The organism is Streptomyces sp. NPDC001027 (assembly GCF_040299045.1).
Lineage (GTDB): Bacteria > Actinomycetota > Actinomycetes > Streptomycetales > Streptomycetaceae > Streptomyces.
In genome coordinates, this window is record NZ_JBEPBI010000033.1 from 1 (window position 1) to 56136 (window position 56136).

Sequence of the window (56136 nt, forward strand, 5' to 3'; positions counted from 1 at the left end):
CCCCAATCCGCTTTTTTTGTTGGTTCACTTGTTTTCTTAGGTTTGATCTTCCTAACTTTACCCGCAACGGCCCCGCCCCCCTTCGCGAGCGGGGGGCCGGCGCCTTCTTTCCGTGCGCCCGTGATCGGAAAGCATTAGCATGCCCATGCAAAGAACACGCCCCAAGCGGGGGCCCTGACCGGAACACAGGGGCCTCCGAGGCGAGTTCACACATGCTGCAAGGGGGAAGAGTCTTGAAGAGGACAGCCCGCATGCTCGGCGTGGCGGCGGCTGCCATGCTCGTAGCGACCCTGACCACGAGCCCCGCTGAGGCGAACGCCTTCAGCCCGGGCTGCACCACGACCGGCGCGGACGGCTTCGCCTACGTCCCGAGCTTCAAAGGGGCGGTGAGCACGCTCAAGCTGGAATGGCACATCACGGACACGCTGGCGGACGGCCACCACGCGCGGATCCGTTTCCTGTCCAAGCAGCACGACGGGACGATTCACTACTGGCCGTGGCACAAGGCCGCGGGCGGCAAGGGAGACCACGAGTACGCGGCCACCACGGCCACGGACAGCTCCGGCATCTTCGACATCGGGGCCGAGGTCGCCCGGTTCGAAGGCGACACCAAGCTGAACTCCTGCGTCGACTGGATCTGACGGACACGAGCCGCCGCTCGAAGTCGCCGCACGACGGAAAGGGCCCGAAGCCGCGAGCAGTACGCGCGGCTTCGGGCCTTCGGCGTGCCGGGCGCGCCGGATCGTCCTCGACGAGGACCGTCAGCTCAGTTCCTTCGGCGGGGTGCGGTCGGCGTCGACCTTCTCGACCCGTACCAGCTCTCCCCACACCACGTACCGGTACCGGGACGTGTACACGGGGGTGCAGGTCGTCAGGGTGATGTAGTGGCCCGCCTTCGTCTTGCCCGACTCCTTCGGGACCTGGGCGAGGACCTGCACGTTGTACTTCGAGGTCTCGTCGAGGATGTCGTACACCTTGTAGACGTACCACTTGTCCTTCGTCTCGAAGACGATCGGGTCGCCCTTCTCCAGCTTGTCGATGTTGTGGAACTTCGCGCCGTGGCCGTCGCGGTGGGCGGCGAGGGTGAAGTTGCCCTCCTTGCCCGTCATCGGCAGCGTCGCCTTGCTCGGGTCCGTGTAGTAGCCGGCGACGCCCTCGTTGAGGATCTTCGACGAGGTGCCCTTCGCGACCAGCACCTCCCCGTTCCTCATGGCGGGGACGTGCAGAAAGCCGATGCCGTCCTTGGTGTCGAGCGCCCCCGGGCCGGCGGGCTCCTGCGCCCAGGTGTCGCGCACCCGGTCGCCCTGCCGGTCCGCGTGCCGGTCGGCGACGACGTTCGTCCACCAAAGGGAGTAGACGACGAACAGGCCGAGCACCAGGCCGACCGTGATGAGGAGCTCCCCGAAGACACTGACGGCCAGGGCGACACGGCTGCCCCTGCGACGCGGCGCCGGCCCGGACGCGTCCACGCGCGTGTGCTCTTCGTGCTCGGTGTCGCCGGTGGTCGCTGCCACGTTCATCTGCCCCTACTCGCTGCACGCCTACGGACCGCACGGCTACAGGACCGCACGCCTATTCGACGAGCGCATCCGGCTTGCCCTTGCTGCGCGGCCGTTCCTCGACCATCTTGCCCCAGACGATCAAGCGGTACTTGCTGGTGAACTCCGGCGTGCAGGTGGTGAGGGTGATGTACCGGCCCGGCCCGGTGAGTCCGGAGCCCGGCGGCACCGGATCCAGGACGCTCGTGTTGCTCGGCGCGGTCACCGGCAGCGTCGACGTCATCTTGTAGACGAAGTACTCGTTCTGCGTCTCGACGACGATGGGGTCGCCCGCCTGCAGCCTGTTGATGTACCGGAACGGCTCGCCGTGCGTGTTGCGGTGGCCCGCGAGCCCGAAGTTCCCGGTCTTGGCGTCGGGCATCGCCGTCGCCAGCGGAGCCTCGCCGTAGTGGCCGACCATGCCCTTGTCGAGGACCTTCTTGTTGCTGACGCCCTCGGCGATCGGCACCACCACGTCCAGCTTGGGGATGTGCAGGATGGCGAAGCCCTGCCCCGGCGAGAACGCGCCGGGAGCACGCTTGCCGCTGGCCCAGTCGTCCTGGAGGCTGCTCGCCTCCCGGTCCGCCTGCGCGTGGGCGCGCACGTTCGTCCACCAGAGCTGGTAGGTCACGAACAGGAGCATCAGCACGCCCGTGGTAATGAACACCTCGCCGATCGCCCGGCTGGCGACCACCGCCGGGCTCGGCTTGCGCGCCCGTTCCCGGCGGCGCGCCTCGACGCGCGACAGCGGCCGCTCGTCCTGCGCGGGTGCGTCGGACCCGTTGTCCGACTCGGACGCCTCACCCGGACCGCCGTGACGCCCACGGCGCCCCTTGGCGGCCTTCCTGCGGGCCGCTCGTCCGCCTGCTGGGGTTCCGGGGGCCGGAGTGACGGCTGAGTCCCCAGAGGCGGCCACGGGTCCACGGCCGAACGTGAGCGACGGCGGTATCCGCAGCGCCACCGTCTCCTCGTCGACGGGCGGCCGGTAGGCCTGCTCCGCGTAGGGGTCGGCGCCGTACGGCTCACCGCCGAAGGACCCGTCCGACGCGGCGCCGTACGAGTCCTCGCGTTCGGGCCGCAGCGCGGTCACGCCGTGGCCCTGCCCACCACCGGGGCGAGCCCCGCCGACCTCGCCACCGCGCCCTGGTCGCCGCACTCCACCAGCCAGTTGGCCAGCATCCGGTGCCCGTGCTCGGTGAGCACCGACTCCGGGTGGAACTGCACGCCCTCGACGGGCAGTTCGCGGTGACGCAGGCCCATGATGATGCCGTCGTGGGTCCGGGCGGTGACCTCGAGCTCGGCGGGGACCGTCGTCGGCTCGGCGGCCAGCGAGTGGTAGCGGGTCGCGGTGAACGGCGACGGCAGACCGGCGAAGACACCCCTGCCCTCGTGCTCCACCGGCGAGGTCTTGCCGTGCAGCAGCTCCGGGGCGCGGTCCACGACCCCGCCGTACGCCACCTGCATCGACTGCATGCCCAGGCAGACGCCGAAGACGGGGACCCCGGTGTCCGCGCAGTGCCGGACCATCTCCACGCAGACGCCCGCCTCCTCGGGCGTACCGGGCCCCGGGGACAGCAGAACGCCGTCGAAGCCGTCCTGCGCGTGGGCCGTGGAGACCTCGTCGTTGCGCAGGACCTCGCACTCGGCGCCCAGCTGGTACAGGTACTGGACCAGGTTGAAGACGAAGCTGTCGTAGTTGTCGACGACGAGAATGCGCGCGCTCACTGGTTGTCCACCGTCACATCGTTGAAGGGAAGCAGCGGTTCGGCCCACGGAAAGACGTACTGGAACAGCGCGTACACCACGGCCACCACCAGCACGATCGAGATCAGCGCCTTCAGCCACGCGTTTCCCGGCAGATGCCGCCAGATCCAGCCGTACATGCCGTCCCTTCCGTCGCACCACGGCACCTGACTCACGCCGTACACCACCAGACTAACGGCGCAGAGCCCTGGGTTCGCCTGCCTCCACGGGCTGTGTGGAGTCCAGGTGCGCCCAGACGATCAGCCGGTGACTGTGGCCCCATTCGGGATCGCACGTGGTCAACGTCAGGTACCGGCCCGGACGCGTGTACCCCGACTTACGTGGCACAGCGTCGATCACCTCGACGTCCGAGGGCACTGTTTTGTAGGGCCCTTTGTCGATCCGATACGTGAACCAGGTCGTCCCGTCCGTCAGCACCACGGCATCACCCGCTCTGAGCTCGGGAAAGTCCTTGAACGGATCGCCGTACGTCCGGCGGTGGCCGGCGACGGAGAAGTTCCCGCTCTGCCCGAGCCGCGCCGTCCCCGTGTAGTGGCCCAGCCCCTTCTTCAGGGTGCCGGCCGACGTCCCCTCGAGCACCGGCTTGTTCCACGTGAAACCAAGGCGCGGGATGTACATCACCGCGAAGGGCCGGCCGCCGCGATAGGACGGCTGCGGCGCGGCGCCGGTGGGGCTCGCGCTCGGGGCGGGTCCCGCGGCCTGCCGGTCCCACTGTTCGTGCAGGGCGTCGATCTGGTCGTCCATGGCCCGGTCGGCTCGCACGCCGGTCCAGAACAGCACATAGACGACGAAGAGGACGATGACGGCTCCCACGGTGACGCACAGCTCGCTGAACGTCCTGACGATCACCCGCACCGACACAGGCGCCCCCGGCTGCCGCTGCTCCGCTACTCCACAGGCTTGGCGTAGTGCAGATCCACTGTGCCCGAGTAGCCCGGCAGAGTCACCGTCCCGTCCTCGGTCACTTTCCAGCCGAGGCCGTAGACGTTGACGTAGACCATGTAGTTCTGGATCGCCTTGGAGTCCGCGAGCGCCTGCTGCATCCTCTCCGGGTCCCCCACCGCCTGGATCTTGTACGGCGGGGAGTAGACGCGGCCCTGGAGGATCAGGGTGTTGCCGACGCAGCGCACGGCGCTGGTGGAGATCAGCCGCTGGTCCATGACCTTGATTCCCTGGGCGCCGCCCTGCCAGAGCGCGTTCACCACGGCCTGGAGGTCCTGCTGGTGGATGACCAGGTAGTCCGGCTGCGGCTCCGGGTAGCCGGGAAGCTTGGCGGTGGCGTTCGGCGGGGCGTCGTTGAGCGTGACGGTGATGGCCCGGCCCTTGAGCTTCTGGGTGCCGGCGCTCTTCTCCAGTCCGGCGAGCTTGTCGTCCTGGGCCTGGGTGCTGCCGTCGTCGGCCTCGGCCAGCGATTCCACGTCGTCGCGCAGGGCGGCGTTGGTCTCGTCCAGCTCTCCGTTCTTCTGGCTGCGCTCCTGGATGAGGTCCGACAGCTTCAGCAGCGAGGCGTCCGTGCGGATGTTGGTGCCCTTGGCGGTGGTGAAGCTGGTGAAGAAGAGGAGGCCGGCGAGGGCGAAGACGCCGATCGTGAGCAGCCGCACCGGCCGGAAGCCGCCGAAACCGCCCCTGCGGCCGGGTGAGGGCGAAGGCGGAACGGCCGAGTCCGCTGCCTCCGGGGAATTCGATGGAGAAACGTGTCCGGGATCGGGCGCGGAACCCGTTGATCCCGTCCGGGGGGAGTCGGCAGAATTGCTCAACGTACCCTTATCTCCTTCAGCGCCGTAGAAGCACTACGCTAACGGACGCCCGGGGGAGCCCAGCAGCCCCCCGAGTACGCAGCCCCCGAGCCCGACCCAGTACCTGCGCGGCCACGCAGCGCATCGACAGGAGAGACCCTCGTGCCGAAGTCACGTATCCGCAAGAAGGCCGACTACACGCCGCCTCCGGCGAAGCAGGCGACCGCGATCAAGCTGAACAGTCGCGCCTGGGTCGCACCGGTGATGCTGGCCATGTTCATCCTCGGGCTCGCCTGGATCGTGGTCTTCTACGTCACCGACGGCACGCTGCCCATCGACCAGCTGAACAACTGGAACATCGTGGTCGGCTTCGGGTTCATCGCGGCCGGGTTCGGCGTCTCCACGCAGTGGAAGTGACGGGCGCCCAAGGCCCCCTCCAGGACCGCGTCCAAGGCTCCGACCAGCTCTGCCCATGACTCTCCACAGAGTTATCCACAGCGGTTTCCACACTTGGGGAAAGAACGACGATCTGTGGATAACCTCTCGGAGGTTGACGCCGGTGTGACCTAACTACCGGTCGTCACCTTCACTCGAAAAGCTGTTCGCCCCCTACCTGACCTGCGGAAACGCAAGTCGAGGGCAGGGGGCGAAGCTGTTCCCGCACATTGTGCACAAGATTCGCCACAGACTGTGGACAACAGCGCGCTCAGGTGAGCTGGGCGGTCCTCAGGAGGGTGACGACGATGACCACGCCCAGCATCAACGCGCAGGTCCCGAACTGGACGAGAGCACGGCGCTCGCGCGGCGCGTACACCATGGCCGCGCCGACGACGAGGCCTGCGACCAGACCGCCGACGTGCGCCTGCCAGGAGATACCGCTCCAGCCGAACGTGATGACCAGGTTGATCACCAGCAGGGCGATCACCGGACGCATGTCGTAGCGCTGGCGCCGCACCAGCACCGCGAGCGCGCCGAAGAGCCCGAAGACGGCGCCCGAGGCGCCGAGCGAGGCCTGGTTGGGTGCGGCCAGCAGATAGGTCAGCGCGCTGCCGGCGAGCCCGGACACCATGTACAGGGCGAGGTAGCGGGCCCGGCCCAGGGCGCCTTCGAGCGGGCCGCCGATCCACCAGAGGCTGAGCATGTTGGACAGGATGTGGATGTAGCTGCCGTGCAGGAACATCGCGGTCAGCATCCGGTGCCACTGGCCTTCGGCCACGCCCTGCAGCTCGCCGAATCCGAGGGCCGGCATGAACGCGCGGCCGATCAGGTCGAACCGGTCGGTGAAGCTGTCGCCGACGGCCTGCTGGACCAGGAACATCGCCAGGTTGAGGCCGATGAGGACCTTCGTGACCAGGTGCGGGTCGGCGGCCACCGCGCCGCCCGCGATCGTGCGGGGCTGCGTGGCGCTCGGGGCGTGCCCGGTGCCGGAGCCCTCGCGGACGCACGTCGGGCACTGGAAGCCGACGGAGGCGCTGACCATGCACTCCGGGCAGATCGGGCGGTCGCAGCGGGTGCAGCGCACGCCGGTCTCCCGGTCGGGGTGCCGGTAGCAGACGGGCGGGCCGCTGTGTGCGTCGTCCTGCCGGCTGCCGGACGCCTGGTCCATGTGGGCTCCCAGTGGGTGGTCTGAAGTCGTCGGAGCAGGTGAAGGAACCGCCCTGCTCATCCTTACGGACCAGCAGGGCGTTTGGTTCCCGAAGGCCTGCCGCGCATCCGGACTCAGGTCGTGCGGCGCTCCACGACCACCGAGTCGATGACGACGTCCTTCAGCGGTCGCTCCGTGCGCGGGTTGGTCTGCACCTTGGAGATCGCGTCGACGACCTTCTGGCTCGCCGCGTCCGTGACCTCGCCGAAGATGGTGTGCTTGCGGGTCAGCCAGGCCGTCGGGGAGACGGTGACGAAGAACTGCGAGCCGTTGGTGCCCGGGCCGGAGTTGGCCATCGCCAGCAGGTAGGGCCTGTCGAATCGCAGCTCCGGGTGGAACTCGTCCGCGAACTGGTAGCCGGGGTCGCCGGTGCCGTTGCCCAGCGGGTCACCGCCCTGGATCATGAATCCGCTGATCACCCGGTGGAAGACGGTGCCGTCGTAGAGCCTGGCCGTCGACCTCACGCCCGTCTTGGGGTTGACCCACTCGCGCTCGCCGGTGGCGAGCTCCACGAAGTTCTTGACCGTCTTGGGGGCGTGGTCCGGGAAGAGCCGGATCTCGATGTCGCCGAAGTTGGTCTTCAGCGTGGCGTACAGGTGCTCGGCCACGATCTTGATCTGCCTTCCGTCGTCTTCCGGTGACCCCCCGATCCTCGCACGGTCCTCGGCGGCCGAAGCCGAACCACCGGTCCCGGGTCGTACCGGTCCGTCCTGGTCGTCACTGTGCCCGGGACGGTCCGTACGGGTCCGTCCGGGTCCCGTAGGGGACCGCATCCGACGCTTCCGCTCGGAAAAAGCGATCGAGTCCTCCTGGACGGGGGCGAGCCGGGCCGATCCATGGCATCGTCGGTTTTGTCGCTCTGGCGAACCTCTGTCGCCATTGCCCCGAATCTGTCCTGAATCCGTCCTGAATCCATCCTGAGTCGCAACAGTCCGAGCGGAATCCGCCCCGGATGTGCCCCCGAATCCGTCCGCCATCGCACGTGATCAGCACCCGTATGCCCGCCCGCACATGCCGCGACCGCACTCGGCAGGCATGATCCGTAAAAGGGTGGAAAGTCGAAATACCGTACGCCACCGAGGAGGAGGAACCCGTGACCCGCATCGACAGCGTGCGCGCCGCGACCGGCTCGGCGAAGGGAAGCGTGCTGCACGCCGCGGAAGTGGTGGCGCCCTACGCCGACACGGCCAAGGAACGGGCCGCGCTCTACGCGCACGAAGCCCGTGTACGGCTCGCGCCCAAGGTGTCGCTGGCCGCCGAACAGGCCCGCGTCCAGTACGGCGCCCACGTCGCCCCGCGCCTGGAACAGGCTCTGACGCACGTCCCGCCGAAGGTCGACCTGGCCGCGCACGAAGCGGCCGTCCGCACCCGCCTCGCCGCCCGGCAGGCGGCCGACTATTCCCGGCCGAAGATCGAACAGGCGGTGGCCGCGGCCGGCCCCGTGAAGGATGAAGCCGCCGCCCGTGGCGCCGCCGCGCTGGCCGCCCTGCGCGGTCAGGTGACGCCGAAGGAGATCGAGAAGCTGGCGCGCAAGCACCGGCGGCATGCCAGGGCGGGCAAGCTCGCCAAGGCGCTGGCCGTGCTGGGCGCCGTCGCCGGCGGCGCGTACGCGGCCTATCGGTGGTGGGACAAGCAGGCCAACCCGGACTGGCTGGTCGAGCCGCCGGCGGCCACGGAGGTGCCCGCCAAGGGCGCCAACCTGACCTCGGTGGACGGCAGCGCCGATCCGGCCGTTCTGGACCCCGAGGTCCAGGCCAAGCAGGCCGAGGAGGAAGCCGCGGACCGCGACGACCGCGGCTGAGCGGACCGCCGACCCACGGTCGCCCGACGGCCGCCGACCGGCTTCGGCACCGCGCCCCAGCACAGCAGAAGACCCCTCCCATCTGCGTCACCGCAGGTAGGAGGGGTCTTTTTGTGGAGCCTAGGGGAGTCGAACCCCTGACATCTGCCATGCAAAGACAGCGCTCTACCAACTGAGCTAAGGCCCCGGAAGGTGACGTCCGACGGAATCGAGCTCGTCCCGGCGGGCGCCGCAGACCAGAGTACCGGGTCACCGGGGGTATCTCGCAAAAAGATTGGGGGTCCCCGCGGATGACCACTCTCCGTAAGATGCTCGGACGTGGTTCGCTACAGCGAACCGCGGTTTCTGGGGAAGCGATGGGGAGACGCAATGGACGCCGCACAGCAGGAAGCGACCGCGAGAGCGCGGGAACTGCAGCGGAACTGGTACGGGGAGCCACTGGGGGCGCTCTTCCGTAAGCTCATCGACGATCTTGGTCTCAACCAGGCTCGTCTCGCGGGGGTGCTGGGACTGTCGGCGCCGATGCTGTCGCAGCTGATGAGCGGTCAGCGGGCGAAGATCGGCAATCCGGCGGTGGTGCAGCGGGTGCAGCTGCTCCAGGAGTTGGCCGCACAGGTCGCGGACGGCAGCGTCAGCGCCGCCGAGGCGACCGAGCGCATGGACGAGATCAAGCGGTCGCAGGGGGGATCGGTGCTCAGCAACGTCACACAGTCGACGACCAGTTCGGGTGCGCCCACGGTCAAGCGGGTGGTCCGCGAGATCCAGTCGCTGCTGCGCTCGGTGTCCGCCGCAGGCGACATCATCGACGCCGCCGACACGCTCGCCCCGACCCACCCCGAACTGGCCGAGTTCCTCCGGGTGTACGGCGCCGGCCGCACCTCCGACGCCGTGACGCACTACCAGTCCCACCAGAGCTGAGCGCGGGACCCGGTAGCCGAAGGGGGTTCGGCAGCCGGGAGGTCGGCAGCCCGCGGGGGCGGCAGCCGGCGCCGCAGGCCAGCACCGAGGACGGCACCACGTGACGGGGGACACGGGGCGCAGAGCACGGGGGACGCGCGGGACGTACGGGGGACGCGCGGGACGTACAGGTTCGTGAAGTCCACGGGGGACACGGGGCACAGGTACACGGGGGATGCGCGGGACGCACGGGGTTCGTGAAGTCCACGGGGGACACGGGGGTCGTATCGCCTGTCACGGGGGTAGCAAGGGGGAGAACCCGTAGGGGCGAGGGGGAGGAGCGACGCACTGCCATGGGTGAGGTCTTCGCCGCACGGTACGAACTGGCCGACCCGATCGGCCGCGGAGGGGTCGGCGCGGTCTGGCGTGCCTGGGACCACCGCCGCCGCCGTTATGTCGCCGCCAAGGTCCTCCAGCAGAGCGACGCGCACGCGCTGCTGCGCTTCGTGCGCGAGCAGGCGCTGCGGATCGACCATCCCCATGTGCTCGCGCCCGCCAGCTGGGCGGCCGACGACGACAAGGTCCTGTTCACCATGGACCTGGTGGCCGGCGGTTCGCTGGCCCACCTCGTCGGCGACTACGGGCCGCTGCCGCCGGTGTTCGTGTGCACGCTGCTCGACCAGCTGCTCTCCGGGCTCGCCGCGGTCCACGCGGAAGGCGTCGTGCACCGCGACATCAAGCCCGCCAACATCCTGCTGGAGGCCACCGGAACGGCCCGGCCGCGCCTCAGGCTCTCCGACTTCGGCATCGCGATGCGGCTGGGCGAGCCCCGGCTGACCGACACCGACCTCGTGGTGGGGACGCCGGGCTACCTCGCACCCGAGCAGATGCTGGGCGCCGACCCCGACTTCCCCGCCGACCTGTTCGCCGTCGGACTGGTCGCGCTGTACCTGCTCGAGGGGGCCAAGCCCGACGCCAAGGCCCTGGTCGAGCACTTCGCGGACCACGGAACGCCGGGCGCGCCCAAGAACGTCCCCGAGCCCCTGTGGCAGGTCGTGGCCACCCTGCTGCAGCCGGACCCGCAGGCGCGCTTCCGTACGGCCACCGGGGCGCGCAAGGCCCTCGCGGCGGCCGCCGAACTTCTTCCGGAGCCGGGCCCGGACGACGAGCTGATCGAGATCTTCGACCAACTCGGGTCGCTGCCCCGGGGGTTCGGCCCCGACGGTCCCGCACCCCGGCCCGACGGCTCGACCACCCGCCCCGAGGGCCCCTCGTCCCGGCCCGTCGGCCCGCCGGATCACGCCCGGCCGAACGCCGCGTCCGTGCCGTCTCGGCCGTCCGCCCCGCCCGCTCAGGCGCCGCCCCGGCCCACCACCCCGCCGCCCGCCACCCCGCCGCCCGGCTCCGTGCACGCTCCGGATCCCGCGCGCCTTTCGGCTCCAGCGCACCTCCCAGGTCCCGCTGCCGCGTCCGCCCCCGCACCGGCCCCCGCTGCCGAGGCCACCCCGACCCCGTCGCACCCGGCCCCGTCGCACCCGGCCCCGTCGCACTCGGCCGCGCCCTCCCCGTCGATGTCGGACACCGGCAGCTTCCCTCTGCCCCCTCCGCAGCCCACGACGGGCTCGTTCCCCTCCGCGCCGGGGTCCGCTCAGGCGTCTGCGCAGTCCCCCGCGCCCCGTCCTTCCGGCCACACGCCGTCGACCGGCTCCCCCACGCCCTCGCACCACCAGCCCCCGTACCAGGCGTACCAGCCGTACCGGCCCATGTACGAGTCCACGTTCGCCCTGCCCACCCGTGAGCCGCGGGCCGACACGTCGTCGACCGCCTCGTACACCGCCCGTGACTCCCGGTCCCCGCAGCACGTCCCCCACCCGCAGCACACGCCTGCGGCCTCGGCGGAGTCGCCTGCGTCGCGGACCGGCCGACGGGGGCATCGCGCCGCCCGCCGGGGACGGCCGGGGCCGCCGGTGAAGGTCACGGTGCCGCTGCTGCTGCTCGCGCTGGCCTGCTACGCGGTCGGGTTCTGGGCGCTGGCCCGCATCTGAGCCGCGGCGGCCCGGCGTCGTGCGGTCAGGGTCCAGATGCCGAGCACCGAGAGCAGCAGGCTTCCGGCGCCGATGCCGGCCACGGCCACCGCCTTCATCGCGGGGTCGCCGCCCCGCGTCCCGCTGTGCGCCGCGTCGACGGTGTCAGCCCTGCCCGCCGCCTCCGGCTCCGGATCCGGGGCGCCGACGTCGAAGACGCCGCGCGGCGCCGACCGCGCCGCGTATCCCGGCCCGCCCTGTGTCCGGCCGTCGACCCGGATCCGCAGGGTCAGCCCGTAGGGGCCGTCCCCGAACCGGTCGCCCACCTGGGCCGCGAGGTGCACCACGAGGTAGTACGCGCCGGCGAACCGCAGGGACTTGGTGGAGGTGGCGGAGGCGTAGCGGTTGGCGTAGCCGACCGGCGGGAGCGGAGGCAGCGCCGTCGACTTCTGGGCGCCGCCGTACCCCACGGCGGTGTCCTTGACCTCGGCTCGCACCGGGTTGTAGAGCGTCATGTCCAGGGCGTCGACCACATAGCCGGAATCCCTGTCGGCGCTCCCCAGGTCGACCGCGGCGAACACCTGTCGGCCCCAGTCGACGGGCACCTTGTAGAAGAGGGTCTGGCCGGGGACGATCTCGTCGCTCCAGACGCCTTGCCGCACGACGGTGGCCCCGGTGAAGCCGGCTCCGCCCCGCACGGGCGCCCGCTCGGCGACGGGCAGCGCGGGCGTCGCGGAGTCCCACGCCTCGGGCGCGCTCGTGGCGGTCGCCTTCCGCAGGGCGGGCTCGGAGACGGGTGCGAGCTCCAGCTCCCAGGGCACGTCGGCGGCCGTCTGCGTCTCCGTCCCCTTCTCCTCGCCACCGGCGCCCGAGCCACTGCCCCTGCTGCTGCCACTGCCGCTGCTGTCGCTGCCGCCATCTCCGCCGCCGCGGCCGCGGCCGCCGTCCGGGGTGACGCCGGTGCGCTCCACGACCACGTAGTACGTCCCGGGCTTCTGGCACAGCCCCCTGCCGGGGAAGATCTCGCGCGCGGCCCACGCGGTGATCGGCTGCGGGCTCTTGGACGCGCCGACGGTCGCCTTGTCGCGGGAGCAGGACGCCCCGTCGGCGTTCTGCACGGAGACGCCGACGCCGTCGCCGACGGACAGGACGGCGTCCGTCCGGGGCACGGCCGTGACGGCGACGTACACGTTCGACGTGCCGTCGAGTTCGAGGCGGTAGTAGGCCTTCCCCCGGCTCTCGAGGGAGCTGCGGTAGGTCGCGCCGGGCTCCAGGGCGACGGCGGCGGCGGTGCCCGTGGCCGCGGGTGCGGAGCGGGCGTCGCCCGCGAAGGCGTAGGGCGGGGCGTCCGGCGTCTTCGGCGCGCTCGGCGCCGTCGTCGCGGCCCTCGCGGTCGTCGCGGCCGGTCCGGGCAGCGCCGCCGGGGCCGCGCACAGCACCGCTCCCACGACCGCGGTCCGCACCACGGCCCGCCGCCGGGCCGCCCCGGCACTCCCACGCCCCGCACGCCGGGTCATCGACGCCGCCCCCTCCCCTTGGACCGAACGTGGGCCATCCTGCCCGGCACGCGCGCGTGGCACCCGTGCATTGCGGGCGGTCGTCCGAAAAGCCCGCCTTCGGCCGCGCGTATCCGCAGTCCGGGGGTTGCGCAACACAAGACCCCGACCGCGAGCTGCGGCCGGGGTCTGCTCAGTCTTCGGTATCGGTACTCAGGAACCCGTGGGCACGGAGTCGGTCGCCTCCGTCCACAGATCCTGCTCGGCGCGGTCCGCCTGGATCTGGCGGTACACGAGGAGCCCGCCGATGGCGGCCAGTGCGACCAGGAGAAGCTTCTTCACCGCGCTACCTCGTCTTTCCTTGGCGTAGGGGATCTCTGGCGCCCGACTATACACACCGACCGATACCGATCGGTGACCTGCGTCCGCCCTCAACTCCCGCCTTCGGCAGCGCAGTAGAAGCGGATCGGACCGCTCCGATCGGAGGGTGATCACATCTCCACAGAGGGTGACTTTTGACCCTGCTGGTACTCGTTCGCTGTCTTTTCTGGCTTTTCATCCACTCTTACACCCATCCGAGTGGTGTTCATCGGAACAACGCCACGCCACGAGCGTCGGTCCACAACTTCCCGGCCTCTCTACACATCATGAGGAAAGTACGCAAATCGCCCAACCCGAAAGTGAGGGGCCATGACCGACAACCGCGTCATGAAGCTGTGGACCGCCATCGTCACCGCCTTCCTCGCGCTGTGCACGGCGCTCGGACTGATCACGACGGCCGCCGCGACGGCCGCGGCCGCGACCGAGCCGGCACGCAGCGCGGAGAGCTTCGGCGCCGCTCAAGAGCCGGCCCGGCCGACGGCGTCGTCATCGACGACCTGGCTCTGGTCCCAGGCACGCTCCCTGCCCCCCACGATGAAGCAGCGCATCAGCGCCGAGGCTCACGGCAAGTCCCCCAGCTGCCGCCACCACGGTCTGCCGGACACGGAAGCGGCCGAGCACACGACGTCCTGCACCCCTGAGGACCCCGCCGAACCGGCCGCCCTCCAGCAGAACTGAGCCCCCCACCACTCCCGACGTGACGGCGAACTTGCGTACAGCCCGCACGAGCAGGCCCGGCAGCTCCCCAGGAGCCACCGGGCCTTCGCCGTGCCCCCACCCGTTTCCCCGCCCCGGACACGCGAACCGTCGGCCAGCGAAGGGGGAAGCCGGAACGTCCATGCTCCTCCCCCGACGTCGGCGGCGGAGGAGCAGGCGGCGTCTGTCAACACGCTGGAGCCCTCGACTCATGGTTCGCTCACATTCGGCGCCCAGCGCTGGCGTCCGCGTCTGTTGGTGTCAGCCGCTGGCGTCACGGTCTCCACGCCCCCTGACAAGTCAGCCCGCCCCTATGGCGAAATGGTCAGGGCTGCGTCGCGGCAACCCTGATGCCGAATCCGATCAGAACGACGCCGGTGACACGATCCATGCCCCGTCGCACGACGGGCTTCTGGAAGAAGGCGCGGGCTTTGGCCAGCAGCAGCACATAGCTGCCGAGCCAGACGAGGGTGAGCACAGCATGCAGGAGAACAAGAAGAGCCATTCCCGTATGCGGCGCCAAGCCGGAAGGCGCGAGCGTAGGCAGCAGGCCCGTATAGAAAACAGCGATCTTCGGGTTGAAGATGTTGCTCACGAAGCCCGTACGCCACGGACTCCCCTTCGGAACGGCATTGTCTGGTACGGGGGTGCCAGTACGGTGCCGCCGACTGTGAAGCAGCGCCTGCACTCCAAGGAAGACCAGGTAAACGGCTCCGACCAGCTTGACCGCTGTGTAAGCAGTAGCAGATGCAGCCAGTACTGCCGCCAGCCCAACCACGGTAAGCAGGCCCCAGGCGAGCAGCCCGGCGATGATGCCCCCGACCGTGCGTAGCCCGTCCCGCCAGCCGCATGCCACGGCTCGTTTCGTCACGACAACCATGTCCGGGCCGGGAACCATGGTCAGAAGAGCAAGCACACCGGCTGCGGCAAGGAATTGCACGAACATGCGCTCATCATCCCACCCGACTGCAAGCCCGCGGCCGGCTTGCTTCACCGCTGCCCTCACCCCCGTCCGCCTCGGCCGGCACACCTTCGGGCTTCTGCTGGCCTTCCTGAAGGTGCACCCCAAGGTCGCACAGCCGATCCTCCGCGCACGCTCGCCGAGCTTCTGGAAGATCCACTCATCGGCTGATGTCAGCCGTGGATGCCAAAGACCCCCAGCCGGTATCGACTGGGGGTCTTCTCGCATGTGGGGCTAACAGGATTTGAACCTGTGGCCTCATCCTTATCAGGGATGCGCTCTAACCAACTGAGCTATAGCCCCGCCGCGCTCTGCGGAGTGTGTCCCGCGCGCTGACTCCTGAAGATTAGCGCACGACGCGGGCAGTCCCAAAATCGGTGATCACGGGGCCTCGGCCGGGTTGCGCGGACGTGCCGACGAGCGAGGTCACTCGTCCTCTGCGAGGGTCAGCTCGACGCCGCCGACGAAGCCCGCGGAGAGGTTGTAGATGAACGCGCCGAGGGTCGCGAGGGCCGTCGCGAGGACGACGTCGATGACCGCGATGATCGACGTGAACATCAGCACGTGGGGGAGCGACAGGAACGACTGGAGGTCGAAGCCGTTCGACTCGTTCGAGCCGGTCGCCTCGGAGATCGTGCCGCCGACCGTCGAGAACACGCCCATGGCGTCCATGACCATCCACAGCATGGCCGCCGCGACGATCGTGCAGATGCCCAGCGCGATGGAGAGCAGGAAGCTCACCTTCATCACCGACCACGGGTCGGCCTTCGCCACGCGCAGCCGGGCCTTGCGCACGCGGGGCGTGGTGCGGGCGCCCGTACGCGGTCGGCGCACCGTGTCGGCCGCCGGGGGCGCCTGGGTGGGGTAGGCCTGCGGCGGGTGGTAGGGCCCCGCAGGCTGCTGCGGCTGCCGTTCACCGGGAAGCGGCGACGCCTCCTGCTTGCCCTGCCCGCCTCGGGTGTCCGTCACGGTCCCCCCCTGGGCCCCCTGAGGGGCCTTGGATCCTGCCTGAGAGGTCTGGGCGGCCCGCGCGCCGGAGGAGCCCTGGGGTCCCTTGGGCGGCTGCGAGCCGGTGGAGGGCGAGTCCGCTACGGGGGCCTTGATGGCCTTCAGCTGGGTGGTGTGGGTGTCGGCCGCACGACCCTCGGCGCCCCCCGCGCCCCGCGCGTCGGTCGTCCGCGCGTCCCCCGTCGACGCGGCGGAGCCACGGCCGCCGCCGTTCTTGCCCGTGCCGGCAGACGTACCGGCGCCCGTGGCTCCGCTCACGATGACTCTCTCCTCGTGCTACTCGGCCGAGGGCGACTCACCCTCGTCCGTGCCGGCGGTCGTGGCCGCCTCGGCGGTGTCGTCCGCGGCGATTCCGCCGTCGACCTCTTCCGCCTCGCGCCCCGCCTCGGCGTTACGGGCGATGCCGACGACGGCATCGCGCTTGCCCAGGTTGATCAGTTGGACGCCCATGGTGTCACGGCCCGTCTCCCTGATCTCGTTGACTCGCGTACGAATCACACCGCCGCCCAGCGTGATGGCGAGGATCTCGTCGGTCTCCTCGACCACCAGCGCGCCGACGAGAGACCCACGGTCCTCGACGATCTTGGCGGCCTTGATGCCGAGGCCGCCGCGACCCTGGACGCGGTACTCGTCGACGGCGGTCCGCTTCGCGTACCCGCCGTCTGTGGCAGTGAACACGAACGTACCGGGTCGAACAACATTCATCGAGAGGAGCTGGTCTCCCTCACGGAAGCTCATGCCCTTGACACCCGAGGTGGCACGGCCCATGGGCCGCAGGCTTTCGTCCGTGGCGGTGAACCTGATCGACTGCGCCTTCTTGCTGATCAGAAGCAGATCGTCGTCCGCCGAGACGAGCTCGGCTCCGATCAGTTCGTCGTCGGAACCGTCCTCCGTCTCACGGAGGTTGATCGCGATGACACCGCCGGAACGCGGCGAATCGTAATCCTTCAGAGGCGTCTTCTTCACCAAGCCGCCCTTGGTGGCCAGGATCAGATAGGGCGCCACCTCGTAGGTGCGGATCGCGAGGATCTCGGCGATCGCCTCGTCCGGCTGGAAGGCCAGCAGGTTCGCGACGTGCTGACCGCGCGCGTCCCGCCCGGCGTCCGGCAGTTCGTACGCCTTCGCCCGGTAGACACGGCCCTTGTTGGTGAAGAACAGCAGCCAGTGGTGCGTGGTGGAGACGAAGAAGTGGTCGACGATGTCGTCTTCCTTGAGCTTCGCTCCCCGCACGCCCTTGCCGCCGCGCTTCTGCGCCCGGTAGTCGTCCGTCTTGGTGCGCTTGACGTAACCGCCGCGCGTGACGGTGACGACGATGTCCTCCTCGGCGATCAGGTCCTCGATGGACATGTCGCCGTCGTAGGGCACCAGCATCGTCTTGCGGTCGTCGCCGTACTTCTCGACGATCGCGGCGAGTTCGGCGCTGACGATGCCGCGCTGACGGACCGGCGAGGCGAGGATCTCGTTGTACTCGGTGATCTTCGCCTGCAGCTCGTCGTGCTCCTGGATGATCTTCTGACGCTCCAGGGCGGCCAGCCGGCGCAGCTGCATCTCGAGGATGGCGTTGGCCTGGATCTCGTCGATCTCCAGGAGCCCCATCAGGCCCGTGCGCGCCACGTCGACGGTCTCGCTGCGCCGGATCAGCGCGATGACCTCGTCGATGGCGTCCAGGGCCTTCAGCAGGCCGCGCAGGATGTGCGCCCGCTCCTCGGCCTTGCGCAGCCGGAACTTCGTCCGGCGGATGACGACCTCGATCTGGTGCGCCACCCAGTGACGGATGAACGCGTCCAGGGAGAGCGTGCGCGGGACGCCGTCGACCAGCGCCAGCATGTTGGCGCCGAAGTTCGTCTGCAGGTCCGTGTGCTTGTACAGGTTGTTCAGCACGACCTTGGCGACCGCGTCCCGCTTCAGGACGATGACCAGGCGCTGGCCCGTGCGCGAGGACGTCTCGTCGCGGACGTCCGCGATGCCGCCGATCTTGCCGTCCTTCACCAGGTCGGCGATCTTCTGCGCGAGGTTGTCGGGGTTGACCTGGTAGGGCAGCTCCGTGACCACCAGGCACTGGCGGTTCTGGATCTCCTCGACCTCGACGACCGCCCGCATGGTGATCGAGCCACGGCCCGTGCGGTACGCCTCCTCGATGCCCTTGCGGCCGACCACGAGGGCGCCGGTCGGGAAGTCGGGGCCCTTGATGCGCTCCATCAGCGCGTCCAGGAGCTCCTCGTGGGAGGCCTCCGGGTTCTCCAGGCACCACTGCGCGCCGGCCGCCACCTCGCGCAGGTTGTGCGAGGGGATGTTGGTCGCCATGCCGACCGCGATGCCCGCCGAGCCGTTGATCAGCAGGTTCGGGAAGCGGGCCGGCAGAACGGTCGGCTCCTGGGAGCGGCCGTCGTAGTTGTCCGTGAAGTCGACGGTCTCCTCGTCGATGTCACGGACCATCTCCATCGACAGCGGCGCCATCTTGCACTCGGTGTACCGCATGGCCGCCGCCGGGTCGTTGCCCGGTGAGCCGAAGTTGCCGTTGGAGTCCACCAGCGGCATGCGCATCGACCACGGCTGCGCGAGGCGCACCAGCGCGTCGTAGATCGAACTGTCGCCGTGCGGGTGGTAGTTGCCCATGACGTCGCCGACCACGCGGGCGCACTTGTAGAAGCCGCGCTCGGGCCGGTAGCCGCCGTCGTACATGGCGTAAAGGACGCGGCGGTGGACGGGCTTGAGGCCGTCGCGGACGTCCGGCAGCGCACGCGAGACGATGACGGACATCGCGTAGTCGAGATACGAGCGCTGCATCTCCGTCTCGAGCCCGACGGGCTCGATGCGCATCACGATGCCGCCCTCTTCAGGGCTGACGGGAGTGTTCTCGTCGGTCATTGCTGGGGGGAATCCTTTCTGACGCGGTCAGCTGAGACCGACTCAGATGTCGAGGAAGCGGACGTCCTTGGCGTTGCGCTGGATGAAGGCGCGGCGCGCCTCGACGTCCTCGCCCATGAGGACCGAGAACAGGTCGTCGGCCTGGGCGGCGTCGTCGAGGGTGACCTGGCCGAGGACGCGGTGCTCCTGGTCCATCGTCGTGACGCGCAGCTCCTCGGCGTTCATCTCGCCGAGACCCTTGAAGCGCTGGATGGAGTCCTCGCGCACCCGCTTGCCGCGCTGGCGGCCCATCTCGATCAGCGCGTCGCGCTCACGGTCGGAGTACGCGTACTCGATGTCGTCGCGACCCCACTTGATCTTGTAGAGCGGCGGACGGGAGAGGTACACGTGCCCGGCCTCGACCAGCGGCCGCATGAAGCGGAACAGGAAGGTCAGCAGCAGGGTGCTGATGTGCTGGCCGTCGACGTCGGCGTCCGCCATCAGGATGATCTTGTGATAGCGCAGCTTCTCGATGTCGAAGTCCTCGTGCACGCCCGTGCCGAAGGCCGAGATCAGCGCCTGGATCTCCTGGTTCTGCAGGATCTTGTCGATCCGCGCCTTCTCGACGTTGAGGATCTTGCCGCGGATCGGGAGGATCGCCTGGTACTGCGGGTTGCGGCCGGACTTGGCCGAGCCGCCGGCCGAGTCGCCCTCGACGATGAAGATCTCGCACTTGGTGGGGTCGTTGGACTGGCAGTCGGAGAGCTTGCCCGGCAGGGACGCCGACTCCAGCAGACCCTTGCGCCGGGTCAGGTCGCGGGCCTTGCGGGCCGCCACGCGCGCGGTGGCCGCCTGGATGCCCTTGCGGACGATGTCCGCCGCCTCGACCGGGTTGCGGTCCAGCCAGTCGTTGAGGTGCTCGTAGACCGCCTTCTGCACGAAGGTCTTGGCCTCCGTGTTGCCCAGCTTGGTCTTGGTCTGCCCCTCGAACTGCGGCTCGCTCAGCTTGACCGAGATGATCGCCGTCAGACCCTCGCGGATGTCGTCGCCCGTGAGGTTGTCGTCCTTCTCGCGCAGCAGCTTCTTGTCGCGCGCGTACTTGTTGACCAGGTTGGTCAGCGCCGCGCGGAAGCCCTCCTCGTGCGTGCCGCCCTCATGCGTGTGGATGATGTTGGCGAAGGAGTACACGCCCTCGCTGTAGCCGCTGTTCCACTGCATGGCGACCTCGAGGGACAGGCTCTTCTCCTTGTCCTCCGCCTCCAGGTCGATGATCGTCGGGTGCACCGCCTCGCCCTTGCGGGAGTTGAGGTACTTCACGAAGTCGACGATGCCGCCCTCGTAGTGGTACGTGACGGTCTTGACCTCGTCCTTCTCGTCCGCACCCGCCTCGTCCGCCCCGGCGGTGGCCTTCGCCGACTCGCGCTCGTCGGTGAGCTTGATCGTCAGGCCCTTGTTGAGGAACGCCATCTCCTGGAAGCGCCGCGACAGCGTCTCGAAGGAGTACTCGGTGGTCTCGAAGATGTCGGCGTCCGCCCAGAAGGTGACCGACGTGCCGGTCAACTCGATGGCCTCGTGCTTGGCCAGCGGCGCGGTGGGCACGCCCATCTTGTAGTCCTGCGTCCAGCGGTGGCCGTCGGTCCGGACCTCGACGGCGACCTTGCTCGACAGGGCGTTGACGACGGAGACGCCGACGCCGTGCAGACCGCCGGAGACCGCGTAGCCGCCGCCGCCGAACTTGCCGCCCGCGTGCAGCACGGTCAGCACGACCTCGAGGGCCGGCTTGCCCTCGGAGGCCACGATGCCCACCGGGATGCCTCGGCCGTTGTCGGTGACCCGCACGCCGCCGTCGGCGAGGATCGTCACGTCGATGGTGTCGGCGTGGCCGGCCAGGGCCTCGTCGACCGAGTTGTCGACGACCTCGTACACCAGGTGGTGCAGACCGCGCTCGCCGGTCGAGCCGATGTACATACCGGGTCGCTTGCGGACCGCGTCCAGACCCTCGAGGACGGTGATGGCGCTGGCGTCGTACGAGGCGGTGACCTCGTGGCCCGAGGCGTTCGCCTCGCTGTTCACGCCGGCGTCGGTGGACGGGATGTTCTCGTTGGGGTTGCCGGAATCGGCCACGAAGCGCCCTTTCTGGCACAGCACTAGCCAGGCTCTGGGGACCCCTCCGGAGAGGGTTGCCGGAGCGGCTGCGGCATGTTGCGTTGGTCAGCCTTGATCAGCGTTGCTCGACTTCTCCCGGGCGGTCCCCACGTTCGGGGCGGGATTGGCTTCCAGTCTACCGGTAGCACTGACACTGATGGGGGTTTGCCGGTACCTGAGTCCGCATGTGCCGCCCTCAACCGGCGTCTTCCGGGTCCCGATATACGGAAGGGGGCTCCAAGAGGCTCACAGCGGCACTCAGCGCTTTCGGGTGTCAACCCTTGGCTACTTGGGAGTCAGGTCACCGCGCGCACCCGTGCGCGGGCGCGCGAAACGAAGGCCGGACGGTCGCGAAGGGACCGCCCGGCCTTGCGAAGACGTGATGCACCTCACCCGTAGGTGTCGCCCGGACCGGTGCTTCCGGGGGCCCTCAGAGGCCCGTAGCGGCGCACGGGGCCGCCCGGGCCCAGCACCTTGATCAACCGCACCGCTCCGTGCCCCAGGTCCTCGTTGAGGCGCGCGACCAGCGTCGGGGCGAGCAGCCGCAGGTTCGTCGCCCAGGCCGTCGAGTCACAGCGCACGATCAGCGTCCGCTCCTCGTCGTCGTACCGCTCCGGCACACAGTGCTTCGCCACGTCCTCGCCGACGATCTGCGGCCACCGGCCCATCACCCCGCCCACCGCGGCCGGCGCCTCCCAACCGCGCTCGTTGAGCAGCCGGTTGATCGCGGCGCCCAGCGCCATCGGGTCGCGGCCGTCGGCGCGCGCCCCGGAGCGCAGCCCCGCCCCGCGCCGGACCTGCTTCTTCTGCTGCGCCGCGTCCCCACGCGCGCGTGCCTGCTCCCGGGCCGCCCTGAGCGCCACGCGCGCGAGGTCGACGCCGGACGGCTCGGGCGCCCGATTCGGCTCAGGGGCCCGCTTCGGGGCGGGCCCGTCGGCGGCGCCGGCGGCGCTCATACGCGCTCCACCGACCCCTCGGACACCGTGTACCGCGCCCCGGCGAGCACATGGGGCACGTCGTCGTCGACCGCGGCCGTCACCAGCACCTGCTCGCCGGGCGCGACCAGCTCCGCCAGCCGTTCCCGCCGGCGGGCGTCCAGTTCCGCGAAGACGTCGTCCAGGACCAGGACCGGCTCGTTGCCCTCCGCCCGCAGCAGGTCGTACGAGGCGAGCCGCAGCGCCAACGCGTACGACCAGGACTCGCCGTGCGAGGCGTACCCCTTGGCGGGCAGCTGACCGAGCTTGAGCACCAGATCGTCCCGGTGCGGCCCGACGAGGGTGACGCCCCGCTCGATCTCCTGCTTGCGGGCCTGCGCGAGGGCGTCCGTCAGCTGCTCGTAGAGGTCGTCACGCGTGTGCGCCTCTCCCGGCGCGGAGGGCTTGTACTCCAGGGCCACGGGTCCGCCGCCGGGCGCGAGCTGCTCGTACGCCTTGTCGGCGAGCGGCCCGAGGGCGGCGACCAGGTCGAGCCGCCGGGCCAGCAGCTCGGCGCCCACGCGCGCGAGGTGCTGGTCCCACACGTCGAGCGTCGACAGGTCCATGGAACGGCCGCCGTGCCGGCGCGCGAGCGCCGCGGACTTCAGCAGGGTGTTGCGCTGCTTGAGCACCCGCTCGTAGTCCGAGCGCACCCCTGCCATCCGCGGGGAGCGCGCGGTGATCAGCTCGTCGAGGAAGCGGCGCCGCTCACCGGGGTCGCCCTTCACCAGCGCCAGGTCCTCCGGCGCGAACAGCACCGTCCGTATGATGCCCAGCACGTCACGTGGCCTGACCTGGGACGACCTGTTGATGCGGGCCCGGTTTGCCTTGCCCGGGTTCAGCTCCAGCTCGATCAGCTGCTGCCGCTCGCCCTGCTTGACCTGGGCCCGGACGATCGCGCGGTCCGCGCCCATGCGGACCAGCGGCGCGTCCGAGGAGACCCGGTGGCTGCCGAGGGTGGCGAGGTAGCCGACGGCCTCGACGAGGTTCGTCTTGCCCTGCCCGTTGGGGCCCACGAAAGCGGTGACGCCCGGGTCGAGCGGAACCTCGACCCGGGCGTACGAGCGGAAGTCGGCCAGCGACAGATGCGTGACGTGCATGGTCGTGTCCCGACCTCCCCCAGGGTTGTGGATCGCGGGGCGACCCTGTGGATTACTTCTTCTCGACGGCGTGGCCGCCGAACTGGTTGCGCAGCGCGGCGATCATCTTCATCTGCGGCGAGTCGTCCTGCCGGGAGGCGAAGCGCGCGAACAGCGAGGCCGTGATCGCGGGCAGCGGCACGGCGTTGTCGATGGCCGCCTCGACCGTCCACCGGCCCTCGCCGGAGTCCTGGGCGAAGCCGCGCAGCTTGTCGAGGTGCTCGTCCTCGTCGAGGGCGTTGACGGCCAGGTCCAGCAGCCAGGACCGGATGACCGTGCCCTCCTGCCAGGACCGGAAGACCTCGCGCACGTCCGTGACCGAGTCGACCTTCTCCAGCAGCTCCCAGCCCTCGGCGTAGGCCTGCATCATGGCGTACTCGATGCCGTTGTGGACCATCTTGGCGAAGTGGCCGGCGCCGACCTTGCCGGCGTGCACCGCGCCGAAGTCGCCCTCGGGCTTGAGCGCGTCGAAGACCGGCTGCACCTTGGCGACGTTCTCCGCGTCGCCGCCGTACATCAGCGCGTAGCCGTTCTCCAGACCCCAGACGCCGCCGGAGACACCGCAGTCGACGAACCCGATGCCCTTGGCGGCGAGCTCCTCGGCGTGCTTCTCGTCGTCCGTCCAGCGGGAGTTGCCGCCGTCCACCACGACGTCGCCGGGCTCCAGCAGCTCGGCGAGCTCGTCGACGGTCGACTGGGTGGCGGCGCCTGCCGGAACCATCACCCAGACCACCCGCGGGCCCTTGAGCTCGCCCACCAGCTCTTCGAGGCTGTGGACGTCCGCGAGGTCGGGGTTGCGGTCGAATCCGACGACGGTGTGGCCGGCGCGGCGGATCCGCTCGCGCATGTTGCCGCCCATCTTGCCGAGGCCGACGAGACCGAGCTCCATCAGTTGTTCCTTAGGTCGCTGTGTGGCGTGTGGGGCACCTCGTGCCCCGGTCCGAGCCTAAACCCGGACCCTCACGCACACCTGTGGGCATACGCGCTCAGACGTACCGCCCATCCCGCCGCCCACCTGCGGCTTCGTCCACAGACCGGGGCCGTTCGGCCACAGCCTGTGGACGACCTGGGGCGACCGGGCCGCCCACGCGCGCGTGCCGACCGCTCAGCCGCTCAGCCGCACCGGCATGATCAGGTACTTGTAGGCGTCGTCCGCCTCCGCGTCCAGCGCGGGCTTGCCGCTGAGCAGCGCGGGCTTGGTGGACGTCGTGAAGGACAGCTGTGCGACCGGCGAGTCGATGGCGCTCAGGCCGTCCAGCAGGAAGGTCGGGTTGAAGGCGATCGAGATGTCGTCGCCCTCCAGCTGGGCGTCGACCCTTTCCACAGCCTGTGCGTCGTCGCTGGAACCGGCCTCCAGGATCAGCACGCCCTGCTCGAAGCTGAGCCGCACCGGGGTGTTGCGCTCGGCGACCAGGGCCACGCGCTTGACGGCCTCCACGAAGGGGGCGGTCTCGATCACCGCGACGGAGTTGAACTCCGTCGGGAACAGCGTGCGGTACTTCGGGAGGTCGCCCTCCAGGAGGCGCGTCGTCGTACGACGGCCCGCGCCCTCGAAGCCGATCAGGCCCTCGCCCGAACCGCCGCCGGACAGCGCCAGGGTGACGCTGTCGCCGCTCGTGAGCGCCTTTGCGGTGTCCAGCAGCGTCTTGGCGGGCACCAGGGCGACCGCGGAGGCCTCCGGGTTCTCCGGCTTCCACAGGAACTCGCGGACGGCGAAGCGGTAGCGGTCGGTGGAGGCCAGGGTGACGGTGTCGCCCTCGATCTCGATGCGCACGCCGGTCAGCACCGGCAGCGTGTCGTCGCGCCCGGCGGCGATGGCGACCTGGGCGGCCGCGGCGGCGAAGACCTCGCCGGGGACCGTGCCCGTCGCGTTCGGCATCTGCGGCAGCGAGGGGTACTCCTCCACCGGCAGCGTGTGCAGGGTGAACCGCGAGGAACCGCAGACCACCGTCGCCCGTACACCGTCTGTGGAGATCTCCACCGGGCGGTTGGGCAGGGCCCGGCAGATGTCGGCGAGGAGCCGGCCGGAGACGAGGACCGTGCCCTCCTCCTCGGTCTCGGCGTCCACCGAGACGCGGGCGGAGACCTCGTAGTCGAAGCTGGACAGGCTCAGCTGTCCGTCCTCCGCCTTCAGCAGCAGGCCGGCGAGGACCGGCGCCGGCGGGCGGGCCGGGAGGCTGCGCGCCGCCCAGGCCACGGCCTCCGCGAGTACGTCGCGTTCCACCCGGATCTTCACTCTTGCCGCCTCCTGCTGTTGCCGGCGCTTCTCGCCCTGCCTGGCTTGCGTCGCTGTCTCGGTGTGATCGGCCCCGGTGCGGGGCAGGACCACCGGGGACCAGTCTGACGCACCGCACTGACAGTAGGTGCCCCTCGGGGTCAAGTCGTGACGAGGGGCAGCCGGGCGCCGAAGAGCGAGTTGTGCACAGGACCCCCTTCTAAACGGATTTCTCGCTCTCTCTAGTCGGGAGTAGTAGTAGGGGCTGTGGATACGGTGGATAACTGCGTTTTCGCAGCTCAGAGGCAATATTTTGTCCACCGACCCTGTGGGTGGAGCCGGTGGACAACCGGGGCCTTCTGTGGAGAACAGAAAGTTCTGCACACACCGTGCACAGGGAGGGGCGAGTTCTCCCCAGCGCCGTCCCCAGGTTTGGCGCCGTTTCCCACAGGGCACTCCGGCACCTTGGTGTGACGCCTTTCACTCGCCCCGGTGAGAACGCGCGCCGCGTTGCCGAACAGTGGACAGACATGTGGAGAAGCTCAAGATCGCTGGGGACAACCGGCCTGGTCCTGTGGGCGGCCGGTGGACAACTCGGTGCACAGGCTGTGGATCATTTCTTTGTCCACAGCCTGTGGACATCCTTCGTCCACGAATCCACAACCAGGTGACCTGGTGAGATCCTCCCGCACCCCGTTCGCCTGTGGACACAGTCTGGACAACTTCCCGGTCCCCAGGGTGTGGACGGGAGAAAGTCGCCGAATCTGTGGAGGGAGGCCGTAACCCCGCCCTGTATTCGAACAGCGGGTGAGCGCTGTACGGCCGGCGTACGACGGGCGGATGTGCCGCGAGGGACCGCGAAGGGGTCGCGAGGGGACGCGGGGGACCGCGCGGGGCGGCGTACGGGGTGTGAGGGAGCGGCGTACGGGGGCGCGAAGGGTCGCGGACGGCCCGCGCAGAGTCGTCCCGCGAGCCCGGGAACGTCGCCGTGCGTGGACTTGGCGGGTCGTCAGACGGGGCTCCGGGGCCGCTACGGTCGCGCGGGGGCGGTCGCGAGGTGGCCGTGGGCGGCCGGGACGGCGAGCGCCGCACGACCCGCAGAACGACGAGAAGCGCCCCCGGAGGCTTCTCCGGGGGCGCCCTCGTCGCGGTGCGCGGCAGCGCTCTTCTGCCCGGGGACACGCGACGGCGCGCTCAGTCCCCGCCTGCCGCCGTGTCTAGCCGTTCTTGATGCGGTTCGTCAGCTCGGTCACCTGGTTGTAGATGGAGCGCCGCTCGGCCATCAGATTGCGGATCTTGCGGTCCGCGTGCATCACGGTCGTGTGGTCGCGGCCGCCGAACAGCGCGCCGATCTTCGGCAGCGACAGATCCGTCAGCTCGCGGCACAGGTACATGGCGATCTGCCGGGCCGTGACCAGCGCGCGCCCGCGGGAGGTGCCGCAGAGGTCCTCGATGGTGAGGCCGAAGTAGTCGGCCGTCGCGCCCATGATGGCCGTCGAGGTGATCTCGGGGGCGGAGTCCTCGCCGCCGGGGATCAGGTCCTTGAGGACGATCTCCGTCAGGCCCAGGTCCACCGGCTGCCGGTTGAGCGACGCGAACGCCGTCACCCGGATCAGCGCGCCCTCCAGTTCACGGATGTTGCGGGAGATCCGCGAGGCGATGAACTCCAGCACCTCCGGCGGGGCGTTGAGCTGCTCCTGCACCGCCTTCTTGCGCAGGATCGCGATGCGCGTCTCCAGCTCCGGCGGCTGGACGTCGGTGGTCAGACCCCACTCGAAGCGGTTGCGCAGCCGGTCCTCGAGGGTGACCAGCTGGCGCGGCGGCCGGTCGCTGGAGAGCACGATCTGCTTGTTGGCGTTGTGGAGCGTGTTGAAGGTGTGGAAGAACTCCTCCTGCGTCGACTCCTTGTCCGCGAGGAACTGGATGTCGTCGACGAGCAGGATGTCCATCTCGCGGTACCGCTTGCGGAAGCTGTCGCCCTTGCCGTCCCGGATGGAGTTGATGAACTCGTTGGTGAACTCCTCCGAGCTCACGTACCGCACGCGCGTGCCGGGGTAGAGGCTCCGCGCGTAGTGCCCGATGGCGTGCAGCAGGTGCGTCTTGCCGAGGCCCGACTCCCCGTAGATGAACAGGGGGTTGTAGGCCTTCGCGGGCGCCTCGGCGACAGCGACGGCGGCCGCGTGCGCGAACCGGTTGGAGGCGCCGATGACGAACGTGTCGAAGAGGTACTTCGGGTTCAGCCGGGCCGTCGGCTCGCCGGGTCCGGCCGTCGCGGGTGACTGCGAGGACGAGCCCGCGGCCCCGCCCGCGCCGCCCTGGCCGGGGCCGGCCGGGCCGCCGCGGTGCGGGTGCCCGGGACCGGCCGGCGGCTCGGACAGCTCACGCCGGCCGTGGTCGCGCTGGTCGTAGTCGGAGCGCGACGGCTCGTACTCCGCGCGGCTGCGGTCGTACGGCGGACGGTCCACAGGCTGGGGACGGTAGTCCTGGGACGGCGGCCCGTAGGAGTCCTGCGAGGGCGAACCGTAGGGGTCCTGGGCCGGGGCCCCGCCGTAGGAGTCGTGGGAGGAGGGCGACGCGTAGGGGTCGCGCTCGGGGAAGCCGAGCCGCTGCTGCTGCCAGCCGTACTCGTCCTGCTGCGGCCGCGGCCAGGCGCCCGGCTCGGGGCGCTGGTACTCCGACGGGTAGGCGGGCCGCGCGGTGGGCAGCTGGTCCGCGCGGGGGCCCGGCTGCTGGTCAGGGCGCGTGCCGGGCAGCTGGTCGCCGGGTCCCGGGGGCAGCTGGTCGCCGCGGTGCCGGCCGTAGCCCTCGTACCGGCCCTCGTAGGCGGGCTGGTTCCCGGACTCGTACCGGTCGTCCGGGCCGTCCTGGCCGTCGTAGGGCCCGGCGGGGAGCTCCTGCTCGTCGTAGCGCGCGTGCTGCGACGCCGACGGCGCCGGAGGGGGAGAAGGCTCGCCGACCGAATCGTCGACGGTGATCGCGATGCGGATCGGGCGGCCGCACTCGCGACTCAGCGTCTCGCTGACGATCGGCGCGAGGCGGCCTTCGAGGACGCTCTTGGCGAACTCGTTCGGCACGGCCAGCAGGGCGGTGTCGGCGACCAGCGCGAGCGGCTGGCAGCGGCGGATCCAGCGTTCGTCCTTCACCTCGACGCCCTGGGCGCGTCCCTCCCCGAGGAGCTGCTCCAGTACTCGTGGCCACACTGCGGCAAGATCGGCAGGCACGTCAGCCACAGGGCACGCTCTCTCGTGGGTCCCACGAACGTGTGAGTGTGGGACGGTCGGGATTCATATGGGGCGGGGCAGGGACAACGGAACGAATCGGAGTTCAGCCACGGTAGTCAGGGCGGCGGGTACGGTTCAAGTTGTTGTCCCCAGGCTGTGGACAGTGTCTCCCTGTGACCGCCGGTTTGACCGGATGGCGTAGCCGCGCGTACCGTAACCAGGTCGAGTTGTCGATGGCTGCTGCCGCCTGCCTCCGATGGGCACAGATCGCGTCAGGTGATCGGGAAGCGGTGCACTCGGGCGTTGACCGCGAGCTACCTCGTGGGCGCACGGTGACAGCCAGGACGGCACCCCGCCACCACCGATTGATTTCTGGAGCCCCCGAGTGAGCAAGCGCACCTTCCAGCCGAACAACCGCCGTCGTGCCAAGACCCACGGCTTCCGCCTGCGGATGCGCACCCGTGCCGGTCGCGCGATTCTCGCGAACCGCCGCAGCAAGGGTCGCGCGAACCTGTCCGCCTGAGCCTGATCAGGTCATGACGTCGTGCTGCCTACCGAGCATCGGCTGAGGCGGCGCGAGGACTTCGCGACCGCGGTACGACGAGGTCGTCGGGCGGGCCGCCCGACCCTCGTGGTCCATTTTCGAAGCGGTGCCACGGACCCGCACGCGCCTGGGGAGAGCGCTCCCCCGACGCGTGCGGGTTTCGTCGTGAGCAAGGCTGTGGGCGGCGCGGTCGTGCGCAACAAGGTCAAGCGCAGGCTGCGTCACCTGATGCGCGAGCGAGTCACCCGGTTTCCCCCCGGTAGCCTGGTAGTCGTACGGGCGTTGCCCGGGGCGGGCGACGCCGACCACGCACAGCTGGCCCAAGACCTGGATGCCGCCCTAGTACGGCTACTGGGAGGGGGCGCGCGATGAAGTACCCGCTGCTGGCTCTGATCAAGCTCTACCAGTGGACGATCAGTCCGCTGCTCGGGCCGGTGTGCAAGTACTACCCGTCGTGCTCCCACTACGGCTACACGGCCATCGACCGACACGGTGCGATCAAGGGAACGGCTCTCACCGCCTGGCGCATCCTGCGGTGCAACCCGTGGTCGCTCGGCGGCGTGGACCATGTTCCGCCGCGCAAGCGCCCGCGGTGGCACGAAATGCTGCGTGACGCCTGGCGTGCACGCAGGGGCGGGACCTCCGCCGCCGAAACGGCCACCGGAGCCCCGACTGCTTCGGGCCCGGCCGCAGAGACACCGTCCCATGCCCAAGGAGCATGATTAGTGGACACGATTGCCAGCCTCTTCAGCTTCATCACGACACCTGTCTCCTGGGTCATCGTCCAGTTCCACAAGGTGTACGGGTCCATCTTCGGCCCCGACACCGGGTGGGCCTGGGGCCTGTCGATCGTGTCTCTGGTGATCCTGATCCGTATCTGCCTGATCCCGCTCTTCGTGAAGCAGATCAAGTCGACGCGGGCCATGCAGACGCTCCAGCCCGAGATGAAGAAGATCCAGGAGCGCTACAAGAACGACAAACAGCGTCAGTCCGAAGAGATGATGAAGCTGTACAAGGAGACGGGCACCAACCCGCTCTCCTCGTGCCTTCCCATCCTGGCGCAGTCCCCGTTCTTCTTCGCCCTGTACCACGTGCTCAACGGCATCGCGACGGGCGACCAGATCGGCGTCATCAACGAGCAGCTGCTGGAGAGCGCGCGCAAGGCGCACATCTTCGGCGCTCCGCTGGCGGCGAAGTTCACCGACGGCGCGGCGAAGGTGGAGTCGCTCGGCGCTTCGCTGACGGACGTCCGCGTGGTCACCGCGATCATGATCGTCCTGATGTCGGCCTCGCAGTTCTTCACGCAGCGCCAGCTGATGACGAAGAACGTCGACACCTCGGTGAAGACGCCGTTCATGCAGCAGCAGAAGATGCTGATGTACGTCTTCCCGGTCATGTTCGCCGTCTTCGGCATCAACTTCCCCGTCGGTGTCCTCGTCTACTGGCTGACCACCAACGTGTGGACCATGGGCCAGCAGATGTACGTGATCCGCAACAACCCGACGCCGGGTTCCAAGGCTCAGGCCGCGTACCTGGAGCGCCTCTACAAGCACGTCACGCAGCACGGCAAGACCCGCCGCCGCAGCGAGAAGGCCATCGTCAAGGCCATCGTCGCCAAGGGCCGCGACCGCAACGACGCCGAGCGCAAGTTCATCAACGGGCTGACCAAGGTGGGCTTCGCCGCCCAGGCCGACGGCAATGTGGTCAAGAGCGAGGCCCAGGCCGCCGCTCAGGCCGAGGACAGCGCGCAGACGAATGCGGTCGCCAAGCGTCAGCAGCCCAAGCGGCAGTCGAAGTCCCAGCGCCAGTCCACGGCCCCCAAGGCGGCCGGTGAGACCACCTCGCTGAGCAAGTCCGACGAGCCGGAGGACGCCAAGCCCTCCTCGGCCGCCGACGACGCCAAGCAGGCCACGCCCAAGTCCGGCAGCGCCGGCCGCAGCAAGGCCCAGTCCGGGCAGCGCAAGGGCGGCCCGCAGCGCCCCAAGTCCCCGTCCAAGAAGTAGAAGGAGCCCATCCCGTGACGGAAGGCACCACCTCCGCCGCCGCCGAGGGTGCAGACACCCTGACCCGCCTGGAGCAGGAGGGCGAGATCGCGGCGGACTACCTCGAGGGTCTGCTGGACATCGCCGATCTCGACGGCGACATCGACATGGACGTCGAGGCCGACCGCGCCTCTGTGTCGATCATCAGCGACGCGGGCACCCGTGACCTGCAGAAGCTGGTCGGCCGCGACGGTGAGGTGCTGGAGGCGCTGCAGGAGCTGACGCGCCTGGCCGTGCACCGGGAGACCGGCGACCGCAGTCGGCTGATGCTGGACATCGCGGGCTACCGCGCCAACAAGCGCGCCGAACTCTCCGAGCTGGGGGCCAAGGCGGCCGCCGACGCGAAGAACAGCGGCGAGCCGGTACGGCTCAAGCCGATGACGCCCTTCGAGCGCAAGGTCGTCCACGACGCGGTCAAGGCCGCGGGCCTGCGCAGCGAGTCCGAGGGCGAGGAGCCGCAGCGCTTCGTCGTCGTGCTGCCCAACTGATTCGGTACGAACATCACCCCGGCCCCGTCTGTTGTGCAGACGGGGCCGGTCTTTGTCAGCCTGATAGTTCTGGTGGTCGGCGCTCGAAGCGCTGATGCGGTACGGAAGGACGGTCCCCGTGACGGAGGCAGCGGAGCTCCCCTCTGCGCCCGATGTGGCACGCGAGGTATTCGGCGATCGCTTCGATGATGCGGTCCGGTACGCCGAGCTGCTGGCCGAGGCAGGCGTGCAGCGTGGGCTCATCGGCCCGCGCGAGGTGCCTCGCCTGTGGGAGAGGCACCTGCTGAACTGCGCGGTGCTCTCCGAGGTCGTGCCGGAGGGGGTGACCGTGTGCGATGTGGGCTCGGGCGCTGGGCTGCCTGGTATCCCCCTGGCGCTCGTGCGGGAGGATCTGAAGATCACCCTGCTTGAGCCGCTGCTGCGCCGCACCAACTTCCTCACCGAGGTCGTCGAACTTCTGGGCCTCGATCATGTGACGGTCGCCCGTGGCCGCGCCGAGGAGGTCATGGGCTCGATGCCACCGGTCCACGTGGTGACCGCCCGCGCTGTGGCCCCTCTGGACCGGCTCGCCACCTGGGGCATCCCGCTGTTGCGGCCCTACGGTGAGATGCTCGCTCTCAAGGGCGACACCGCCGAGGACGAGCTGAAGAGTGCGGCCACCGCCCTGAGCAAGCTGGGCGCGGTGGGCACCTCCATCCTGCAGGTCGGTGAGGGAGTGGTCGACCCGCTGTCGACGGTGGTGCGCGTCGAGGTCGGGGAAAGCCCCGGCGGTGTGCGGTTCGCGGCCAAGCGGGCCAAGGCGGCGCGGACCGGCCGGACCCGGCGACGTCGCTGAGGCGTACTCCACACAAGCTGCCCGTCCTCCCCGTCGCGGAGTGTCGCAACGGTCCGGCCGCAGGCGCTGTGCATCGTGTTTCACGTGAAACGTCGCTCACTGCTCCACGGCATCATCAGTCGCGGTCGCGCCGCAGCCGAACCTCGCGACCGCAAGCCTCTCGGTTCACTCGATGAGGTGCGCGAGTTGTCCACAGAGGCGGATTTCTCCACAGAAGGCCAGGCCTCACTGGTTCACGACCCCGAAGACATGGGAGGCTCTGTTCATTGCGAGCCTGAAGTCGAGGAGAGTGAAGCCTTGCGGTCCGACGCAAACATCGCGGGACCGATGACCGATCCGGTCCCCGGTCCCCGTACCGAGTCATTTGGGGAGGATGTTTCACGTGAAACACCGCCTCCGATGGATGACACCCCGATCGGTCGTGCTGCCCAACTCGCGGTGGAGGCTCTGGGCCGCGCCGGCGAGGGTCTGCCACGCCCTGAGCAGACCCGTGTGATCGTCGTCGCCAACCAAAAGGGCGGTGTGGGCAAGACGACGACGACCGTCAACCTTGCCGCGTCCCTGGCCCTGCACGGTGGCCGTGTCCTGGTGGTCGACCTCGACCCACAAGGCAACGCATCCACGGCGCTGGGGATCGATCACCACGCCGAGGTGCCGTCCATCTACGACGTGCTGGTGGACAGCCGCCCGCTGTCCGAGGTCGTCCAGCCCGTCCCCGACGTAGAAGGCCTCTTCTGCGCCCCGGCCACGATCGACCTGGCCGGCGCGGAGATCGAGCTGGTCTCCCTGGTGGCCCGTGAGAGCCGACTGCAGAGAGCGATCCAGGCGTACGAGCAGCCGTTGGACTACATCCTCATCGACTGCCCGCCCTCCCTCGGCCTGCTGACGGTCAACGCGCTGGTGGCCGGCGCGGAGGTGCTGATCCCGATCCAGTGCGAGTACTACGCGCTGGAGGGGCTGGGACAGCTGCTGCGCAACGTCGACCTGGTGCGGGGGCACCTCAACCCCACCCTGCATGTGTCGACCATCCTGCTCACCATGTACGACGGCCGGACGCGCCTCGCGTCGCAGGTCGCCGAAGAGGTGCGCACCCACTTCGGCGAGGAGGTGCTGCGGACGAGCATTCCCCGATCCGTCCGCATCTCCGAAGCGCCGAGCTATGGGCAGACGGTGCTGACGTACGATCCCGGATCGAGCGGCGCCCTCTCCTATCTTGAGGCAGCACGAGAGCTCGCGCTGAAGGGCGTCGGGGTCAGCTATGACGCCACGCACGCCCATATCGGCGCTCAGAACAACCCGAACATGGTGGAGGGCGTCCAGTGAGTGAGCGACGGAGGGGGTTGGGCCGTGGTCTCGGTGCGTTGATCCCTGCTGCCCCGACGGAGAAGACGCCAGCGCAGGCTGCGATCGGCGGAGGGCCCACCTCCCCTGCGGCGGTGCCGGTGCTGACGACCGACCGGGGGGTGGCCGCAGCGAAGGTGGCCACACTGCCGGCTGTTTCACGTGAAACAGAGGACTCGTCCGCGAGCAGCGTCCTTGAGTCACCTGCGCCGCCCATCGGCGCACACTTCGCCGAGATCCCCCTCGACCACATCACGCCGAACCCGCGCCAGCCCCGTGAGGTCTTCGACGAGGATGCCCTGCATGAGCTCATCACCTCCATCCAGGAGGTCGGGCTCCTCCAGCCGGTCGTGGTGCGTCAGCTCGGCCCCGCGCGCTATGAGCTCATCATGGGCGAGCGGCGCTGGCGGGCCTGCCGTGAGGCCGGCCTGGAGGCGATCCCTGCGATCGTGCGGGCCACGGACGACGAGAAGCTGCTCCTGGACGCGCTCCTGGAGAACCTTCACCGGGCTCAGCTGAACCCGCTGGAAGAGGCGGCCGCCTACGATCAACTGCTCAAGGACTTCAACTGCACGCATGATCAGCTGGCGGACCGTATCGGGCGATCCCGCCCGCAGGTCTCCAACACTCTGCGTCTGCTGAAGCTCTCGCCGGCGGTTCAGCGCCGGGTCGCGGCCGGGGTGCTTTCCGCGGGCCACGCCCGGGCGCTGCTCTCCGTGGATGACTCGGAGGAGCAGGACCGGCTGGCCCACCGCATCGTCGCCGAGGGGCTGTCGGTGCGAGCGGTCGAGGAGATCGTGACCCTGATGGGCTCGCGTCCGCAGACGGCTCAGCGGGCCAAGGGGCCGCGGGCCGGTGGCCGGCTGTCGCCGGCGCTGACCGACCTCGCGACGCGGCTCTCGGACCGCTTCGAAACGCGGGTGAAGGTCGATCTCGGACAGAAGAAGGGGAAGATCACCGTCGAGTTCGCCTCGATGGAGGACCTTGAGCGCATCCTCGGCACGCTTGCTCCCGGAGAGGGGCCCGTGCTGCAGAAGGGCGTCATCGGCGGCGGCGCGGAGGAGACGGAAGACTGAGCGGCGGCTCAGCCCGGGCAGTGTCGGGCTGAGGAGCCAGTGAGCGTGAGCGAGCCGTGTCCGGTTGTCTACCGGAACACGGCTCGCTCTTTGCTTGCGGGCAGTATCGATGGTCTCGCATGGTGGATACGATGCGGAGGGGTTGTGGCGCATCCACCTGGCAGTACCTCGGAGCGGGAGGCGAGGGCATGCGAACGATGAGCCGGACCGGACTGGTGAGCGCAGGACTGGGACTGGGGGCGGTCGGCGGATTCGTCGGCAGTCTGCTCAGAGAACGGGGCGCTCTGGCAGCCGCTCGCGAAGCTGCGGGCGAAGGAAGCGAGGAACAGCCTTCATGGGGCGACGGCTCGTACCGCTCACGCTGGACAACCTTCAGGACCTTCCCAGACGCTGTCGCTCGTGTGTCTTCTGGGAACTGGACCCCGTCAGGGGTGAGGCCGCGGTAAAGGCGGGGACATCCGCCCTGGAGAAGGAGTCCTGGATCTCCGCCGTCCTGTTGGACTGGGGGTCGTGCGGCAGGGTCGTCTATGTGGACGACGTCCCGGTGGGCTTTGTTCTCTACGCGCCGCCCGCCTATGTGCCCCGCTCGACGGCATTTCCCACGAGCCCCGTGTCGCCGGATGCCGTGCAGCTGATGACGGCGTTCATCATGCCGGGGTACCAGGGGCAGGGGCTCGGGCGGGTGATGGTCCAGACGGTCGCGAAGGACCTGCTGCGACGGGGCTTCAAGGCGATCGAGGCGTTCGGCGACGCCCACTGGTCAGGGCCGGCCTGTGTGCTCCCTGCCGATCATCTGCTGGCGGTGGGCTTCAAGACGATGCGCTCTCATCCCGCGCATCCCCGCCTGAGGCTGGAACTGCGGACGACGCTGTCCTGGAAGGAAGACGTGGAGATGGCGCTCGACCGTCTGCTGGGGGCGGTCCAGAAGGAGCCCGCACTACGGCCTCTGTAGAGGCGCTCCGTGAGACCGGGCGTTTTCGGCGAGCTGATGTTTCACGTGAAACGTGTGTGGGCCGACCCCGAAGGGCCGGCCCACACACGTTCGTCGTGTAGCTGCCGCGATGCCGCACGAGCGGTGCGTCACTCGGAGATGAAGGTCTCCAGGTCGCGTACGAGCGCGGCCTTCGGCTTGGCGCCGACGATCGTCTTGGCGACCTCGCCGCCCTGGTACACGTTCAGCGTCGGGATCGACATGACGCCGTACTTGGCAGCCGTGGCCGGGTTCTCGTCGATGTTGAGCTTGACGATCTCGATCTTCTCGCCGTGCTCCGCGGCGATCGCCTCGAGGGAAGGAGCGATCTGGCGGCACGGACCGCACCACTCGGCCCAGAAGTCCACCAGGACGGGCTTGTCGCTCTTGAGGACGACCTCTTCGAAGTCGGCGTCGGTCACATTCTTCAGGGTGCCGGCCACAGGGGGCTCCTTACTTCTCTGTGCGGTGGGACGGGGAGGGGGGCAGACGGTGGTCGGTCAGACGGTGGTCTTCTCGGGCTCCGCCTGCTCCTCGTCGGCGAGAGCGGCGAGGTAGCGCTCAGCGTCGAGAGCGGAGGAGCATCCGGTGCCGGCTGCGGTGATCGCCTGGCGGTAGGTGTGGTCCACGACGTCGCCGGCGGCGAAGACACCGGTCAGGTTGGTGCGGGTGGACGGGGCGGTGACCTTGAGGTAGCCCTCTTCGTCGAGGTCGAGCTGACCCTTGAAGAGCTCGGTGCGCGGGTCGTGGCCGATGGCGATGAACAGTCCGGTCACCGCCAGGTCCGACAGCTCGCCGGTCTTGAGGTTGCGCAGCTTCAGCCCGGCAAGCTTCGGATCACCGTGGATCTCGGCGACCTCGCTGTCCCAGACGAACTTGATCTTCGGGTCGGCGAAGGCACGCTCCTGCATCGCCTTGGAGGCGCGCAGCGTGTCCCGGCGGTGGACGATCGTCACGGACTTGGCGAAGCGCGAGAGGAAGGTCGCCTCCTCCATTGCGGTGTCGCCGCCGCCGATCACGGCGATGTCCTGGTCCTTGAAGAAGAAGCCGTCACAGGTGGCGCACCAGGAGACACCGCGGCCGGACAGGGCGTCCTCGTTCGGCAGGCCGAGCTTGCGGTGCTGGGACCCGGTGGTCACGATGACGGCCTTGGCACGGTGGATCGTGCCGGCGGTGTCCGTGACGGTCTTGATCTCACCGGTGAGGTCCACGGAGACGATGTCGTCGGGGATCAGCTCGGCGCCGAAGCGCTCGGCCTGGGCGCGCATGTTGTCCATGAGCTCGGGGCCCATGATGCCGTCCTGGAAGCCGGGAAAGTTCTCGACCTCGGTGGTGTTCATCAGAGCACCGCCCGCGGTGACGGCACCTTCGAACACCAGCGGCTTCAGCGACGCGCGCGCGGTGTACAGCGCGGCGGTGTAGCCGGCGGGACCGGAGCCGATGATGATCACGTTACGGACGTCGCTCACGGCTGGATTCCTCGTCTCTGGGGACTGCATCGGTCGAGCGGTGGGAGCCACTTGGACTCTCACCCCACCCAACGGATCCTAAGGGGCGCGCATTCCCGCTGTGTCCGGGCACACGAAGGGACGAGACCGCCGGGAACGTCGACGGAGAGACGATGCAGGACCGCGGGTGTCGGTGACGCGGGGAAACGTCGTGTCAGCGACGGGGGTAAGAGGTCGTCAGGAGAACGTCGGCGGGACTCGCCGAGGGATGGGTCACACAGGACTTGTCCACGATGTAGGCGTCGACCCGCGTGCTGTCCGATGTGTCGGGGAGCACGACGAGCAGAGCTGCCGTCCCTTGGTATGTGCCCTCTTCGGTGGCGAGAGCCGCGTCACTGCGTCCGATCCCCTGCTGAACGCACGACGGAACCGTGGGCTGTCGCAGGACCCGCGGCGATCCCTTGTCGGTCTCGCCGCCGGTCTCTCCGTTGATGCCCATGCTCTGCGGGGTCCGAGAGACTCCGGCCTTGGACAGGAGCGCGGCGACCTGGCCCTCGAGCTTGCTCGTGGAGAAGGTGTCCGGCGAGGCGGACTGATGTGCCAAGGTGCCCGGGCTCCCGGCGTCCGTGAGGGACGACACCAGGACCGACCCGAGTCCCAGCGCCGCCGCAGTGAAGACCGCGCCGAGGACGGCCACCTGACGACGACCGAGCCGCTTGCGGTTGGTGCCGCTCTCCCGGCTCTCCCGGCCCTTGTGCGGTTTGCGGCCCGGCCCCGTGGTGGCGCTGCGGGCATGCCCCGAGGGGCGACCTGACGCCGCCGCTGTTTCACGTGAAACACCGGTCGCTTCCGCGTCGGGGGTGAGGGAGGCGGATGCCTCGTGAACATCGTCCTCACCAGGAGCCGCGACGCTCAGCAGAGCCTCGGCGGCGAGGGCGGCGTCGATACGGCGGGCGACGTCGTCCGGCATCTGCGGCGGTTCGGGCTGAGCGCCGAGGAGGCCTCGGATCTCCTCCAGCGAGGCATGGACGTCCGCGCACAGGGTGCAGGAGTCCAGATGCCGGCGGACCGCGGTGCTTCGGTCGGAATCGAGCAGGCCCTCGGTGAGGTCGGAGATCTCCGCGACGTCCGGGTGTCCGGTCGTGTCCGTCGTCGTTGTCACGCCCGCCCACCTCCGCCCTTCACAGCAGCTGAATCGCCTGTCCCGGCGCTGTCCGGATCCTCCACGGGAGTTTCCGCTGCCGGTGGGACGGATGTCCCCTGCGCCCGGTTCCGTCCTGGAGCGCCGTCTCTTCCGTCGGCCTCGGGATCCCTGCCGGTGTCACCGCCGTCCGGCCGCAGATGCGTGAGCAGGGGCAGGAGTCTCGCTCTGCCGCGGGCGCAGCGGCTCTTGACGGTGCCGGTCGGCACGTCGAGGACGCGAGCGGCCTCGGCGACGGGGTAGCCCTGCATGTCCACGAGGACCAGTGCGGCCCGCTGATCGGGCGGGAGGGTGCCGAGCGCTTCGATGAGCTGGCGGTGCACGTCATTGCGTTCCGCAGGGGCGGACGCGGACTCGTGCGGCTCCAGCAACTGCTCCAGCCGCTCGGCGTCGTCGACCGGCGAGGTCTTGCGGGAAGCGGCCTTGCGGGCGCGGTCCAGACAGGCGTTGACCGTGATGCGGTGCAGCCAGGTCGTGACGGCGGACTGGCCGCGGAAGGTGTGGGCGGCCCGGTAGGCGGACACCAGGGCGTCCTGGACGGCGTCAGCGGCCTCCTCGCGGTCTCCCAGCGTGCGCAGGGCCACCGCCCAGAGGCGGTCACGATGACGCCGCACGAGCTCACCGAAGGCGTCGGGATCGCCTGCGACGTGGCGGGCGAGGAGGTCCGTATCGCTCACTGCGTCGTGTGCGGCGCCGTTCGCCATGGGCCTCCTCCCCCTCCGGTGAGACGTCAGCCCGTGAACTTCACGTCGGTGATGGCCTGCTTGTAGCCGGCGCCGGTCCACTCGTCGCCGGGGTTCTTGGGCGCGGCGGTGATCCATACGAGAACGTACCGCGTCTTCACCGCCGTCTTGGCGGAAATCTTCAGTTCCCGTCCCGACGTCCGGGCGTCCGCGATCTTCTTCATCGACGTGAGAGGAGCCGACGACGAGAGCGAGTCGGCCGCGTACATGCCGGCGGCGGTGTAGTCGCCGCCGTAGAGAAGCCCTATCGAGACCGCGGAGACCTCCTTCTCCGAGCCGAGGTCGTAGACGATTCCCACGCCCTTCTTGTACGGCGCGAGCACGGGCCCGGCGTCGAAGGATCGCGACCGCCAGTACGTCGAACTGTCGCCGTCGTAGGTGAGCTTCGCGTCGTTGGCGTGCTGCGGGGTGCCGTCCGGGTAGTACTCGGCGGCGTCGTGGATCTTGAGCACGCTGACCGGCTTGGGCGCCGCGCTGTTCTTGTCGCCCTCGTCCGTCGTCTGTGTCTGGTTGGTGTCGTCGGGCTTGCTCCGGTCCATCAGGGCGTCCGCGAGCTGCCAGCTGCCCAGTCCGAGCGCGGCGATGAGGAGAGCGGAGACCGCCCACTTCAGGGCCCTGCCGGTGCGGCTCTGCAGCGGAGGCGGCGGCACCGGCACCCGCTGTGTGGCAGCCGGGTGCGGCGCGGGGCGGCCGTAGGTGCCCTGCTGGTACGTCGTGCGCTGGTACTCCGGCGGTGCGGTGAAGGCCGGCTCCGGCGGGCGGATGCGGGGCATCTCGCCGATAGCCTTCACCAGCTCCTCCGGCGTGGTGCAGGCGGCCTCATGCCGGGAGGCGGTCGCGCCGTCGTTCACGAGCGCGCGCATGGACAGCTCCGACAGCCCGCGGTGGACGCCGGCACGCACCTGGTCGGGTGCGATCAGCCCGACGTCCTTGGGCAGGCCGGACAGCCCGTAGGCGTCGTTCTCGTAGGGCCAGCGCTGGGTGAGCGCCGCGTAGAGCAGGGCGCCGATCGCCTCGGTGTCGGTGCGCTGAGGGGTCTCGGTGGAGACGCCGCGCAGGGCGGCGTTCACGGCGAGGCCGCGGATGCGCCACTGTCCCGAGGAGGTGCGCAGCACGGCGTTGGGGTTCAGCCGCAGGTGCGACAGGCCTTCGCGGTGCGCCGCGGCCATCGCGGAGGCGATCTGACTGACCATCTGGTAGGCGTCGTGCGGCTCCAGCGGACCGGCCGCGAGCAACGCGGTCAGTTCGGTGGCGTCGGGCAGCCACTCGTGGACGACGTAGACGAGGTCGTTCTCCTCGACGGCGTCCAGCACCTGGACGAAGCGGGGATCGCCCAGCAGGGCGGAGGAGCGGGCCGCGGCCAGCACCGAACGCGCCCGTGAGTGGTCCGCGGGCAGGATGTGGACGCCCACGGCCCGGCGGAGTTTCTCGTCGACCGCACGCCAACTGCTGAAGCCGTCCAGACGGGTGACGCACTCTTCGAGGCGGTAGCGTCTGGCGAGCTTGTGACCGCTGTGCAGTTCCGGCGGTGAGGCCTTTCCGGGATGTTCCGTCCCGCCGCTCCCCTGTGCCTCGTCGCTGTCCGTGTCCTGCTCCCGGTTCTTGACCACCCCGTCGGCCGTGGACTGGTCCGCTTGTGCGGTCAGCGGTTCGTCACCGCTGTTGTCTGCCACGTCGACGGCAGCTGTGCTCCGTTCCGCCACCGTCGTTCCTGCCTCCCCATCCATTGCGCGCCGTCCGACCCCGTGCGCGCCGTCCGACGCCGAACCCAATTGTGCCCACAGTCCGACGCTATGCACGACACGCGGCGGCGGACGATGGTTGTGCGCCTACCCCTTGCCTCAGCGACCCAGGCGTCCGCGCACCATACCGACGAGCGAGTTGAGCTCCTCGATGCGCATGCGGCGGGCGGCGACGAAGAAGACGCCGAGCAGCAGCGCCCCGCCGGCCAGCAGCGCGGCGAACGAGCCCAGGACGCCCTGACCGAGACTGTGGCCGATGCCGTAGCAGGCCGCGCCGCTGATGAGGGCGGCCGGCACGGAGGCGATGCACAGACGGGCGTACGTGCGCAGGACGTGGGAGCCGTCGAGGTCGCCGCCCAGCCGCTTGCGCAGCCGGTTCCAGGCGACGCCGACGCCGATCGCGTATGCCAAACCGTAGGAGGCCGCCATGCCGACCACCGCCCAGCGGGTGGGGAGGACGAAGTAGCAGACCAAAGAGGCGCTCGCGTTGACCGCCGCCACGATGACCGTGTTGTAGAAGGGCGTGCGGGTGTCTTCGTAGGCATAGAAGGCGCGCAGGACGACGTACTGCACGGAGTACGGGATCAGGCCGAGACCGAAGGCCATCAGCATGAAGCCCATGTTGGTGGCCGAGCCGGTGCCCGAGGAGCCGAAGATCAGTGTGCACATCGGGATGCCGAGCGCGAGGAAGCCGAAGGCGATCGGCACGATCGCGACCGCGGTGGTGCGCAGGCCCTGCGAGATGTCGTCGCGGACGGCGCCCCCGTCGTCCTCGGCGGCCGAGCGGGAGATGCGGGGCAGCAGCGCGGCCATCAGGGAGACCGTGATGATGGCCTGCGGCAGGCCCCAGATGAGCTGGGCGTTGGCGTAGGCCGCGAAGCCGGTGCCGTCGATGTGCGAGGCCTTGCCCGCCGACGTGGACAGCTGGGTGACGACGAGCGCGCCGGCCTGGTTGGCCAGGACGAACAACACGGTCCACTTGGCGAGGGTCGCCGCCTTGCCGAGGCCGTGGCCCTTCCAGTCGAAGCGCAGCCGCATCCGGAACCCGGTCTCGCGCAGGTACGGGATCATCGCGAGGGCCTGGACGACCAGGCCGAGCAGGACGCCGACGCCGAGGAGCCGCTCGGCCTCCGGCGGGATGGTCGTGACCTTCATCCCCGAGTCGGCGGAGGTGCCGTAGACCCAGATGAACATGCCCAGCGTCACGATGATGACGATGTTGTTGAGGACCGGCGTCCACATCATCGCCCCGAACTTCCCGCGCGCGTTGAGGATCTGACCCATCACCACGTGGACGCCCATGAAGAAGATCGAGGGCAGGAAGTAGCGGACGAAGGTGACGCCCACCTCGTTGGCCGCCGGCTCGCCGGCCACCGAGTCGGACAGCAGACGGATCAGGACGGGCGCGGCGGCGATCGCGGCGACGGTGAGCAGTCCGAGCGCCACCATGACCAGCGTGAGCAGGCGGTTGGCGAAGGCCTCGCCGCCGTCCTCGTCCTCCTTCATGGCGCGCACGAGCTGCGGCACGAAGACGGAGTTGAGGCCGCCGCCGACGGTCAGGATGTAGATCATCGTGGGCAGCTGGTAGGCCACCTGGAAGGTGTCGCCGAGGAGGCCGACGCCCAGCGCCGAGACGATCAGCGCGGACCGGACGAAGCCGGTCAGGCGAGAGACCATCGTGCCCGCCGCCATGACGGCGCTGGACTTCAGCAGCCCCGCGGCGCGTCCGCCCTTCTTCGAGGCGGCCGGGGCGTCGGGCAAGGGAGCCGCGTCCGGCGTGGCGGTGAGGTTCATCGTCTGGTCCACCCCGGGCGGCGGGGACACCGGTCCCGGGCGGCGGGCAGCCGCCGCCGGACCGCCGGGAGCCTGTGCCGGGCCCGGCACGGCCGAGCCGGCCTGCTGCGGGTGACCGCCCTGCTGCTGGTCCCGGAAGAGGTGGGCGAAGGCGTCGGGCTGGTGCTGCTGCTCGCCCGAGTGCGTCACCAGATCGTCGACGCCGACGAACTGGGTGGTGCGCGGGTCGTCGCCGTAGGGCAGGTACTGGGTGGGGCCCTCCGGCTCGGGCGCCGGGGTCCGGGCCCACATACGCGGGTCGGGGGCGTACGGGGACTGCTCAGGCGTGCCGTACAGCGGCTGCGGCGGCTGGTGGGAGCCCGGGGGCGGCGGGGGGTGCGCGGCACGGTCGTAGAGCGCCTCGGCGACCGGATCCTGTGCGGTGAGGTCCTGGGACCGGTAGGGATCCTGGTCGTAGGCGTCCTGGAGGTACATGTCCGCGGGGTGCTGCGGCGGCACCTGCCCGTTCTCGGGCGGCATGCCCTCGGGAGGGCCCGAGCGGCCCGCGGCCTGGCCGCGGTCACCCTCGTACGGCGCGTTCATGGTTACCCCACCTCATCGTCCCGGGCCCACCGGCCACGACTTCCTCAACGGTCCACTCTCTCACCCGTGCCGGACGGGTCCGCGCTTTCCGCTGCGGTGTCCGGTGTCCCGTCACTCGGCTGCTGCGGGCCCTCCGCCCCGGTCGGGACGCCGGACTCCTCCTCGGCGTGCTCCGCGGAACCCCCGGAGCTCTCCGGGCCGGCGGAGGGCTCGTCCGCCGCGTCGGACCCGGCCTCGTCGCCCTCCTGGGAGGCGTCCGGCTCCGCGGCCGCCCGTGCCGCGGCGCGCTTGCGGTGGGTGTACATGCGGAAGCCCGCCAGCACGAGGAGCAGGACGCCGCCGCCGATGACCAGCATCACCGTGGCGGTGATCTCGGTGACCTTCACCTCGAAATCGACCGCGTTGCCGTACTTCTGGCCGTCCTCGGTGTACAGCTGCGCGATCACCCGGGTCTGGCCGTTGACGTTGGCCGACGTGGTGAACTTCACCGTCGAGGTGTGCCCGCCGGAGACGGTGACCCGCTGCTCGGCGTAGTCGTCGCCGCCGATCTCCAGACGGGTCGGGTTGGTCGAGGTGAGCCGCAGGATCAGGTGGTCGACGCCCTGCACCAGGTTGTTCTGCACGGTCACCGGGATCGTGGCGCTGCGCCCGGAGAGCTTCGTGTCCGACTTGTCGATCAGCTTGACCTGGCCGGTGAGGGTGTCGAGGTACTCCCGCACGCTCTGCCGGAAGGCGCTCGCTTCGGTGCTGCGGCCTCGCCAGGACGTGGACATCTCGCGGTTTATGGCCCGCCCGAAGGGGGTCACCACCCGGGCTTCCCGAGCGAGGATGACCTTGAAGTTGTCGAGTTCTTCCTGGGTCTCGGCCATCTGCTCGAAGGCCGACCGGGGCAGTTGCTGCTTGCGCAGCGCGGCGGGATACGCCTTCTTCGACGGCACCGTGGTGCTGGCGCGCGGATCCGGCTTGGCCTTGGCGGCCGCCGTGAGCGGCTGGGACTGTGACCAGGTCGCGGTCTGGAGCGTGGTGAGGGCCTGGGCCAGTGCCCTGGCCTGGGCGGCGGTCTGCATCCGCTGCGGGGCGACGACGATGCTGCGCTGCTTGTCCGTCTGCAGGTTCAGCTCGAGGCTCTGGGCGAGGAACCGCTGTACGGCGAGCGTGGCCGCGGAGGCCCTCGTCAGATCGCCCTGGAACGCCGTCGACAACCGTGCGTCCGCCACCACGGCCGTGATGCCGCCGCCGATCGGCCGGGCCGCGGACGGCGTGTACGAGAGGTCGCCGTCCGTCAGGCTGTCGCTGCGCGCGATCACCTTGTCGGCGCCGGCGGAGGTGGCGACCTTCACGATCGAGGGGTCGACGGCGCCTTCCACCGGCCAGGCGTAGTCGGTGCTCGGGGTCACGTGGAGCACCGTCTCCACCGTGGTGGCGGCGACGTCGGTGGCGGCCTTGAGCTGGTTCAGCGAGCCGGTGACGCCGTTGCCGTTGTGCGCGAGCGAGGCCAGATCGGGGTCGGCGAAGGGCAGTGCCACGACTTCCTTGCCGGTGACCGCGCTCTGCAGATCGGCGAGCCACTGCTTGGCGACCGCCTGACGGGTGCCGGCCGTGGTGGCGTCGCCCTCACCGCGGATCCGGTAGCTGCCGGTCATGGCGTCGACGGACGCCAGCAGGTCCGGGTCGATCACCCAGGTGACGTCGAGTTCCCTGCCGAGGCTCAGCAGCTGGTCGAGGCGGCCGCCGGGCGAGATCTCCCGGGCCAGGTCGTCGTTGAGGAAGACAGGAGTCTGCTGGGCGTTCGAGCCGGTCTCCGCCGTCATGTGGACGCTGGAGGTCAGCGGCCACAGCACGGTCGTCCGGGTGCGGGTGTCCGCCGTGTCGGGCTGCCACGGCAGGAAGGTCCGCTGCACACCCAGCACCTGCTCCCACTGCCTGGCCGACGTCTCGCCGGAGAGGGTGACGCTCAGCGGGTAGACGCCGTCCTTGTCGAGGTCGAGCTTGTCGACCGGGACGGCGATGCTGAAGTGCTCCGCGACGCCCGGCGTGAGCTTGGCGAACGCGGCGACGTACTTGCCGCCCACCTCGGCGCCCTCTGCGGGGAGGGCGTCCGCGTGGTCGGCGGCGCTGTCGATCGCCGAGCGGGTGGTGAGCGGTGAGCCCACGCTCAGGCCCACGTGGGCGTCGGTGACGGCCTGCTTGCCGTTGTTGGTGACCGTGCCGGAGACGGTCACCGTGTCCCCTTCACCGGGAACGGCGGGGGTGAGCGAGTCCACGGCGACGGCCACGGTTCCCGCGTCGGAGGAGTCCTTGGCGGCGGAGTGGCCGGCGGCCTGTGCGGGCAGCTGAAGGAGACCGGCCAGCAAGGGCGCTCCGGCGAGCAGTGCGCCGGTGCGCCGCAGCCACCGGCGGGCAGGTGAGGGGTGCATCCCCGGGAAGTCTGCCGCCTCGGCCACGCGTTCGCCCGTCCTCGTCGTCGTCAGTGGTCGTCGGAATGTGCGTCCACGCATGGTAACGATGCGCGCTGAGGGGAAGTGCCGCGGACTGCGCCACAAGATCGTGAAGGAACGGTGGCCCCGTCCGCTGTATACCGTTATGCAGCCGGACGTTCTCCCAGGGGCTTATGGGCCGCATAAAGAGAGGTTGCACCCTTACTCGAGGGTACGTCCGGCGGCGCCGAAACAGGGGGGCCTCGGCTCGCGGGGCCACGTACCCTCTTCTGTTGTGCCGAACGCCAACGAAGACAACCTCAGCGCCCTGAGTCAGGTGCAGCTCCGCGCGGTGAGCGAACTCCTGCGGGTCGCTCCTGTCGCCGACGACCTCGCCCGCCGTTTCCAGGAGGCCGGATTCTCCCTCGCCCTGGTCGGCGGCTCGGTCCGGGACGCTTTGCTCGGCCGGCTCGGCAACGATCTGGACTTCACGACGGACGCCCGGCCCGAGGACGTCCTGAAGATCGTGCGCCCCTGGGCGGACTCCGTGTGGGAGGTCGGGATCGCCTTCGGCACCGTGGGCCTGCAGAAGGAGGCCCGGGTCGAAGGCGTGGACCGGTGCTTCCAGATCGAGGTCACCACCTACCGCTCCGAGGCGTACGACCGCACCTCGCGCAAGCCCGAGGTGTCCTACGGCGACTCCATCGAGCAGGACCTCGTCCGGCGCGACTTCACCGTCAACGCCATGGCCGTGGCGCTGCCCGAGAAGGAGTTCATCGACCCGCACGGCGGTCTCGGCGACCTCGCGGCCCGGGTTCTGCGCACTCCGGGCACGCCGGAGGAGTCCTTCTCGGACGACCCGCTGCGCATGATGCGCGCTGCCCGTTTCGCCGCCCAGCTCGACTTCGAGGTCGCCGCAGAGGTCGTCACGGCCATGACGGAGATGGCCGACCGTATCGAGATCGTCTCGGCCGAGCGGGTTCGGGACGAGCTGAACAAGCTGATCCTCTCCGCGCACCCGCGCAAGGGGCTGACTCTGCTGGCCGACACCGGCATCGCCGCTCATGTGCTGCCCGAGCTGCCCGCCCTGCGGCTGGAGACCGACGAGCATCACCGGCACAAGGACGTCTACGAGCACACCTTGATCGTCCTGGAGCAGGCGATCGACCTCGAGGAGGACGGCCCCGACCTCGTGCTGAGGCTCGCCGCGCTGCTGCATGACATCGGCAAGCCGCGCACCCGCCGCTTCGAGAAGGACGGCCGCGTCTCGTTCCACCACCACGAGGTGGTCGGAGCGAAGATGACGAAGAAGCGCATGACGGCCCTGAAGTACTCCAACGAGTTGGTGAAGGACGTCTCACGACTGGTCGAGCTCCACCTGCGCTTCCACGGGTACGGCATGGGCGAGTGGACGGACTCCGCGGTGCGTCGCTACGTCCGGGACGCCGGGCCGCTCCTCGAACGCCTCCACAAGCTGACCCGCTCGGACTGCACCACGCGGAACAAGCGCAAGGCGGCGTCGCTCTCGCGGGCGTACGACGGGCTGGAGGAGCGCATCGCCCAGCTGAAGGAGAAGGAGCAGCTGGACGCGATTCGCCCCGACCTCGACGGCAACCAGATCATGGAGATCCTGGGCGTCGGGCCGGGCCCCGCCATCGGCAACGCGTACAAGCATCTGCTGGAGCTGCGCCTGGAGCACGGGCCGATGGAGTACGACGCCGCGGTGACCGCCCTCAAGCAGTGGTGGGCCGAGCAGGGCTGAGATCGCGACGAGGGGCATGTTTCACGTGAAACATGCCCCGGGGCGGTCTGATCGCCGGACGTGACAAGGGGCGGTGTTTCACGTGAAACACCGCCCCTTCGTGCGCTGCCTTACTTCTTCGCGTAGTCCTTCAGGCAGAGCAGGAAGTTACTGCCGTCGCCGGTCTCGGTGTACGAGTACTGGAAGTCCTTGGCCTCGGCCTTGCACTTGCTGTCGGCGGTGAGCTCCGTGAACGTGCCCTTGACCTTCGCGAGCACGATGTACTGCGCCTGCGAGGAGTCGCACTTGACGACCTCAAGGTCGGGGTCGTTGTCGTTGCTGTTGCCGCGGTGCATGCAGTCGCCGACCGCAGCCGTCTTGGCGTCGTCCTGGCTCGATATGTAGGCGCCGATGGCCGCTCCGATGACCGCGATCACGATGACCACGTTCTTGATCAGCTTGAAGCTGACCTTGCGGCGCGGCGGCTCCGGCGGAACGGCGCCGTAGGGAGCCGCGCCCGGCTGGGGGTAGCCGCCCTGCGGCGGGTAGGGCGCCTGGCCCTGGGGCTGGCCGTAGGGCTGCTGGCCCTGCTGCGCAAACGGGTTCTGGCCCTGGGGCGGCGGAGTCGACACTTTGGGGTCCCCCTAGAAACTTAGGTGTGGCGCGAAATCATTCGCGAAGTAAGACGCACGTAAGTTACCGGGCCCCACTGACAACGCCGTACCTGAGGGGGAGTCTGTGTCATTGATGTGACACTCGGCGACGTGCAAAGCGGGCCATAGTGACAGCATTTGCTCCGTAGATAACGGCGATCGTGACCACGAGCGCGGCAGAGCGGCCGTCAGGCGGCAGCATCAGGGCGGAGATTGCGGCGGCGCCGACGAACGCGACGTTGAACAGCACGTCGTAGAGCGAGAAGATCCGGCCGCGGAAGCCGTCCTCCACACGGGACTGGACGACGGTGTCGGTGGCGATCTTCGCGCCCTGGGTGGCCAGCCCCAGGGCGAACGCGGCGACGAACGCGGCGGTGCGGGCGAAGGGGAGCATCAGCAGGGGTTCCAGCACCATGGCCGCCGCGGAGCAGACGACGATCCAGCGGATCGGGCCAAGTCGCCCCACCGCCGCGGGCGTCACCACCGCCGCGACGAAGAAGCCGGCTCCGGAGACGCCCACCGCGACTCCCAGCAGGGCCAGTCCGTCGTCAGGGTCGGACGACCAGGCGTACCGGCACAGCATCAGCACCATGACGGTCAGCGCGCCGTAGCAGAACCGCATCAGGGAGATCGAGACGAGCGCCCAGGCAGCCTCCTTGCGACGCGGCTCGGACAGATGCCGCACGCCGGCCGAGAGGCCCCGCACGGTGCCCTTGAGCGAGGCCGCCAGCCCGGGCCGGACCGCTGCACGGTCGGGCCCGAGGAGGTTCGCGGCCATGGACAGGGACATGAGCGCGGCGCACAGATACAGGGTGCACGCCAGCAGTACCACCGCCGTATCGGAGTCGGCGACGAGCCGGACGGCGAAGGCGAGACCGCCGCCCGCGACCGCGGCCAGCGTCCCGGCCGTCGGTGAAAGGGAGTTGGCCATCACCAGACGCTCGCCGTCGACCACGCGCGGAAGGGCAGCGGACAGACCGGCGAGGACGAAGCGGTTGACCGCGGTGACGCACAGCGCGGAGGCGTAGAAGAGCCAGTCGGGCGCCCGGCCGACCATCAGCGCGGCTGTCGCGGACGCCAGCAGGGCGCGCAACAGGTTGCCGTGGAGGAAGACCTGCCGACGGCGCCAGCGGTCCAGCAGGACGCCGGCGAAGGGACCGACCAGCGAATAGGGCAGCAGCAGGACCGCCATGGCGGAGGCGATCGCGGTGGCCGACGCCTGCTTCTCCGGGGAGAACACGACGTAGGTGGCGAGCGCGACCTGGTAGACGCCGTCCGCGCACTGCGAGAGCAGCCGCACGGCGAGCAGGCGACGGAAGTTCCCGAAGCGCAGCAGGACGCGCAGATCATGGACGACGGCCATGGGCACAGCCTCACATACGGGGAGGGTCCCCGGGTCGGCTGACCCGGGGACCCTTCTCAGCCCTGGCAGGAGCGAATTCCGTTCGGGGTCGGGCTAGCGCTCGACCTCGCCGCGGATGAACTTCTCGACGTTGGCGTAGGCCTCGTCGTCGAAGTACTGGACCGGCGGGGACTTCATGAAGTAGCTCGACGCCGACAGGATCGGACCGCCGATGCCGCGGTCCTTCGCGATCTTCGCGGCGCGCAGGGCGTCGATGATGACACCCGCGGAGTTCGGGGAGTCCCACACCTCGAGCTTGTACTCGAGGTTCAGCGGGACGTCGCCGAAGGCGCGGCCCTCGAGGCGGACGTACGCCCACTTGCGGTCGTCCAGCCAGGCCACGTAGTCCGAGGGGCCGATGTGAACGTTCTTCTCGCCCAGCTCGCGGTCGGGGATCTGCGAGGTGACGGCCTGCGTCTTCGAGATCTTCTTGGACTCGAGGCGGTCGCGCTCCAGCATGTTCTTGAAGTCCATGTTGCCGCCGACGTTGAGCTGCATGGTGCGCTCGAGACGGACACCGCGGTCCTCGAACAGCTTGGCCATCACACGGTGCGTGATGGTGGCGCCGACCTGGGACTTGATGTCGTCGCCGACGATCGGGACGCCCGCCTCGGTGAACTTGTCCGCCCACTCCTTGGTGCCGGCGATGAAGACCGGGAGAGCGTTGACGAACGCGACCTTGGCGTCGATGGCGCACTGGGCGTAGAACTTCGCCGCGTCCTCGGAGCCGACGGGCAGGTAGCAGACGAGGACGTCGACCTGTCGGTCCTTGAGGATCTGGACGACGTCGACCGGGGCCTCGGCGGACTCCTCGATGGTCTCGCGGTAGTACTTGCCGAGACCGTCCAGGGTGTGGCCGCGCTGGACCGTGACGCCCTTGTTCGGGACGTCGCAGATCTTGATGGTGTTGTTCTCGCTGGCGCCGATGGCGTCCGAGAGGTCGAGGCCGACCTTCTTCGCGTCGACGTCGAAGGCGGCGACGAACTCGACGTCACCGACGTGGTACTCCCCGAACTGCACGTGCATCAGGCCCGGCACCTTGGTCGCCGGGTCGGCGTCCTTGTAGTACTCGACGCCCTGCACCAGCGATGCCGCGCAGTTGCCCACGCCGACGATGGCTACGCGAACCGAACCCATTCCGGTTGCTCCCTGTGTGTACGAGTGAGGCCCTGAGTGGACGCTCACGTGGCGGTGTCGTCGGGCGAATCCGTCCCGGGGGTGTCCCCGGGACGGGGCAGGACGCCCGTCGATCCAGATGTGGTGTTCTGCTGAGCGGGCCCCCCGGAGTCGGAACCCTTCAGGTCCCGTCCGGCCCGCTCGCTCTCGATGAGCTCGTTCAGCCAGCGCACTTCGCGCTCCACGGACTCCATTCCGTGGCGCTGGAGCTCAAGCGTGTAGTCGTCGAGGCGCTCCCGTGTGCGCACCAGGGAGGCGCGCATCTTCTCGAGGCGCTCCTCCAGCCGGCTGCGGCGGCCCTCCAGCACGCGCATGCGCACATCACGTGACGTCTGCCCGAAGAAGGCGAAACGAGCGGCGAAGGTCTCGTCCTCGTACGCGTCGGGGCCGGTCTGTGAGAGCAGCTCCTCGAAGTGATCCTTACCCTCGGCCGTCAACCGGTAGACGATCTTGGCGCGCCGCCCTGTGAGAGGCGCGGCGAGGGCGTCCTCGGGGGTGTTCCCCGGCTCTTCGATCAACCAGCCGTTGGCGACCAGCGTCTTGAGGCAGGGGTAGAGCGTGCCGTAGCTGAAGGCACGGAACACGCCCAGTGATGTGTTGAGTCGTTTGCGCAGCTCATAGCCGTGCATCGGGGACTCGCGGAGCAGCCCGAGGACGGCGAACTCGAGGATCCCGGAACGCCGGCTCATCGTCGCCTCCCCTCGGTCCGTCTCTGCTTATCTCGCGCTGATGTATCGACTCGATACATCACGACGATAGAACGGCCTTCCGGATGCGACAAGAGGGGAAACGGTGAACGGGATCACATCACTGATTAGTTGGAGGCAGGTTGTCTGATTTGGGGTGAAGTTTGGGGCTAGGCAGGTTTTGGCGGTGCGTAGTCTGTGCGCCATGCACACCACCGGGACCCATGAGACGCCGGGGGGCGTCGAGGTCCTCGGTGCAGTACGGGTGAATGCGCGACCGACCGCGTCCGTACTTTGGGGGGACAGGAAACCAGCCGCCTTTTCCAGGCGCGCACGGATGCGCCTGCCCGAGGAGTAATCGTTCGATGAGCGAGCACCGTCGCAAACCGCCGCAGCCGCAGGGAGGCGGACGTGCCGCGGCCCGACGCGGCCAGTCCGGTGCGTCCTCCGGCCGCCGCGCGGCACCGCGAGGCGCCACCGGATCTCCCTCCGACTACGGCTTGGGGCAAGGGGTCGGAGGCGAGGAGCAGCCGTTCGGCAGCCGTGCCGACGCCCGACGCGGGTCCCCGAGGAACGCGGGCGGACGGCGTAGAGCACCCGAACCCGCGGGAGGTCGGCGTGGCGGGTCCACCGGCCCGGGCCGCGGCAGAGGGCGTGCCACGCCTGACCGGAAGCGTCTGGTCGACTACCCGCGCGCCGGGAAGGACGGCTGGCAGCGCTGGGTGCCGTCCTGGAAGCTCGTCACCGGCCTGTTCGTCGGTTTCGTCGGCAGCCTGGTGGCCGTGGCGGGCATCGGGTACGCGATGGTCGGCATTCCGGACATCGCCAAGACGGCGACGGCCCAGAACAACGTCTACTACTGGAAAGACGGCACCCAGATGGTTGCCACCGGTGGTGAGACGAACCGGCAGAACATCGACCTCTCGCAGATCCCGGAGGAGATGCGCTGGGCGGTGATCTCGCAGGAGAACAAGACCTTCTACGACGACAGCGGCATCGACCCCAAGGGCATCGCCCGCGCCGTGTTCAACATGGCCCGGGGCGGACAGACGCAGGGCGGATCGACGATCACCCAGCAGTACGTCAAGAACGCGATGCTCAACGACCAGTCGCAGACGCTCTCCCGGAAGTTCAAGGAGATCTTCGTGTCCATCAAGGTGGGCGCCGAGGTCGACAAGAACCAGATCATGGCCGGCTACCTGAACTCCGCGTACTACGGCCGCAACGCCTACGGCATCCAGGCCGCCGCGCGCGCCTACTTCGACAAGGACGCGATCAAGCTCAACCCGGGTGAGTGCGCCTTCCTGGCCGCCATGCTGAAGGGCGCCACGTACTACGACCCGGCCGGCGCGCCCTCCGTCGACCCGGTCGGCGCCACGCCCGCCGCCAACAGCAAGCGGGCTCTGCGCCAGATGCAGGACACGCTCGACAAGATGGTCGAGTACGGCCACCTGGACGCCTCCGTGCGCGCCAAGTACCCGACCCTCCCCGAGTGGCAGAACCCGCGCTCGAACACCGACCTCAAGGGCCAGGTCGGCTATCTCGTCGACCTCGCCAACGGCTACCTGGTCACGAACAGCAAGAAGACCGGGATCACCCAGGACTCGCTGCAGCAGGGCGGCTACTCGATCTACACGACCTTCGACAGGAGAAAGGTCACGAAGCTCGAGGAGGCGGTCAAGAAGGTCCAGCAGGCCAACATCAAGCCGAAGCAACGGCCGGAGACGGACACCCACGTGCAGTTCGGCGGGGCGTCCGTGGAACCGTCCACCGGCGCGATCAGGGCCATCTACGGCGGTGAGGACGCCACCAAGCACTTCACCGACAACGCCGACCAGACCGGCGCGCAGGTCGGTTCGACGTTCAAGCCCTTCGTGCTGGCGGCGGCGATGACCTGGGGCGTGCGCAACCCGGACCTGGGATCGTCGCAGGCCCAGGACGAGCGCACCATCGTCTCGCCGAAGAGCCTGTTCAGCGGCAAGAACAAGCTCAAGATCAAGAACTACGACGGCACGGTCTGGAAGAACGAGAAGGGCGAGGAGTGGCTGCAGACGAACGACGGCAACGTCTCGCTCGGCACGCCGCCCAATTTCAAGATCGACCTGCGGGAGGCGATGCGTGAGTCGGTGAACTCCGCCTTCGTGCAGCTGGGCATGGACGTGGGCCTGGAAAAGGTGAAGGACTCCGCCATCAAGGCGGGCCTGAAGCCGTCCAGCCTGACCAACAGCGGCTTCCCGTCGTTCTCCATCGGCATCTCCGACCCGAGCGCGATCCGGATGGCGGGCGCGTACGCCACCTTCGCCGCCAGCGGCAAGCAGCGCGACCCGTACTCCGTGGAGAAGGTCACGAGCGAGAAGGGTCAGATCTTCACGCACGAGGACGAGACCGAGGATGCGTTCACGGACAAGGTCGCCGACAACGTCACCGACATCCTCAAGACCGTGGTCGAGAAGGGCACCGGTACCAACGCCCAGCTTCCCGGCCGTCAGGTCGCGGGCAAGACCGGTACCACCGACGGCAACAAGTCGGCCTGGTTCGTGGGCTACACCCCGCAGCTGTCGACCGCGGTCAGCATGTTCCGCTACGACGACGACGAGACGAACAAGAACCGGACGTTCCTGGAGATGTTCGGAACGGGCGGCCAGAAGAAGATCCACGGCGCCTCGTTCCCGGCGCAGATCTGGCACGACTACATGGCTGAAGCCCTGAAGGGCACCCCGGCCAAGGACTTCCCGGAACCCGAGCCCATCGGCGAGGTCGTCAACGCGGAGCCGTCGCCGTCGCCGTCGCCGTCGGCTTCCGAATCCGAGGAAGAGAAGCCGTCGCCGTCGCCGTCCCCCAGCCAGCCCTCGATCGAGCCCGCGCCCTCCGCGTCGGAGACCTGCAACAACTTCTTCGGCTGCGACGGCCAGAGCAACGGCGGGGCGAACGGAGGAAACGGCAACGGCGGAAACGGCAACGGTGGTAATGGCGGTAACGGCGGCACCAGCCCATCGCCGAGTACGTCGGACAACGAGGGCGATCCCAGAGGCAGTACCAGCAACGGGTTCTTCGGAGGGCCGGCTGGTTAGCCGTATTTCAGCCGGCTCGTAGTCCGGCTTGGGTGTTTCACGTGAAACATGCGCATGTTTCACGTGAAACGAGGGCCGCTCCACCGCACCAGGTGGGGCGGCCCTCGGCGTTTACCTAGCTCTGTACGGCAGGATGTCGCCCATGCCCAGTGCAGAATCGACGCCGGCCCGCCTGAATGAGCCGAATCCGGTAACGCCGACCAGCGAAGACCCGGTGGCCGCTGCCGGCAGTGAGCTGATCGGCGGCCCTCTCGGCCGACGAGCCCTGCTGGGGACGTCCTGGTGGACCCCCGTACGGATCATCGCGCTCGTGGCGATCGGGATGTTCGCCCTAGGACTGATCCAGAAGGCGCCCTGCTACAACGGAGGCTGGTTCTTCGGCGCCAGCACGCAGTACACGCACGCCTGCTACTCGGACATCCCGCACCTCTACCAGGGGCGCGGATTCGCCGACGGACTCGTGCCGTACTTCGACAAGCTCCCAGGTGACATGGACTACCTCGAGTACCCGGTGCTGACCGGTGTGTTCATGGAGGTGGCCAGCTGGCTGACGCCGGGCAGCGGCAGCATCCAGCACCAGGAGCAGTGGTACTGGATGGTCAACGCCGGGATGCTGATGGCGTGCGCCGCCGTCATCGCCGTCTGTGTGACCCGGACGCACGCCCGGCGACCGTGGGACGGCCTGCTGATCGCCCTGGCGCCCGCCGCCGCGCTGACCGCGACCATCAACTGGGACCTGCTGGCGGTCGCTCTGACGGCCCTGGCGATGCTGATGTGGTCCCGGGGCCGGGCGCTGGCGTTCGGCCTGCTGCTGGGCCTCGCGACTGCCGCGAAGCTCTACCCGGTCTTCCTGCTCGGCCCGCTGTTCGTGCTGTGCTGGCGTGCCGGGAAGTGGCGGGACTTCGGCAAGGCGCTGGGAGGCGCGGCCGTGGCCTGGCTCGTGGTGAACCTGCCGGTCATGCTCTTCGCCTTCGAGGGGTGGTCCAAGTTCTACCGGTTCAGCCAGGAGCGGGGCGTCGACTTCGGCTCCTTCTGGCTGATCCTGGCCCAGAACTCCAGCGACCCGCTCACCACCGACAGCGTGAACACGCTGGCCACGCTCCTGGTCGTCCTGTGCGCCGTGGGCATCGCCGCGCTCACGCTGACGGCGCCGCGCCGGCCCCGCTTCGCTCAGCTGGCCTTCCTGATCGTCGCGGCCTTCATCCTGACCAACAAGGTCTACTCGCCGCAGTACGTCCTGTGGCTGGTGCCGCTGGCGGTACTGGCCCGGCCGAAGTGGCGGGACTTCCTGATCTGGCAGGCGTGCGAGGTCGTCTACTTCCTGGGCATCTGGATGTACCTCGCGTACACGACCAGCGGCGACGCCCACAAGGGCCTGCCGACCGACGGCTATCACTGGGCCATCGGCGTCCACCTGCTGGGAACGCTCTATCTGTGCGGCGTGGTCGTGCGCGACATCCTGATGCCGGAACGGGACGTGGTGCGTCTGGGCGGCGACGACGATCCCTCGGGCGGGGTGCTCGACGGAGCGGAGGACGTCTTCGTCCTCGGCGCGGCCGCCCATCCTCCCCGGCACGCTTCGCACTTCGACGGCCCCCAGGTGGACTGGGGCAAGCAGGAGGTCATCGACAGTTCGCCGTGAGCGAACACCGCCTGTGCGGACGTGGCAGAGGCCGTGGGCGCAACCTCCGCCCAC

General features: G+C 69.4%; 48 protein-coding genes, 2 tRNA genes and 1 pseudogene. 19 read left to right on the plus strand and 32 right to left on the minus strand.

The features are described 5' to 3' along the window. Positions 1 to 233 precede the first annotated feature (233 nt). Positions 234 to 641, plus strand: a complete 408-nt coding sequence (locus ABT300_RS12560; RefSeq protein ID WP_351674390.1) for a hypothetical protein — start codon at positions 234 to 236, stop codon at positions 639 to 641. 120 nt (positions 642 to 761) lie between these two features. Here the strand turns inward: ABT300_RS12560 and ABT300_RS12565 are convergent, their stop codons facing one another. From ABT300_RS12565 to ABT300_RS12590, 6 genes are read right to left on the minus strand one after another with little or no spacing between them, the layout of a single operon-like run. Continuing rightward, positions 762 to 1520: a class E sortase gene (locus ABT300_RS12565; RefSeq protein WP_351674391.1), complete on the minus strand. Its 759-nt coding sequence runs from the start codon at positions 1518 to 1520 to the stop codon at positions 762 to 764. A gap of 52 nt (positions 1521 to 1572) precedes the next feature. After that, positions 1573 to 2628, minus strand: a complete 1056-nt coding sequence (locus tag ABT300_RS12570) for a class E sortase (RefSeq protein ID WP_351674392.1) — start codon at positions 2626 to 2628, stop codon at positions 1573 to 1575. Next, positions 2625 to 3263, minus strand: a complete 639-nt coding sequence (locus ABT300_RS12575; RefSeq protein WP_351674393.1) for an aminodeoxychorismate/anthranilate synthase component II — start codon at positions 3261 to 3263, stop codon at positions 2625 to 2627. Before ABT300_RS12575 ends, ABT300_RS12570 begins: the two co-directional genes overlap by 4 nt. Continuing rightward, a complete protein-coding gene (locus ABT300_RS12580) occupies positions 3260 to 3457 on the minus strand; it encodes a hypothetical protein (protein ID WP_319165820.1) in 198 nt (65 codons plus the stop codon). Before ABT300_RS12580 ends, ABT300_RS12575 begins: the two co-directional genes overlap by 4 nt. A 16-nt stretch (positions 3458 to 3473) precedes the next feature. Further along, a complete protein-coding gene (locus tag ABT300_RS12585) occupies positions 3474 to 4157 on the minus strand; it encodes a class E sortase (RefSeq protein ID WP_351674394.1) in 684 nt (227 codons plus the stop codon). 32 nt (positions 4158 to 4189) lie between these two features. After that, positions 4190 to 5059: a DUF881 domain-containing protein gene (locus ABT300_RS12590; RefSeq protein WP_452987316.1), complete on the minus strand. Its 870-nt coding sequence runs from the start codon at positions 5057 to 5059 to the stop codon at positions 4190 to 4192. 141 nt (positions 5060 to 5200) lie between these two features. On the opposite strand from ABT300_RS12590, the gene crgA reads away from it, so the two are divergent. After that, positions 5201 to 5455, plus strand: coding sequence for a cell division protein CrgA (gene crgA / locus ABT300_RS12595; RefSeq protein WP_351674396.1), 255 nt, complete (start codon positions 5201 to 5203; stop codon positions 5453 to 5455). Between the two features lie 289 nt (positions 5456 to 5744). Here the strand turns inward: crgA and ABT300_RS12600 are convergent, their stop codons facing one another. Further along, complete coding sequence (locus tag ABT300_RS12600; protein WP_351674397.1) at positions 5745 to 6644, minus strand: rhomboid family intramembrane serine protease; 900 nt, start codon at positions 6642 to 6644, stop codon at positions 5745 to 5747. A gap of 113 nt (positions 6645 to 6757) precedes the next feature. Next, complete coding sequence (locus ABT300_RS12605) at positions 6758 to 7291, minus strand: peptidylprolyl isomerase (RefSeq protein WP_351674398.1); 534 nt, start codon at positions 7289 to 7291, stop codon at positions 6758 to 6760. 485 nt (positions 7292 to 7776) lie between these two features. Between ABT300_RS12605 and ABT300_RS12610 the strand changes: the two genes are divergently transcribed. Then, a complete protein-coding gene (locus ABT300_RS12610; protein ID WP_351674399.1) occupies positions 7777 to 8484 on the plus strand; it encodes a DUF5324 family protein in 708 nt (235 codons plus the stop codon). A 114-nt stretch (positions 8485 to 8598) separates the two neighbouring features. Here ABT300_RS12610 and ABT300_RS12615 read toward each other — a convergent pair. Then, positions 8599 to 8671: transfer RNA gene (locus ABT300_RS12615), tRNA-Ala, on the minus strand. A 182-nt stretch (positions 8672 to 8853) separates the two neighbouring features. On the opposite strand from ABT300_RS12615, the gene ABT300_RS12620 reads away from it, so the two are divergent. Both ABT300_RS12620 and ABT300_RS12625 read left to right on the plus strand, forming a co-directional pair. Continuing rightward, positions 8854 to 9402 carry a helix-turn-helix domain-containing protein gene (locus ABT300_RS12620; protein WP_319276804.1) on the plus strand — a complete coding sequence of 183 codons (549 nt, stop codon included), beginning with the start codon at positions 8854 to 8856 and terminating at the stop codon, positions 9400 to 9402. A 332-nt stretch (positions 9403 to 9734) separates the two neighbouring features. Next, on the plus strand, positions 9735 to 11426 hold the full coding sequence (locus tag ABT300_RS12625; protein ID WP_351674400.1) for a protein kinase domain-containing protein: 1692 nt from the start codon (positions 9735 to 9737) through the stop codon (positions 11424 to 11426). On the opposite strand, the gene ABT300_RS12630 is transcribed toward ABT300_RS12625, so the two are convergent. Further along, positions 11390 to 12922 carry a hypothetical protein gene (locus ABT300_RS12630; protein ID WP_351674401.1) on the minus strand — a complete coding sequence of 511 codons (1533 nt, stop codon included), beginning with the start codon at positions 12920 to 12922 and terminating at the stop codon, positions 11390 to 11392. The genes ABT300_RS12625 and ABT300_RS12630 overlap by 37 nt on opposite strands. A gap of 192 nt (positions 12923 to 13114) precedes the next feature. Then, a complete protein-coding gene (locus ABT300_RS12635; RefSeq protein WP_003999697.1) occupies positions 13115 to 13243 on the minus strand; it encodes a DLW-39 family protein in 129 nt (42 codons plus the stop codon). A 348-nt stretch (positions 13244 to 13591) separates the two neighbouring features. Here ABT300_RS12635 and ABT300_RS12640 point away from each other — a divergent pair, with 348 nt between their 5' ends. After that, positions 13592 to 13960, plus strand: coding sequence for a DUF6344 domain-containing protein (locus ABT300_RS12640; RefSeq protein WP_351674402.1), 369 nt, complete (start codon positions 13592 to 13594; stop codon positions 13958 to 13960). A gap of 343 nt (positions 13961 to 14303) precedes the next feature. Here ABT300_RS12640 and ABT300_RS12645 read toward each other — a convergent pair whose 3' ends face one another. Then, a complete protein-coding gene (locus ABT300_RS12645; protein ID WP_351674403.1) occupies positions 14304 to 14924 on the minus strand; it encodes a LysE family translocator in 621 nt (206 codons plus the stop codon). Between the two features lie 64 nt (positions 14925 to 14988). On the opposite strand from ABT300_RS12645, the pseudogene ABT300_RS44440 reads away from it, so the two are divergent. After that, positions 14989 to 15110, plus strand: a pseudogene (locus ABT300_RS44440) (site-specific integrase); the annotation flags it as partial. Between the two features lie 58 nt (positions 15111 to 15168). Here the strand turns inward: ABT300_RS44440 and ABT300_RS12650 are convergent. From ABT300_RS12650 to dnaA, 9 genes are all read right to left on the minus strand, one after another. Next, positions 15169 to 15242 (minus strand) — tRNA-Ile (locus ABT300_RS12650). Positions 15243 to 15365: 123 nt separating this feature from the next. Beyond that, on the minus strand, positions 15366 to 16205 hold the full coding sequence (locus tag ABT300_RS12655; protein WP_351674404.1) for a DUF3566 domain-containing protein: 840 nt from the start codon (positions 16203 to 16205) through the stop codon (positions 15366 to 15368). 18 nt (positions 16206 to 16223) lie between these two features. Further along, on the minus strand, positions 16224 to 18815 hold the full coding sequence (gyrA, locus tag ABT300_RS12660) for a DNA gyrase subunit A (RefSeq protein WP_351674405.1): 2592 nt from the start codon (positions 18813 to 18815) through the stop codon (positions 16224 to 16226). A 42-nt stretch (positions 18816 to 18857) separates the two neighbouring features. Then, positions 18858 to 20918: a DNA topoisomerase (ATP-hydrolyzing) subunit B gene (gene gyrB / locus ABT300_RS12665; RefSeq protein WP_351674406.1), complete on the minus strand. Its 2061-nt coding sequence runs from the start codon at positions 20916 to 20918 to the stop codon at positions 18858 to 18860. 410 nt (positions 20919 to 21328) lie between these two features. Then, on the minus strand, positions 21329 to 21895 hold the full coding sequence (locus ABT300_RS12670; protein ID WP_351674407.1) for a DciA family protein: 567 nt from the start codon (positions 21893 to 21895) through the stop codon (positions 21329 to 21331). Further along, on the minus strand, positions 21892 to 23013 hold the full coding sequence (gene recF, locus ABT300_RS12675) for a DNA replication/repair protein RecF (RefSeq protein WP_351674408.1): 1122 nt from the start codon (positions 23011 to 23013) through the stop codon (positions 21892 to 21894). The genes ABT300_RS12670 and recF overlap by 4 nt, the downstream gene beginning before the upstream one ends. A 52-nt stretch (positions 23014 to 23065) precedes the next feature. After that, the gene (gene gnd / locus ABT300_RS12680; protein ID WP_351674409.1) at positions 23066 to 23941 is read right to left on the minus strand and encodes a phosphogluconate dehydrogenase (NAD(+)-dependent, decarboxylating); all 876 of its coding nucleotides are present in this window, start codon (positions 23939 to 23941) and stop codon (positions 23066 to 23068) included. 216 nt (positions 23942 to 24157) lie between these two features. Then, entirely contained in the window at positions 24158 to 25288 is a 1131-nt protein-coding gene (gene dnaN / locus ABT300_RS12685; protein WP_319276851.1) for a DNA polymerase III subunit beta, read from the minus strand. Positions 25289 to 26484: 1196 nt separating this feature from the next. Continuing rightward, positions 26485 to 28497, minus strand: coding sequence for a chromosomal replication initiator protein DnaA (gene dnaA / locus ABT300_RS12690; protein WP_351674410.1), 2013 nt, complete (start codon positions 28495 to 28497; stop codon positions 26485 to 26487). 376 nt (positions 28498 to 28873) lie between these two features. Between dnaA and rpmH the strand changes: the two genes are divergently transcribed. The 9 genes from rpmH to ABT300_RS12735 all read left to right on the plus strand — a co-directional run bounded on the left by rpmH (position 28874) and on the right by ABT300_RS12735 (position 35766). Continuing rightward, entirely contained in the window at positions 28874 to 29011 is a 138-nt protein-coding gene (rpmH, locus tag ABT300_RS12695) for a 50S ribosomal protein L34 (RefSeq protein WP_018846094.1), read from the plus strand. A 21-nt stretch (positions 29012 to 29032) separates the two neighbouring features. After that, positions 29033 to 29404, plus strand: coding sequence for a ribonuclease P protein component (gene rnpA, locus ABT300_RS12700; protein WP_079041073.1), 372 nt, complete (start codon positions 29033 to 29035; stop codon positions 29402 to 29404). Continuing rightward, positions 29401 to 29754, plus strand: a complete 354-nt coding sequence (gene yidD / locus ABT300_RS12705; protein WP_319276855.1) for a membrane protein insertion efficiency factor YidD — start codon at positions 29401 to 29403, stop codon at positions 29752 to 29754. Before rnpA ends, yidD begins: the two co-directional genes overlap by 4 nt. Positions 29755 to 29757: 3 nt before the next feature. After that, positions 29758 to 31035 carry a membrane protein insertase YidC gene (yidC, locus tag ABT300_RS12710; RefSeq protein ID WP_351674411.1) on the plus strand — a complete coding sequence of 426 codons (1278 nt, stop codon included), beginning with the start codon at positions 29758 to 29760 and terminating at the stop codon, positions 31033 to 31035. Between the two features lie 14 nt (positions 31036 to 31049). Further along, positions 31050 to 31562 carry a Jag family protein gene (locus tag ABT300_RS12715; RefSeq protein WP_351674412.1) on the plus strand — a complete coding sequence of 171 codons (513 nt, stop codon included), beginning with the start codon at positions 31050 to 31052 and terminating at the stop codon, positions 31560 to 31562. Positions 31563 to 31680: 118 nt separating this feature from the next. Beyond that, positions 31681 to 32397 (plus strand): 16S rRNA (guanine(527)-N(7))-methyltransferase RsmG, encoded by a 717-nt coding sequence (rsmG, locus tag ABT300_RS12720; protein WP_351674413.1) that lies wholly within the window; start codon positions 31681 to 31683, stop codon positions 32395 to 32397. Between the two features lie 249 nt (positions 32398 to 32646). Beyond that, a complete protein-coding gene (locus ABT300_RS12725; protein ID WP_319277060.1) occupies positions 32647 to 33720 on the plus strand; it encodes an AAA family ATPase in 1074 nt (357 codons plus the stop codon). Continuing rightward, entirely contained in the window at positions 33717 to 34814 is a 1098-nt protein-coding gene (locus ABT300_RS12730; protein ID WP_351674414.1) for a ParB/RepB/Spo0J family partition protein, read from the plus strand. Before ABT300_RS12725 ends, ABT300_RS12730 begins: the two co-directional genes overlap by 4 nt. 334 nt (positions 34815 to 35148) lie before the next feature. Further along, on the plus strand, positions 35149 to 35766 hold the full coding sequence (locus tag ABT300_RS12735) for a GNAT family N-acetyltransferase (protein WP_319276869.1): 618 nt from the start codon (positions 35149 to 35151) through the stop codon (positions 35764 to 35766). A gap of 128 nt (positions 35767 to 35894) precedes the next feature. On the opposite strand, the gene trxA is transcribed toward ABT300_RS12735, so the two are convergent. The 7 genes from trxA to ABT300_RS12770 all read right to left on the minus strand — a co-directional run bounded on the left by trxA (position 35895) and on the right by ABT300_RS12770 (position 45738). Continuing rightward, complete coding sequence (trxA, locus tag ABT300_RS12740) at positions 35895 to 36227, minus strand: thioredoxin (RefSeq protein WP_057576621.1); 333 nt, start codon at positions 36225 to 36227, stop codon at positions 35895 to 35897. Positions 36228 to 36284: 57 nt separating this feature from the next. After that, positions 36285 to 37253 (minus strand): thioredoxin-disulfide reductase, encoded by a 969-nt coding sequence (gene trxB / locus ABT300_RS12745; RefSeq protein WP_351674415.1) that lies wholly within the window; start codon positions 37251 to 37253, stop codon positions 36285 to 36287. A 193-nt stretch (positions 37254 to 37446) separates the two neighbouring features. Further along, positions 37447 to 38394: an RsmA family anti-sigma factor gene (locus tag ABT300_RS12750; protein ID WP_351674416.1), complete on the minus strand. Its 948-nt coding sequence runs from the start codon at positions 38392 to 38394 to the stop codon at positions 37447 to 37449. Then, entirely contained in the window at positions 38391 to 39137 is a 747-nt protein-coding gene (gene sigM, locus ABT300_RS12755; protein ID WP_351674417.1) for an RNA polymerase sigma factor SigM, read from the minus strand. Before sigM ends, ABT300_RS12750 begins: the two co-directional genes overlap by 4 nt. Positions 39138 to 39163: 26 nt before the next feature. Beyond that, on the minus strand, positions 39164 to 40879 hold the full coding sequence (locus tag ABT300_RS12760) for a protein kinase family protein (RefSeq protein WP_351674418.1): 1716 nt from the start codon (positions 40877 to 40879) through the stop codon (positions 39164 to 39166). Between the two features lie 138 nt (positions 40880 to 41017). Beyond that, positions 41018 to 43294 carry a murein biosynthesis integral membrane protein MurJ gene (murJ, locus tag ABT300_RS12765; RefSeq protein WP_351674419.1) on the minus strand — a complete coding sequence of 759 codons (2277 nt, stop codon included), beginning with the start codon at positions 43292 to 43294 and terminating at the stop codon, positions 41018 to 41020. 44 nt (positions 43295 to 43338) lie between these two features. Continuing rightward, complete coding sequence (locus tag ABT300_RS12770; RefSeq protein WP_351674420.1) at positions 43339 to 45738, minus strand: DUF6049 family protein; 2400 nt, start codon at positions 45736 to 45738, stop codon at positions 43339 to 43341. 268 nt (positions 45739 to 46006) lie between these two features. Between ABT300_RS12770 and ABT300_RS12775 the strand changes: the two genes are divergently transcribed. Then, the gene (locus tag ABT300_RS12775) at positions 46007 to 47473 is read left to right on the plus strand and encodes a CCA tRNA nucleotidyltransferase (RefSeq protein ID WP_351674421.1); all 1467 of its coding nucleotides are present in this window, start codon (positions 46007 to 46009) and stop codon (positions 47471 to 47473) included. A 110-nt stretch (positions 47474 to 47583) separates the two neighbouring features. Here ABT300_RS12775 and ABT300_RS12780 read toward each other — a convergent pair whose 3' ends face one another. From ABT300_RS12780 to ABT300_RS12795, 4 genes are all read right to left on the minus strand, one after another. Next, positions 47584 to 48084: an LppU/SCO3897 family protein gene (locus tag ABT300_RS12780; RefSeq protein ID WP_351674422.1), complete on the minus strand. Its 501-nt coding sequence runs from the start codon at positions 48082 to 48084 to the stop codon at positions 47584 to 47586. A 109-nt stretch (positions 48085 to 48193) separates the two neighbouring features. Then, positions 48194 to 49468 carry an MFS transporter gene (locus ABT300_RS12785; protein ID WP_351674423.1) on the minus strand — a complete coding sequence of 425 codons (1275 nt, stop codon included), beginning with the start codon at positions 49466 to 49468 and terminating at the stop codon, positions 48194 to 48196. A gap of 93 nt (positions 49469 to 49561) precedes the next feature. After that, on the minus strand, positions 49562 to 50644 hold the full coding sequence (locus ABT300_RS12790; RefSeq protein WP_351674424.1) for an inositol-3-phosphate synthase: 1083 nt from the start codon (positions 50642 to 50644) through the stop codon (positions 49562 to 49564). Positions 50645 to 50688: 44 nt separating this feature from the next. Beyond that, on the minus strand, positions 50689 to 51372 hold the full coding sequence (locus ABT300_RS12795) for a PadR family transcriptional regulator (protein WP_351674425.1): 684 nt from the start codon (positions 51370 to 51372) through the stop codon (positions 50689 to 50691). 362 nt (positions 51373 to 51734) lie between these two features. Between ABT300_RS12795 and ABT300_RS12800 the strand changes: the two genes are divergently transcribed. Together ABT300_RS12800 and ABT300_RS12805 are read left to right on the plus strand one after the other, a co-directional pair. Further along, positions 51735 to 54440, plus strand: coding sequence for a transglycosylase domain-containing protein (locus ABT300_RS12800; RefSeq protein WP_351674426.1), 2706 nt, complete (start codon positions 51735 to 51737; stop codon positions 54438 to 54440). 142 nt (positions 54441 to 54582) lie between these two features. Further along, the gene (locus ABT300_RS12805; RefSeq protein ID WP_351674427.1) at positions 54583 to 56082 is read left to right on the plus strand and encodes a glycosyltransferase family 87 protein; all 1500 of its coding nucleotides are present in this window, start codon (positions 54583 to 54585) and stop codon (positions 56080 to 56082) included. The last annotated feature ends 54 nt before the right edge of the window (positions 56083 to 56136 follow it).

Coding starts and splice junctions, on each gene's coding strand:
- sigM (WP_351674417.1), bottom strand. CDS start 39,137: ATGGCGAACGGCGCCGCACACGACGCAGTGAGCGATACGGACCTCCTC.
- ABT300_RS12790 (WP_351674424.1), bottom strand. CDS start 50,644: ATGGGTTCGGTTCGCGTAGCCATCGTCGGCGTGGGCAACTGCGCGGCA.
- ABT300_RS12735 (WP_319276869.1), top strand. CDS start 35,149: ATGGGGCGACGGCTCGTACCGCTCACGCTGGACAACCTTCAGGACCTT.
- ABT300_RS12800 (WP_351674426.1), top strand. CDS start 51,735: ATGAGCGAGCACCGTCGCAAACCGCCGCAGCCGCAGGGAGGCGGACGT.
- ABT300_RS12565 (WP_351674391.1), bottom strand. CDS start 1,520: ATGAACGTGGCAGCGACCACCGGCGACACCGAGCACGAAGAGCACACG.
- ABT300_RS12795 (WP_351674425.1), bottom strand. CDS start 51,372: ATGAGCCGGCGTTCCGGGATCCTCGAGTTCGCCGTCCTCGGGCTGCTC.
- ABT300_RS12600 (WP_351674397.1), bottom strand. CDS start 6,644: ATGGACCAGGCGTCCGGCAGCCGGCAGGACGACGCACACAGCGGCCCG.
- ABT300_RS12670 (WP_351674407.1), bottom strand. CDS start 21,895: ATGAGCGCCGCCGGCGCCGCCGACGGGCCCGCCCCGAAGCGGGCCCCT.
- ABT300_RS12640 (WP_351674402.1), top strand. CDS start 13,592: ATGACCGACAACCGCGTCATGAAGCTGTGGACCGCCATCGTCACCGCC.
- ABT300_RS12725 (WP_319277060.1), top strand. CDS start 32,647: ATGGGAGGCTCTGTTCATTGCGAGCCTGAAGTCGAGGAGAGTGAAGCC.
- ABT300_RS12645 (WP_351674403.1), bottom strand. CDS start 14,924: ATGTTCGTGCAATTCCTTGCCGCAGCCGGTGTGCTTGCTCTTCTGACC.
- ABT300_RS12620 (WP_319276804.1), top strand. CDS start 8,854: ATGGACGCCGCACAGCAGGAAGCGACCGCGAGAGCGCGGGAACTGCAG.
- ABT300_RS12630 (WP_351674401.1), bottom strand. CDS start 12,922: ATGACCCGGCGTGCGGGGCGTGGGAGTGCCGGGGCGGCCCGGCGGCGG.
- ABT300_RS12785 (WP_351674423.1), bottom strand. CDS start 49,468: ATGGCCGTCGTCCATGATCTGCGCGTCCTGCTGCGCTTCGGGAACTTC.
- gnd (WP_351674409.1), bottom strand. CDS start 23,941: ATGGAGCTCGGTCTCGTCGGCCTCGGCAAGATGGGCGGCAACATGCGC.
- recF (WP_351674408.1), bottom strand. CDS start 23,013: ATGCACGTCACGCATCTGTCGCTGGCCGACTTCCGCTCGTACGCCCGG.
- ABT300_RS12625 (WP_351674400.1), top strand. CDS start 9,735: ATGGGTGAGGTCTTCGCCGCACGGTACGAACTGGCCGACCCGATCGGC.
- ABT300_RS12805 (WP_351674427.1), top strand. CDS start 54,583: ATGCCCAGTGCAGAATCGACGCCGGCCCGCCTGAATGAGCCGAATCCG.
- yidD (WP_319276855.1), top strand. CDS start 29,401: ATGAAGTACCCGCTGCTGGCTCTGATCAAGCTCTACCAGTGGACGATC.
- gyrA (WP_351674405.1), bottom strand. CDS start 18,815: ATGACCGACGAGAACACTCCCGTCAGCCCTGAAGAGGGCGGCATCGTG.
- murJ (WP_351674419.1), bottom strand. CDS start 43,294: ATGAACGCGCCGTACGAGGGTGACCGCGGCCAGGCCGCGGGCCGCTCG.